At 62.7% G+C, this 50,655-nt stretch carries 45 protein-coding genes and 2 pseudogenes; 24 read left to right on the top strand and 23 right to left on the bottom strand.

The features are described 5' to 3' along the window. Positions 1 to 84: 84 nt before the first annotated feature. Complete coding sequence (locus K0M74_RS03060; RefSeq protein ID WP_293967819.1) at positions 85 to 321, top strand: ribbon-helix-helix domain-containing protein; 237 nt, start codon at positions 85 to 87, stop codon at positions 319 to 321. On the opposite strand, the gene K0M74_RS03055 is transcribed toward K0M74_RS03060, so the two are convergent. The 12 genes from K0M74_RS03055 to K0M74_RS03000 all read right to left on the bottom strand — a co-directional run bounded on the left by K0M74_RS03055 (position 318) and on the right by K0M74_RS03000 (position 19,711). After that, complete coding sequence (locus K0M74_RS03055) at positions 318 to 1,175, bottom strand: hypothetical protein (RefSeq protein ID WP_293967817.1); 858 nt, start codon at positions 1,173 to 1,175, stop codon at positions 318 to 320. The genes K0M74_RS03060 and K0M74_RS03055 overlap by 4 nt on opposite strands. Continuing rightward, on the bottom strand, positions 1,175 to 5,860 hold the full coding sequence (locus tag K0M74_RS03050; RefSeq protein ID WP_293967814.1) for an NAD-glutamate dehydrogenase domain-containing protein: 4,686 nt from the start codon (positions 5,858 to 5,860) through the stop codon (positions 1,175 to 1,177). Before K0M74_RS03050 ends, K0M74_RS03055 begins: the two co-directional genes overlap by 1 nt. A 185-nt stretch (positions 5,861 to 6,045) precedes the next feature. Next, the gene (locus tag K0M74_RS03045; RefSeq protein WP_293967811.1) at positions 6,046 to 7,392 is read right to left on the bottom strand and encodes a hypothetical protein; all 1,347 of its coding nucleotides are present in this window, start codon (positions 7,390 to 7,392) and stop codon (positions 6,046 to 6,048) included. A gap of 258 nt (positions 7,393 to 7,650) precedes the next feature. Continuing rightward, positions 7,651 to 8,262, bottom strand: a complete 612-nt coding sequence (locus K0M74_RS03040; RefSeq protein WP_293967809.1) for a TetR/AcrR family transcriptional regulator — start codon at positions 8,260 to 8,262, stop codon at positions 7,651 to 7,653. A gap of 100 nt (positions 8,263 to 8,362) precedes the next feature. Continuing rightward, positions 8,363 to 9,541, bottom strand: a complete 1,179-nt coding sequence (locus K0M74_RS03035) for a dipeptidase (RefSeq protein ID WP_293967806.1) — start codon at positions 9,539 to 9,541, stop codon at positions 8,363 to 8,365. Further along, positions 9,538 to 11,115 (bottom strand): serine hydrolase, encoded by a 1,578-nt coding sequence (locus tag K0M74_RS03030; protein WP_293967803.1) that lies wholly within the window; start codon positions 11,113 to 11,115, stop codon positions 9,538 to 9,540. The genes K0M74_RS03035 and K0M74_RS03030 overlap by 4 nt, the downstream gene beginning before the upstream one ends. Then, entirely contained in the window at positions 11,112 to 12,248 is a 1,137-nt protein-coding gene (locus K0M74_RS03025; RefSeq protein WP_293967800.1) for a hypothetical protein, read from the bottom strand. Before K0M74_RS03025 ends, K0M74_RS03030 begins: the two co-directional genes overlap by 4 nt. Beyond that, the gene (locus K0M74_RS03020) at positions 12,245 to 13,285 is read right to left on the bottom strand and encodes a DUF1611 domain-containing protein (protein WP_293967798.1); all 1,041 of its coding nucleotides are present in this window, start codon (positions 13,283 to 13,285) and stop codon (positions 12,245 to 12,247) included. Before K0M74_RS03020 ends, K0M74_RS03025 begins: the two co-directional genes overlap by 4 nt. 20 nt (positions 13,286 to 13,305) lie before the next feature. Continuing rightward, the gene (locus tag K0M74_RS03015; RefSeq protein ID WP_293967795.1) at positions 13,306 to 15,492 is read right to left on the bottom strand and encodes a TonB-dependent receptor; all 2,187 of its coding nucleotides are present in this window, start codon (positions 15,490 to 15,492) and stop codon (positions 13,306 to 13,308) included. 4 nt (positions 15,493 to 15,496) lie between these two features. Further along, positions 15,497 to 16,639: a membrane dipeptidase gene (locus K0M74_RS03010; protein ID WP_293967791.1), complete on the bottom strand. Its 1,143-nt coding sequence runs from the start codon at positions 16,637 to 16,639 to the stop codon at positions 15,497 to 15,499. Between the two features lie 88 nt (positions 16,640 to 16,727). Further along, positions 16,728 to 17,720, bottom strand: coding sequence for a dipeptide epimerase (locus K0M74_RS03005; protein WP_293967788.1), 993 nt, complete (start codon positions 17,718 to 17,720; stop codon positions 16,728 to 16,730). An 11-nt stretch (positions 17,721 to 17,731) separates the two neighbouring features. Continuing rightward, positions 17,732 to 19,711, bottom strand: coding sequence for a serine hydrolase (locus tag K0M74_RS03000; protein ID WP_293967786.1), 1,980 nt, complete (start codon positions 19,709 to 19,711; stop codon positions 17,732 to 17,734). Positions 19,712 to 19,891: 180 nt separating this feature from the next. On the opposite strand from K0M74_RS03000, the gene K0M74_RS02995 reads away from it, so the two are divergent. Next, positions 19,892 to 20,476 carry an XRE family transcriptional regulator gene (locus K0M74_RS02995; RefSeq protein ID WP_293967783.1) on the top strand — a complete coding sequence of 195 codons (585 nt, stop codon included), beginning with the start codon at positions 19,892 to 19,894 and terminating at the stop codon, positions 20,474 to 20,476. A 226-nt stretch (positions 20,477 to 20,702) separates the two neighbouring features. Continuing rightward, positions 20,703 to 22,256, top strand: coding sequence for an amidohydrolase family protein (locus K0M74_RS02990; RefSeq protein WP_293967781.1), 1,554 nt, complete (start codon positions 20,703 to 20,705; stop codon positions 22,254 to 22,256). Between the two features lie 40 nt (positions 22,257 to 22,296). Here K0M74_RS02990 and K0M74_RS02985 read toward each other — a convergent pair whose 3' ends face one another. The 6 genes and pseudogenes from K0M74_RS02985 to K0M74_RS02960 all read right to left on the bottom strand — a co-directional run bounded on the left by K0M74_RS02985 (position 22,297) and on the right by K0M74_RS02960 (position 29,452). After that, on the bottom strand, positions 22,297 to 23,421 hold the full coding sequence (locus K0M74_RS02985; protein ID WP_293967779.1) for a P1 family peptidase: 1,125 nt from the start codon (positions 23,419 to 23,421) through the stop codon (positions 22,297 to 22,299). Positions 23,422 to 23,511: 90 nt separating this feature from the next. Then, positions 23,512 to 23,652, bottom strand: a pseudogene (locus tag K0M74_RS02980) (IS481 family transposase); the annotation flags it as partial. A 130-nt stretch (positions 23,653 to 23,782) separates the two neighbouring features. Continuing rightward, positions 23,783 to 23,896 (bottom strand): annotated as a pseudogene (locus K0M74_RS02975) (integrase core domain-containing protein); the annotation flags it as partial. 125 nt (positions 23,897 to 24,021) lie between these two features. Further along, positions 24,022 to 26,973, bottom strand: a complete 2,952-nt coding sequence (locus K0M74_RS02970; RefSeq protein WP_293967776.1) for a TonB-dependent receptor — start codon at positions 26,971 to 26,973, stop codon at positions 24,022 to 24,024. Positions 26,974 to 27,110: 137 nt separating this feature from the next. Further along, positions 27,111 to 28,070 carry an alpha/beta hydrolase gene (locus K0M74_RS02965; RefSeq protein ID WP_293967773.1) on the bottom strand — a complete coding sequence of 320 codons (960 nt, stop codon included), beginning with the start codon at positions 28,068 to 28,070 and terminating at the stop codon, positions 27,111 to 27,113. Beyond that, positions 28,067 to 29,452 (bottom strand): dicarboxylate/amino acid:cation symporter, encoded by a 1,386-nt coding sequence (locus K0M74_RS02960; RefSeq protein ID WP_293967770.1) that lies wholly within the window; start codon positions 29,450 to 29,452, stop codon positions 28,067 to 28,069. Before K0M74_RS02960 ends, K0M74_RS02965 begins: the two co-directional genes overlap by 4 nt. A gap of 210 nt (positions 29,453 to 29,662) precedes the next feature. Here K0M74_RS02960 and K0M74_RS02955 point away from each other — a divergent pair, with 210 nt between their 5' ends. The 3 genes from K0M74_RS02955 to K0M74_RS02945 all read left to right on the top strand — a co-directional run bounded on the left by K0M74_RS02955 (position 29,663) and on the right by K0M74_RS02945 (position 33,142). Beyond that, entirely contained in the window at positions 29,663 to 31,339 is a 1,677-nt protein-coding gene (locus K0M74_RS02955) for an ATP-binding protein (protein ID WP_293967767.1), read from the top strand. Next, on the top strand, positions 31,336 to 32,661 hold the full coding sequence (locus tag K0M74_RS02950) for a response regulator (RefSeq protein WP_293967764.1): 1,326 nt from the start codon (positions 31,336 to 31,338) through the stop codon (positions 32,659 to 32,661). The genes K0M74_RS02955 and K0M74_RS02950 overlap by 4 nt, the downstream gene beginning before the upstream one ends. A gap of 82 nt (positions 32,662 to 32,743) precedes the next feature. Further along, positions 32,744 to 33,142 (top strand): excalibur calcium-binding domain-containing protein, encoded by a 399-nt coding sequence (locus K0M74_RS02945; protein ID WP_293967761.1) that lies wholly within the window; start codon positions 32,744 to 32,746, stop codon positions 33,140 to 33,142. Positions 33,143 to 33,493: 351 nt separating this feature from the next. On the opposite strand, the gene K0M74_RS02940 is transcribed toward K0M74_RS02945, so the two are convergent. Together K0M74_RS02940 and K0M74_RS02935 are read right to left on the bottom strand one after the other, a co-directional pair. Further along, positions 33,494 to 34,672, bottom strand: coding sequence for a tyrosine-type recombinase/integrase (locus tag K0M74_RS02940; RefSeq protein WP_293967758.1), 1,179 nt, complete (start codon positions 34,670 to 34,672; stop codon positions 33,494 to 33,496). Further along, positions 34,656 to 35,351: a hypothetical protein gene (locus K0M74_RS02935; RefSeq protein WP_293967755.1), complete on the bottom strand. Its 696-nt coding sequence runs from the start codon at positions 35,349 to 35,351 to the stop codon at positions 34,656 to 34,658. The genes K0M74_RS02940 and K0M74_RS02935 overlap by 17 nt, the downstream gene beginning before the upstream one ends. Before the next feature lie 97 nt (positions 35,352 to 35,448). Here K0M74_RS02935 and K0M74_RS02930 point away from each other — a divergent pair, with 97 nt between their 5' ends. The 13 genes from K0M74_RS02930 to K0M74_RS02870 all read left to right on the top strand — a co-directional run bounded on the left by K0M74_RS02930 (position 35,449) and on the right by K0M74_RS02870 (position 41,588). After that, positions 35,449 to 35,661, top strand: a complete 213-nt coding sequence (locus K0M74_RS02930; protein WP_293967751.1) for a helix-turn-helix domain-containing protein — start codon at positions 35,449 to 35,451, stop codon at positions 35,659 to 35,661. 77 nt (positions 35,662 to 35,738) lie between these two features. Continuing rightward, positions 35,739 to 36,014, top strand: coding sequence for a hypothetical protein (locus tag K0M74_RS02925; RefSeq protein WP_293967748.1), 276 nt, complete (start codon positions 35,739 to 35,741; stop codon positions 36,012 to 36,014). Continuing rightward, complete coding sequence (locus K0M74_RS02920) at positions 36,011 to 36,379, top strand: hypothetical protein (protein WP_293967745.1); 369 nt, start codon at positions 36,011 to 36,013, stop codon at positions 36,377 to 36,379. The genes K0M74_RS02925 and K0M74_RS02920 overlap by 4 nt, the downstream gene beginning before the upstream one ends. Continuing rightward, a complete protein-coding gene (locus K0M74_RS02915; protein ID WP_293967742.1) occupies positions 36,376 to 36,567 on the top strand; it encodes a hypothetical protein in 192 nt (63 codons plus the stop codon). Before K0M74_RS02920 ends, K0M74_RS02915 begins: the two co-directional genes overlap by 4 nt. After that, positions 36,567 to 37,403 carry a hypothetical protein gene (locus K0M74_RS02910; RefSeq protein ID WP_293967739.1) on the top strand — a complete coding sequence of 279 codons (837 nt, stop codon included), beginning with the start codon at positions 36,567 to 36,569 and terminating at the stop codon, positions 37,401 to 37,403. Before K0M74_RS02915 ends, K0M74_RS02910 begins: the two co-directional genes overlap by 1 nt. After that, the gene (locus K0M74_RS02905; protein ID WP_293967735.1) at positions 37,387 to 37,596 is read left to right on the top strand and encodes a hypothetical protein; all 210 of its coding nucleotides are present in this window, start codon (positions 37,387 to 37,389) and stop codon (positions 37,594 to 37,596) included. Before K0M74_RS02910 ends, K0M74_RS02905 begins: the two co-directional genes overlap by 17 nt. Continuing rightward, entirely contained in the window at positions 37,593 to 37,994 is a 402-nt protein-coding gene (locus K0M74_RS02900; RefSeq protein WP_293967733.1) for a hypothetical protein, read from the top strand. The genes K0M74_RS02905 and K0M74_RS02900 overlap by 4 nt, the downstream gene beginning before the upstream one ends. A gap of 46 nt (positions 37,995 to 38,040) precedes the next feature. Next, entirely contained in the window at positions 38,041 to 38,643 is a 603-nt protein-coding gene (locus K0M74_RS02895; protein ID WP_293967730.1) for a hypothetical protein, read from the top strand. 112 nt (positions 38,644 to 38,755) lie between these two features. Further along, positions 38,756 to 38,950 carry a helix-turn-helix domain-containing protein gene (locus K0M74_RS02890; protein WP_293967727.1) on the top strand — a complete coding sequence of 65 codons (195 nt, stop codon included), beginning with the start codon at positions 38,756 to 38,758 and terminating at the stop codon, positions 38,948 to 38,950. After that, positions 38,950 to 39,204, top strand: coding sequence for a hypothetical protein (locus K0M74_RS02885; RefSeq protein WP_293967725.1), 255 nt, complete (start codon positions 38,950 to 38,952; stop codon positions 39,202 to 39,204). Before K0M74_RS02890 ends, K0M74_RS02885 begins: the two co-directional genes overlap by 1 nt. Before the next feature lie 237 nt (positions 39,205 to 39,441). Then, a complete protein-coding gene (locus K0M74_RS02880; RefSeq protein WP_293967722.1) occupies positions 39,442 to 40,092 on the top strand; it encodes a hypothetical protein in 651 nt (216 codons plus the stop codon). A 39-nt stretch (positions 40,093 to 40,131) separates the two neighbouring features. Beyond that, the gene (locus K0M74_RS02875; protein ID WP_293967720.1) at positions 40,132 to 40,863 is read left to right on the top strand and encodes a hypothetical protein; all 732 of its coding nucleotides are present in this window, start codon (positions 40,132 to 40,134) and stop codon (positions 40,861 to 40,863) included. Next, positions 40,860 to 41,588, top strand: a complete 729-nt coding sequence (locus K0M74_RS02870) for a hypothetical protein (RefSeq protein WP_293967717.1) — start codon at positions 40,860 to 40,862, stop codon at positions 41,586 to 41,588. The genes K0M74_RS02875 and K0M74_RS02870 overlap by 4 nt, the downstream gene beginning before the upstream one ends. Positions 41,589 to 41,838: 250 nt before the next feature. On the opposite strand, the gene K0M74_RS02865 is transcribed toward K0M74_RS02870, so the two are convergent. Next, positions 41,839 to 42,771 (bottom strand): hypothetical protein, encoded by a 933-nt coding sequence (locus K0M74_RS02865; protein ID WP_293967714.1) that lies wholly within the window; start codon positions 42,769 to 42,771, stop codon positions 41,839 to 41,841. Between the two features lie 311 nt (positions 42,772 to 43,082). On the opposite strand from K0M74_RS02865, the gene K0M74_RS02860 reads away from it, so the two are divergent. From K0M74_RS02860 to K0M74_RS02845, 4 genes are all read left to right on the top strand, one after another. Further along, positions 43,083 to 43,640, top strand: a complete 558-nt coding sequence (locus tag K0M74_RS02860; RefSeq protein WP_293967711.1) for an HNH endonuclease — start codon at positions 43,083 to 43,085, stop codon at positions 43,638 to 43,640. 512 nt (positions 43,641 to 44,152) lie between these two features. Then, on the top strand, positions 44,153 to 44,803 hold the full coding sequence (locus K0M74_RS02855) for a hypothetical protein (RefSeq protein WP_293967708.1): 651 nt from the start codon (positions 44,153 to 44,155) through the stop codon (positions 44,801 to 44,803). Positions 44,804 to 44,805: 2 nt separating this feature from the next. Continuing rightward, positions 44,806 to 45,879 carry an XRE family transcriptional regulator gene (locus K0M74_RS02850; protein ID WP_293967705.1) on the top strand — a complete coding sequence of 358 codons (1,074 nt, stop codon included), beginning with the start codon at positions 44,806 to 44,808 and terminating at the stop codon, positions 45,877 to 45,879. Between the two features lie 88 nt (positions 45,880 to 45,967). Continuing rightward, the gene (locus K0M74_RS02845; protein WP_293967703.1) at positions 45,968 to 46,516 is read left to right on the top strand and encodes a hypothetical protein; all 549 of its coding nucleotides are present in this window, start codon (positions 45,968 to 45,970) and stop codon (positions 46,514 to 46,516) included. 16 nt (positions 46,517 to 46,532) lie between these two features. Here K0M74_RS02845 and asnB read toward each other — a convergent pair whose 3' ends face one another. Then, a complete protein-coding gene (asnB, locus tag K0M74_RS02840; RefSeq protein WP_293967701.1) occupies positions 46,533 to 48,476 on the bottom strand; it encodes an asparagine synthase (glutamine-hydrolyzing) in 1,944 nt (647 codons plus the stop codon). Positions 48,477 to 49,785: 1,309 nt separating this feature from the next. Here asnB and K0M74_RS02835 point away from each other — a divergent pair. Next, positions 49,786 to 49,968 carry a hypothetical protein gene (locus K0M74_RS02835; protein ID WP_293967699.1) on the top strand — a complete coding sequence of 61 codons (183 nt, stop codon included), beginning with the start codon at positions 49,786 to 49,788 and terminating at the stop codon, positions 49,966 to 49,968. A gap of 53 nt (positions 49,969 to 50,021) precedes the next feature. Here the strand turns inward: K0M74_RS02835 and K0M74_RS02830 are convergent, their stop codons facing one another. Next, complete coding sequence (locus K0M74_RS02830; protein ID WP_293967698.1) at positions 50,022 to 50,585, bottom strand: DUF6441 family protein; 564 nt, start codon at positions 50,583 to 50,585, stop codon at positions 50,022 to 50,024. Between the last annotated feature and the right edge of the window lie 70 nt (positions 50,586 to 50,655).

The following is a 50,655-nucleotide window of genomic DNA, read 5'->3' as shown; positions in this document are numbered from 1 at the left end:
CGGGGGGGGGGCCCCCCCAAAAAGGCCCCCCACCGGGGTTGCGGGCGGGCGCGGGTTTCCCGGCCGCCACTGGAGCTCCGATTGATGACCCAGCCCTTGCACCCTCCCGTCAAACGCTCGGTCACCATCGCCGGTCACCCGACCTCGATCAGCCTCGAGCCAATGTTCTGGGACGCGCTGGAGGCCGAGGCGGTGCGGCAGGCGCTGCCTGTCAACGCGCTCGTCGCGCGAATCGACGTCGCGCGGATGGAGGCCGACGATCCACCGAACCTGACCTCGGCGATCCGGCAATGGTTGTGGCGGCGGCGGACCGCCGACTAGATCGCGGCGTACACCGCATGCCCGAACGCCGCTCCCTTGTCGGGAGCATGATGCAGGAACAGCGAGGGTTCGATCAGTTCGAGTTCCATGATGTGGAGCTTGCCTGCTGCATCGCCGACCATATCGACGCGCGCGTAAACTGGCGGTGCGGGAGCCGCGGCCAGCGCTGCTGCTGCCAGCGCTTGCGCATCGGCACTCGCGTCCCACCCCGACTCGCGCCCACCGAATTGCTCCTGGACACGAAAGTCGCCCGCCGCGGGCCGTTTGACGATAGCGTGGCTGAAATTGCCCGCGAAGAAGAACAGCGAATATTCGCCGTCGGTCAGGATGCCGGGCATCAGCGGCTGGACGAGGCGGCGCTGGCCGAGTGCGTCGAGCGGCATCGCGTCGCCCGCCGCGATGCGGTGAGTACCGTCGGCGCCGCCCGAAATCGCGGGTTTGATAACAACCTCTTCCGTGCCGAGTTGCGCTCGCGCGTCGGCAAGGCTGGCATCGTCCAGCGCCGCAACCTCGACCGTCGGCACCACCGCGACACCCTTGGTGCCGAGGTCGGCCAGATACGCCTTGTCGCTGTTCCAGCGCAGCACCGGCACCGGATTGGCGACCGGCAGCGCGTCGGTCTCCAGCCGATCGAGCAGCGCGTACCAGGTCGCGACGTCGCGCTGATACCCCCAGGCAAAGAGCGGCAGGATCAGGTCATAGCCCGACAGGTCGCCAGGGTCGGTCCACACGCGCTGTTCGACGATCAGCCCGGCGCCGGTCAGCGCCGCCGCCTTGCGGGCCAAGGCAGGCTGCCAGTTTTCGGTATAGTTAGGCGCCGGCACGAGCATCACGACGCGGGGCTGGAAGGGCATTACCTCCCCAAAAGCCCGCGCGCCTGCCCCGCAATGTGCGACAGCATCGCGCCGTTGGGGTTCGGGATCGTCCGCGCACGCTCAACCGTCGCGCGGAACTGTTCGACGCGCGGGGCATGGTCGGCGAGCCATTTGGTCACCGCCGCGTCGAGGTCGCCCTTGGGAAGCCCCGCGAGGAAGCCCAGCCGCATCTGCTGGAAATCGCGCGCCAGGCTGTTGACAAGCAGGCGTTCCCAGGGATCGCCGGGGCTCATATGCGCCGCCAGCGTCTGCGCCCAGTCGAGCCCGAGCGCTTCGCCCAAATGGGTGAAGGCGCTGGTTACCGCGACCTCGTCGTCGCCGCGCCGCTCGGCAAGATCGACGATCCCGATCGCGCCGTCGGTCTTGAACAGCCGCACGACCGCCGCGGTCAGCGCCTCGGGCGCGCCGGCGTCGAGCAATTGCTGGGTCAGCATGTCCCACTGGCGCTTGACCGAGGGGCTGAGCAGCCCATCGACGCTGGCGTTCAACCGATCGACCCCGGGTTCGAGCCGCGCAACCACCGGTCCGGCCTGCGACAAGGTCTGGGTCACGCGCAGCAGATCGGCCATCTGCGAGGTCATCGCCGACGCCGCTTGGGCAAATAGCGACAAGCGCACGCTCTCAGCAATCTTGGCATCGTCCAGCGCGGTCCAGATCGCGGGCATGCCGAGCAGGCGCTCGACCGCGACAAATGCCGCAGCGATATCGCCGAGCGCGCAGCCCTCTTCCTCGACCAGTTCGAACGGATGGACGATGCCCATGCGGTTGATGATTCGGTTGGCGATCTTCGTCGCAATGATTTCGCGGCGCAGCTGGTGATCGGCGATCGCCGCCGCAAAATCGCGCTGCATTTCGGCCGGAAACGCCGCCGCAAGGTCGCTTGCCAGCGCCGGATCGTCGGGCAGGCTGCTGTTCTCGATCACTTCCTGCAACGCGAGCTTGGCGGTCGACAACAGCACAGCGAGTTCGGGACGCGTCAGCCCGCGCCCTTCGGCGGCGCGGCGGAGCAGCTCGTCGTTCGCCGCCAGACCTTCGACCTTGCGATCGAGCCGGCCCGACGCCTCGAACGTCTCCATCAGCCGGACATAGGAAGGCACCGCCGCCGAGCCGCCCTTTTCGGCGATCGACAGCGCCAGCGCCTGAAGGCGGTTATCCTCGAGCACCAGTTCGGCGACATCGTCGGTCATCCGCACCAGCAGTGCGTCACGCGTCTCTTGCGCCAGTCGTCCTTCGGCCATCTCGCGGTTCAGTGCGATCTTGATATTGACCTCATTATCCGAACAATCGACGCCGGCGCTGTTGTCGATGAAGTCGGTGTTGATCCGTCCGCCCTTCGCCGAAAAAGCGATGCGTGCGGCCTGCGTGGTGCCCAGGTTCGCACCTTCGCCGACGGCTTTCACACGCAGATCCTCGGCATCCACGCGCAGCGCGTCGTTGGCCGGGTCGCCGACCTCGGCATTATTCTGGCTCGCCGCCTTCACATAGGTACCGATGCCGCCGAACCACAGCAGGTCGGCGGGCGCCTTCAGGATCGCCGAGATCAGCGAGCCAGGGTCGATCTCGCTGACCGACAGGCCGAGCAACGCCTGCACTTCTGCGCTCAGCGGGATGCTCTTCTGGCTGCGCGGGAAGACGCCGCCACCCTTGGAGATCAGCTTGGCGTTATAATCGGTCCAGGATGAGCGCGGCAGGTTGAACATCCGCTCGCGTTCTTTCCAGCTTTTTGCCGGATCGGGATTGGGGTCGAGGAAGATGTGGCGATGGTCGAATGCCGCGACCAGCTGGATTGCTTTCGACAGCAGCATGCCATTGCCAAACACGTCACCCGACATGTCGCCGCAACCGACGACGCGGATCGTGTCGCTCTGCACATCGACGCCCATTTCGGCGAAATGGCGCCGAACCGACAGCCACGCGCCCTTGGCGGTGATGCCCATCGCCTTGTGGTCATAGCCGTTCGACCCACCGCTCGCGAACGCATCGCCGAGCCAGAAATCGCGTTCCATCGCGAGCGCATTGGCGACGTCGGAGAAGGTCGCGGTGCCCTTGTCGGCGGCGACGACGAAATAGGGATCGTCGCCGTCGTGGATCACGACGCCCTTGGGATGCTCGACTTTGCCCGCGACCAGATTGTCGGTGATCGACAGCAAGGAGCGGATGAAGATGCGATAGCATTCGGTGCCCTCGGCGAACCATGCATCGCGGTCGAGCGACGCGTCGGGCAGCGCCTTGGGATAGAAACCGCCCTTCGCGCCGGTCGGCACGATGACGGCATTCTTGACGCGCTGCGCCTTCATCAGCCCGAGTATCTCGGTGCGGAAGTCGTCGCGGCGATCCGACCAGCGGAGGCCGCCGCGCGCGACCGGACCAGCGCGCAGGTGAATGCCCTCGACGCGCGGCGAATAGACCCACACTTCGCGCCACGGAAGCGGTTTGGGCAGGCCCGGGACTTTGCTGCTATCGATCTTGAACGCCAGCGCTTCCGCTGCCGCGGGAGAAAAGGCATTGGTGCGCAGCGTCGCGCCGATCACGGCATGGAACAGGCGGAGGATGCGATCCTCGTCGATTGATTTGATGTCGGCAAAGCCCGCAAGAATGTCGGCTTCGAGCGCTTCGGCGCGCTTCGCATCGCGTGCCTTGGGATCGTGCAGGGTGCCGAAGCGCTCGATCAGCGCCCCGGTGAGTGCGGGCGCATGGCGCAGCGCGCTGACAACCGTGTCCATGCCATAGGCCGAGCCACCCTGACGCAGGTAACGGAACCAGGCGCGCAGCCACACGATGGCGCGCGGATCGGTCTGGTTGGTCAGCACCAGTTCGTTGAACGCGTCATTCTCGGCCTTGCCGCCGAGCACCGCGGCGATCGCGCCTTCGATCACTTCGGCGTAGGGCAGCAGCGCAAGTTCATCGACATTGGCGGGCAGGCGCAGAGTGAAATCGTGGATGACGATCGGCTGTTCGTCGTCGGCCTCCATCCCCGGCGCACGGCTCTGGCCGAGCGCGGTCGGGATTTCTTCGAGCACTTCGAAGCCGAAATGTTCAAGCGCGGGAACAACGTCGGACAAGGCGAGCGGCCCCACCGCGCTGTACACTTTCAGCCGCAGCCGGTCGTCGCCGTCGAGGCTTTTCTTCGCCAGCCGCACGCTGCGCGGATTTTCGGCGTCGAGATCGCGCAGGCGCAGGATGTCGCGCGCCGCTTCCTCGGGATTATAAAGGTTGCGGTAATTGGGGGGGAAGGTCGGGGCAAAGCGTGCCGCCAGCGCCGCGGCGCGCCCGGGATCGCCGCGCTTCGCCAGCGCCGCTTCGACCTCGGGCTGCCAGCCGCGCACCATCTGTTCGAGCTGGGTATTGAGCGCGTCGGTGTCGGGAACGACCCCGCCGCTGCGCAGGTCGAGCGTGTAGCGCAGCAGCGCCGCGCCGCCGTCTTCGAGCACCATCGTCCAGCCGATCACACCGGCTTTCGCCTCGCGCACCAGCATTGCTTCGACCGCGATGCGGCGACCGGTCGACACCTCGTCACGCGGCAGCCAGACGAACACGAACAGATGGCGGCCAAGTGCGCTGCGCACCGTCACCAGTTTCGGGCGCGGGCGGTCGGTGATCGACATCGACGTCAGCACCAGCGCTTCGAGTGAGGTCGCGTCGAATGCGATGAGCAAGTCGTGCGGCAGCGCGGTGAGCGCGTGGGCCAGCGCCTTGCCGGCATGGCCCGACGGATCGAAGCCAAATTTGGTCATTAGCGCGTCGAGCTGGGCGCGCAGTACGGGCACCTTGTCGGGGCGCGCAGACAGCGCGGCGCTCGTCCACAAACCGGCGTGGATCGACAGGCGCTCGACCTTTTTGCCCTTGAGTTCGGGGACAATGACGAGGTCGAGCAGCACCCGGCGGTGGACCGCAGACAACCGGTTCGATTTGATCAGCAGCGGCGCATGGCCACCGCCATCAAACCAGGCGAACGCCGCATCGAGTGCGGCGGGGGACAAGAGCTGGCTCTCGCTGCTCTCGCTGACCCCCAGCGGATCCTGCACCTTGCCGTCGCGCATTCGCCATTCATGGCCGAGCTGGGTCATCGCCCCGCCTTCGAACCACCGGAGCAGTTCGGCCGCCTCGCCGTCGACGCGCATCGCGGCATCGGCGAGCATCGCGGCGCGCATCGCACGCCAGTCGCGTACCGCGGCGCGGACATCGCGCAGCGCCGCTTCGAGTGCGTCGAGCAGGCGGCGGCGGGCGCGGGCGTCGCCGCGCTCCAGCTCCATATAGATCACCGACTCGCGCGCCGGACCTTCACCCGCTTCGAGCAGCTGTCCCTTGGCATCGCGCTTCACGGCGACGACGGGGTGGAGGATGCGGTGGACGGCAAGCCCCTGCGCCGCGACCATCTGCGAGGTCGAATCGACGAGGAAGGGCATGTCGTCGTTGACGATGACGAGCCGCATGCGGCGGTCGGTGCCGTCGGCGGCCATCGGTTCGAGCAGCAGCGACGGAGTGTCGGCAGCGCGGTCGAGCGAAGCGCGCCCGGCGAAATGGCTGGCGTCGACCAGTGCCGCCTTGTCCATATCGTCACCCTCGCCCGGCAGCGCGCTGCCATGCAGCGCCGCCAGATAGGCGGCGGCAATTTTGGCGGGGACTTTAGCGGTGGTGGCGGTGGGCGTGTCCGTTTCCGGCATGTCGGACGAATTTTGAGGCATAAAGTGCAGCATCCCGAACCAAAAGATGGGGATCCCTGCCGACGATCGGCGGGGGCCCGTTCGCTCCCCACCCTATGCGCCTGTGGCGCGCGCGGCTCAAGACCTCGTTCGCGCGCCCACGTTAAAATATTTCACGTTTCGGATCGACTGTTGCGCAAGCGCCGTTAGCCGCCGGTAATCGGCACCGCCTTGCGCGCCAGCTTGGCGATCAGCGCCGGATCATCAGCAGCTTTGGCGACGATGCCGATATGCCCGCCCGGCATGGCGCGCGCGATCAGCACGACAAATTCGGCGTCACCGGCGTCATGCTCGAGGATGATCGCCGGATGCGCGGTGCGCAAAGCGGCGAGTTTGTCGTCGGCTTTCGGCTCGGTATCACGCTCGGGTTTACGACGCGCGCGCGCGTCCTTGACCAAGCCTTTCAGGCCGCCCGGATAGCGGTCGAGATAAGCGGCGAGTTCGCCGCGGCCGATGCCTTCATCCTTGGCATGGCCCAGTACACAGGCATATTCGGCAAGGCGGGTTTTGTCGTAAGTCGCGCCGAAAACCAGCTTTACGACCGGCGTCATCGGGGCGCGGTCCTGCACCGCAAGTCCGGCATCGTCGAGCAGGGCAGCAAAGGCGCCGGGCTGCTGCTCTGCGACCAGCGCGAAATCCCATGCTTTGGCGACCGCCTGATACAGCGCGCCGCGGCTGCGACTGTCGGCGGCAATCGCGCGCTCGGCGGTTTCGCGCGCGAGCGCGAGCCAGTCGGCGAGTTCGGCGTCGGCGCCGGGGTCGCTGTCGCTCACATACGCATCGTCGGCATTGGGCGCGGCGACGATGGGCACGTCGCTCTTGTCGATCAAAGCGCCAAAGCCGGGGGTCGCATCTCCATCGGCGTCATCGTCAAGATGTTCGCTGTCGGGACCGTCGGCCCACACCGGCACCGGCGCGGTCAGCGGCGCGGCGCTGCGCAGCGCCTGTTCAACCGACAGCAACAATTCGGCGGCCTGATCGGCTGGCGCCGCTTCTTTCCAGTTGATCACGCCCATGATAAAATCGATCGTGTCGTCGTCGGACGAAAAGGGCAGCAAGATGCCACGATACATGATCGTGACGCCGCGATCGTTGACGAACTCGGCCTCAAAGCCGATCGGGGCGCGGTTGGCGATGATCTGAAGATAATGGTCGGTCAGCCGCGACAGCAGCGAGCGGCCCGGAATCTGGCTGATGTAATGGACATCCTCGTCGATCTGCGATTCTTCGCGCAGCCGGTCGCCGACAAAGGCGATACCGGGATTATCGACTCCGGCGGTGAAGTCGAGCAGCACCGAATGAGACCCGAAATCCGCGCGCTCCAGATCGAGGTCTTCGACCGACGGATAAGCGCGATCGGAAAGCAGCGACGCCCAGTAATTATAGGCGCGCACCTGCATCCGCCGTTCGTCGGCACCGACCGACGCGGGCGGATCGATCGCCCCGTCGTCCTGGTCGTGGCTGCCCGAAAGCAGTCCGCGCATGCTGTCCATCATTTATCCCCAGCCAAACACATCGGGGGATGTCATGCACCAGAAGTGGTAAAAGCCGCGTAAACGATGGCAAAGATGGGCCCGGCATCGACGGTGCCGCAACGGGTGTCGATTGGCGGATGCAAGGGTTCCGGCCGCCGCGCGATCTGTGTCACGCGGTGGCCGGTCCGGGGGGAGAGCCCGTTTATGTACCGGTGAGTACACAAAGTATCTGCGCCGTGTCAAGCGCATTCTGTACCGTTCAGTAAACTTATTCTACTAGCGCCCGGGCCAGAGCTTCAGTCCGGTTTCGACCAGCCGCTCGAGTTCGGCGCGCGTCGCACCCGCGCCCGCCTGCACCGCCATGCCCTGGTTCATCGCAGTCAAGAAAGCCGCGAGGCCAGCCGGGTCAACATCGTCCGGAAAATCACCCTCGTTCTTGGCGCGCGTAAAACGCTCAAGCATCGCCTGCTTCGCCGCCGCGCTGCGCGCCACAACGGCTTCGCGGATACACTCGGCTTCGGCGCCGCACGCGACCGAGTTGATCACCCCCAGGCAGCCGTTGGGATTTTCGGGACAGCTGTACATATCGAGCGCGCCGTACATCAGCCGTTCGGCCACCCCGCGCGCGGTCGGCGCGTCGAGCGCGGCGCGCATATAATCGGTCTTTTCGCGCTCATAGAGGTCGAGCGCCTTGTTAAACAGCGCCTCCTTGTTGCCAAACGCGGCGTAAAGGCTGGGCTTGGTGATCCCCATCGCTTCGGTGAGGTCAGCCATCGACGCGCCCTCATAGCCCTTGGACCAAAAGACCCGCAGCGCCGCCGCCAGCGCGGCATCGACGCAAAACTCGCGCGGGCGACCTTTTGAAACGGTGGCGGCTTCGATTTCCATAACGGGTGGTATATAAATTGCGATGCGGCGAATGTCCAGTCTCCCCGGGAAGCGGGTGCGAAAGGCTTAACCGCAGTGCCGCAAACCCAGGATCGCAATGCTATCCGCGCTGCGCCGCCAGCACCCTCAGGATATTGCCGCTCCACATCTTTTCGATATCGACGTCGGAGTAACCCGCAGACTTCAAGCGCTCGGTAACCTTCGGCAGCGCCGAAATATCCTCGATCCCGGCCAGCCCGCCGCCGCCGTCCCAGTCGGCGCCAAAGCAGATATGATCGACGCCGCCGACTTCGATCGCGCGCAGCACCATTGCCATATATTGCTCGAAATCAGCCGCCCACAGCGGCTCGGTCTTGTCGAGTTCGCGCCACTTGTGATTGAGCTCGGCCTGCTGCGCGGGCGACAAGGTGCCGATACGCTCATATTGGCCGAACAATTCGCCGCGCGCCGGGGTCATGTTCATATCCGACATGAAGATCGTCGAGATACACATCGCGCCGCCCTTCACCGCCAGTGCTTTCAGCCGCCCCTCATCCAGGTTGCGCGGATGATCGTTGGCCGAGCGCAGGCTCGAATGCGACAGGATGATCGGAAATTTCGACAACGCCAGCAGCTGATCGAACGCGGCATCGGACGCATGGCTGGCGTCGATGACGATGCCGAGCCGGTTCATTTCGGCCACCCACTGCTTGCCGAGCGGGCTGAGGCCCCTCCAGCGCGCCTCGCCGGTCGCGCTGTCGGCGAACTGGTTGGTCTTCGAATGCACCGGCCCCGCCATGCGGACGCCTTTTTGGTGGAACTCGGCGAGCAGCGTGACATCGTCGCCAAGTGGATAGCTGTTTTCCATCGACTTATACGCGATGAGCTTGCCAGCCTTGCTCAGCGTCCGCGCGTCAGCGACGGTCCGCGCGGCACCGATGGCCTCGCCATGCTTGGTGATCGTCGCGTCGATCAGGTCGGATCGCTCGCGGGCGAACGCCAGGGCATCGGCATATCCTTTTGCGTCGAGCGCGCCCTGCTCGGTGTAGATGACGAAGAAGCCGCCATCGAGATTGCCATCCTTCATCCGCGGAATGTCGAGCTGGACCATATCGCCCGTGGCGCTGTGGCGGTCGGCAAAGCTCCATCCCTGCCGCTCGAAATGCAGCGGGGTGTCGAGGTGGGTGTCGAGCACCAGCATCCGGCTGTGCAGCGGTGCATCGGGCGCCTTTACCGCCTCCTCACCGGTCGAGCACGCCGATAGCGCGGTGGCGGCCAGCAGGATCGCGAGGTGCTTCACTTCTTGTCCTCCACCGGTTTCAGGTCGAGATCGTGATAGTCCCAGCTGAAATCGGCAATCTTGCTCACCGCCTTCATCGTCACGCCGGTGATCTTGCCCTCCGCATCGAGCGCGAACGTCACATAAGCAGGTTCGATCGCCGGGTCATCGAAATCGGTGACGAAGCTGTCATATTGCCAATGTTTGAGCCGTCCCGCCATGCGCGGGGTCGAGGTAAAGTCGATCGTCAGGTCGGTCGCTGCCGACCCGATCACGACATCGCCGTACCAAGGATCTCGATAGCGCCCGGCATAGCCAACAAGCGCCAGCGACGGTCCCGATTTTGCGGGAGCAGCCTGCGTCTGTTTCAGATACTCCACTCCGCCCGCGAGCCGCGATTGATACCAATCTTCCCATTTGTCGATCCAGCCATAATCGGGTTGATCAAGATAATGGTCGAGCAGGTCGTAGTAGAGGCCGAGGAGCATCCCGCTGTCCTCGCTGTTCATCATGATCGCAAAACCGACATTTTTGTCGGGGATCATCACGACGCGGGTGATCGATCCGAACACCCCGCCGCTATGCTGGACGATGCGGTGGCCGCGATAATCCTGCACCTGCCAGCCGAGCGCATAAGCCTGCTGGTTGGGCTGCGCGGGTTTCAGGCTGTCGGGCAGCGGGGTGATCGGCATCGGGGTCACCGGCGCCCACATTTCTCTGGCCTGCTCTTCGCTGAACAGTCGCTTGCCGTTGGGCAGCGCGCCATAAGCGAGCTGGATCTTGAGCCACGCCGCCATGTCGTCGGCGCTGAGCGCCAGCCCGCCCGCCGGCGCACCGTTGCGGCCCAGCTCGTCGCGTTCGTTCAGCGCCTGCTGCGGGCCGAGACCGCGCAGCGGCCCCGACAGCCGCGCGTGCGGCCATGAGCGGTTGGGAATGCGGAAACGGTCCTCGCTGTCGGTCGTCCCGTCTTTCATGCCGCCGGGGCGCAGGAGGCGATCGCGCATGAACACCTCCCACGTCTTGCCGGTGACCTCCTCGATCAACTGGCCCGCGACCGCGTAGAGAATGTTGTCATAGGCATAAGCCGAGCGGAAACTGGTCTGCGGCTTGAGGTAAGCGACGCGTTCGACCGTCTGCTTGCGCGTGAGGTTGGTGCGCGGCACGAACATCAGATCGCCCTGCCCCAGCCCCAGACCGCTGCGGTGGACGAGCAGGTCGCGGATGGTAATCTCGCGCGTCACCCACGCGTCGTGCATGCGAAACCACGGCATATGCTTGATGACGGGATCGTCCCACCCGATCTTGCCTTCGTCGACAAGGATCGCCAGCGCCGCCGCGGTCATCGCCTTGCCGGTCGATCCGGTCTGGAACAATGTTTGTTTATCGACCGGCGCGCGCTCGCCGAGCTTGCGGACGCCCCAGCCGCGCGAGAGCGTGGTCTCGCCATCCTCGACGATCGCGATCGATACGCCGGGCGCGCCGATCTTCTGGCGCAAGGTTTCGACCGTTTCGACAATGTCCTTGGGCGGGTCAGCCCAGGCGGGTGCGGCAACCGACAGCATCAATGAGAGAGCAAGCAGGCGGACGGCTTTCATGGGACGGTCTCCATTGGAACGGGAGCGGGGCGCAGCAGGCGCCAGACGCCGATGGTCAGCAACGGCGCGACAAAGACGATCAGGAACAGCCAGGCGAGGAAGCGATACCCGCTGGCGATCAGGTCGACCAGGCCGATGCGCGCCGCAACGAACATGCACCCGACCAATATGACCCCGCCGATCGCGGCGCGCGCGCCGGTGCCGAGCGGCGGACGCCCTCGCGTCTCGACGACCCCCGACACCCGTTCGTTGATCGCATGGATCGCGCCGACCCCGCTTTCGAGCAACGCGGCAAAGATCATCAGCTGGAACAGAATGTGGAACCCCGGCACCGCCATTTGGCGGAGCAGGAAATCGGACGGCAGCGTTTCAGCGCCGATAGCTGGATAGAAGGCCATCATCGCGACAAAGAACAGGATTGCGGGCAGCATCGTCAGCGGACCAGCGATGATCCCCGCCAGCACTGCATCGCGCTGGCTGGTCAGGTGGCGCAGCACCGGCAGGATGATCACCGCGCCGACGATGTTATAACTCGCATAGGTCAATCCGCCCGCGACCCAATTGCCAGAGGGCGGCGGCGCTTCGGCAAAACCCTCGGCAATCAGGCCACCGAAGCTGGTTAGAGCGAATATCAGGAATAGCGCATAAACCGCATAGATCAGCATCGAGGCATATTTGAACAATGTCTCGACGGTGTGGGTGCCGAAGGCCGTGAAGGCGACGATGCTGGTCGCCAGCACTATGGAACCGGCGAGTTCGGGCCAGCCAAAAGTCGCGGCGCCGATCGCGCCGGCCGCGGCGCCGAACACGGCAAGGATCAGGATGACAAAAATCAGATAGGCCAGCTCGAACGCGACCCAGCCCGGGCCAAGCAGCCCCTGAAAAAACGCACGATAGTCATAGGCGCCCATCTTGCGCGCCAGTGCGAACGTAATTGCCGCGACGACGCTCCAGATCAAGGTAGCCATCAGCATCGCTGACAGCCCGCCCCACGGCCCCGACGGCACAAAATATTCGGCGAGTTCGCGGCCAGTGGCATAGCCGCCGCCGATGATCACCGCTTTCAGCGCCAGTCCGGGCAGCAGGAAGCGCTGGAACCAGCTCGACCTACTCCCCGTCTCGCCCACGCTCACGCGAGAATATTTTCGACAAGCGCGTCGAACGATGCGCCGCCGCGGATCGGATCGGTGACCGGCAGGCTGAGCCGCTGGCGCTCCGCCGCCATCAGCGCTTCGGCGGCGTCGGCGTCATAGCTCGACGTGTTCAGGCTGACCCCGCCGCAGCGGATCGCCGGATTGGTCCGGCTGCCGAGGCGGATCGTCAGGTCGATAACCTCCTCGATCGACGGCAGCGCAAAGCTCTCCATGCCCAGGATCACCTTGCGCGTCGGATCGTGACACACGACAAACACATCGGGCTGGCTGCCGTGCAGCAAACCGAGCGACACCGCGGCATAAGCCGGGTTGAAGATCGACCCCTGCCCCTCGATCAAATCCCAATGGTCAGCAGGCGCATCGGGGCTGAGGATTTCCGCCGCTCCTGCCTCGAAATCCGAAACGACCGCGTCCATCGGCATCCCGCCGCCGGCAATCATGATGCCCGTCTGTCCAGTGGCGCGAAAATCGGCATCGATGCCGCGTTCGACGAACGCGCGATGCAGCGCCAGCGCAGTATATTTCTTGCCGAGCGCACAGTCGGTGCCGACGGTCAGCAATCGTTTGCCGCTGCGCTTGCGGCCGTTGCCGATCGGAATCGACGGCGGCGGCGTCCGCACGTCGATGAGCCGCTGGCCGGTGCGCTTTGCCGCCTCGGCCAGCGCAGGCAGGCTCGCCAGCCGGACGTGCAGCCCGCTGACGATGTCGAGTCCCGCCTCCATCGCCTCGACCAGCGCGGCGATCCAGCTGTCGCCAATCACCCCGCCCTGGTTGGCCACTCCGATCACCAGCGACCGCGCCCCAGCCGCCCGCGCCTCTGCGGGCGACATCGGTGGCAGGCCGGTGGTGACGGTGCAGCCGCCGATCGCCAGCTCGCCAACGCAGCGATCCGCCGCCCAGTCGGCCAGACCGAAGGCGGTCTTGGCATAACCCGCCTCGGTCGTGTCGCCGAGGAACAGCAGATAGGGCTGCGGCAGGGTCAGGCTGCTCTCCAGCCTGCCGGTGGGCGCGTTCATCGTTTCCAACTCCAATCCGCTCAAAAGGCCAGGTCGAGTGCGACACCCACCGTGCGCGGCTGGAGCGGAGAAATGCCAAGGAAGCTCGGCTGATTGAGCCCGTTGGCAAAGGTCGAGCGCGCCATCTCACCCTGATTGTCGAGCAGGTTGCGAGCATAGGCGCGCAATGTCCAATGATCGTTGAAGGTGATCGAAGCGTTGAGATCGACCGATGTGTAAGGCTTGGCCGTCGCAACTAGCGGATCGCTTTCGACCAGCGACAGGCGGTTGCTGGCGTGGCGGACACCGGCGCCAAAACTGCCCTTGTTGCCCCCGCCCAGTTCGAATTCATAATCGGCGCGGAGCGCGCCGCTGAACTTCGGTACGGCGGGCAGGCGGTCGCCATCGGCGCCGCTGATGTCGGGCACATCCTCGCTGAGCGTGGCGTCGGTGTAGCTGCCGGTGGCGCTGATCGTCAGGCCGGGGGTCGGACGCAGCGCAAAGCTGCCCTCGATCCCTTTGCTCCGCGCCTTGCCGCCGTTCGCCCCGCCCGATACGCCGCCGAACGAACGCACGACCTGGATGTCGGTCCAGTCCATCAGGAAGAGCGCGACATCGACCGAAACCAACCGATCGGCAAAGTCGGCCTTCAGCCCGATTTCATAGTTTTTCATCCTGTCGGCATCGACCGTCGGCGGGACGTTGGGGACGATGACGTTCGGTCCGCCCGGGCGATATCCGGTTGCGAGGCGCGCATAGAGCATCGCGTCATCATTGATGTGGAATTGCGGGCTGATCGAGTAAGTGAAGACGCTTTCGGCCGATTTGCCCGGATCGTCGGCCTGCGGCACGATCGCGCCCGAGCTGATCTGGCGGAAGGTCTGCTTGTTGCGCGCCCAGCGCAGGCCGCCGGTGATTTCGAACTGCTCGCTGAGCTTGAAGGTGCCGTTGCCGAAGATCGCATATTCCTTGTAGGTCGCGGGCAGGCCGACGATCGCCAGCGGATCAAGACCGGGGATCGGATTGCCCGCCATGTCGAACGAGCGGACCAACTGCGCGTTGCTGGTCGTCTCGTCGGTGAAGAAGCCGCCGATCAGCCATTCGAACCGTCCGCCACTTGGCGAAGCAAGCCGCACTTCCTGCGTCCATTTCTTCAGGCCGAGATCGAGCGAGAAGGGCGTGATCCCCGGCGGCACCGCGCCGCCGGTGAGCAGCGGGAAGAGCACGCCAAAGGCGTAGCTCGCGTCCTGCAGCTGCGCGCTCTGCGTCTTGCTGTAGGTCGTGGCCGAGGTCAGCGTCGCCGCGCCGAAATCATAATCGAGCGTCGCCGAATAATAGTCGAGATCGATATCGTAGGATTCAGGAACAAAATTGTTAAACGAACGTCCGTCGCCGAGGCGCGCGCCGGTCAGATCGGCGGCGTAAAGACCATTGCCGGCGGAATCGAGCGACTGCCATATCCCGGCGAGCTTCACGCTGAATTCAGGCGTCGGGGTCCACAGCAGCGCCGCACGGCCGCCGCGCTGCTCATAATCATTCTGATCCTTCAGCGCGGCATTGTTGACGCTGTCGACCCAGCCCGGGGTGCTGCGCCAGGCAAAGCTGCCGCTGACCGCCAGCTTGTCCTGCACGATCGGCACATTGACCATCACCTGCGCGCCCCAGCCGAGCCCGTCGCCGCCCTTGATCGCGAAGCCTTCGACCCCCGCCTTGACGCTGAATGCATTGGTGTTCGGCTGAACGGTGACATATTTCACCAGCCCGCCGATCGAGCTGGCGCCATAGAGCGTGCCCTGCGGCCCCTTGAGCACTTCGATCCGTTCCAGGTCATAGGGCATGAGGTCAATCGTGAACGCCCCGGCGCGGTTGTAGATCGCGCTGGAGCCTACCGGCGCGTCGTCGAGATAGATGCCGACGGTCTGGCTGGAGTTCAGCGGCGCGACACCGCGCAGGGTGATCGTCGTCTGACCGGGCGTGCCGCTGTTGCTGACATTCATGCCGGGGACGTAACCCGCATAGTCGACCAGCGATGCCGAGCCCTGTTGCTGCAGCTCTTCACCATTCACAACGGCGATCGAGATCGGCACGTCCTGGACATTCTGGACGCGTTTCTGCGCGGTGACGACGATTTCGCCCGCCGCCTCAACCGCACCCGGTTCCTGCGCCTGCGCTGGCATTGCGGCGATCAATGCGGCCATGCTTGCCGCGAAATAAAGTCCCTTGTTCATTGTCTTACCCCCAGACTTGCGCCAGCAGGCGGCGGAAATTGCCCCCCAACACGGCGGTGATGTTGTCGTTTGAATATCCCCGGCGGATCAGTTCCTCGGTCAGGTCAAAGACCTTCAAAGGATGGTCGAAACCGTCGATGTCGATCTTGTCGCGAAAGGCGTAGCTGCCCTTGTAGGCGCCCTTGAGCAGCGCATATTCGTCGGGCTTCATGTCATCGTAGCCGTGCAAATCGGCGTCCGATCCGATCCCGACATGATCTATCCCGACCAGCTTGGCGACATAGTCGATATGGTCGGCCATATGCCCGACATTGGTCGGATCGGTGGTGCTTACGAACATGCGAACGCCGGTTATCCCCATCACCCCGCCCTTGGCCGCGAGCGCCTTGATCGCTGCGTCTCTCTTGACCCGCGGATGATCGACCAGCGCGCGCACGTTGCTGTGGGTGATCGCGATCGGCCCCTTGGCGATCGCGATCGCGTCCAAGGTCGTTTGGTCGCCGCAATGCGAGACATCGACGAGCATGTGCTGCTTTTCCATTTCGGCAATGATCGCGGCGCCATAATCGCTGATCCCGCCGTCGACCCTTTCGGTGCTTCCCGATCCGATCAGATTCTGGCTGTTGTACGTTAGCTGCGCGCAGCGCAGGCCGAGGCGGCGGAACAGCGCAACATCCTCGATCTTCTCAAAATGCTCGGCATTCTGGATGCCCATGATGACCGCGCATTTTTTATCAGCCTTGGCGCGGTCGAGATCGGCAACGCCATCGACCAGCGTGAACACATGGCTATTGCGCCCGGCAAAGCCCTGCCAACCCGCGAGAAAGGTCAGCGCCTGCTCTTTTGCATCGGGACCGCCGAGACCATAGGCGTTGTGAAAGCCGGTGATGCCGCTAGCCTTGAACTCGGCCGCCTCGGCATCGGTCAAACGGTGGGTGATATAGTCGGCCGACAGCGTGATCTTGAGCGGCGCCAGCATGTCGATGACGAGCGACGAGGCAACCAGATCGACCGCGCGGCGCGAATAGGCGCGCGCTGGCGCCGCGGCAATCGCATAGCTTCCCTTGTTCACCATCGGCGCAGACAAGGCGGCGCCGACCGCGCCCGCGATGATCGCACGGCGCGTTGCTGCGAATGACCCGGTCATTCCAGCCTCCCTCTCAGCTAAGTTTCAGTATGACGACTATTGTCCTAATCAGAAAATTGTCAACCCATTTAGGACATGTAGTTGTCATCTATCCCCAAATTCCTGCCGGGCAATGAATCATCCCGCCCCGATATTCGACGGACGGTACCCGATCGCGCGCCAGGAAGGTCGGTCCGTCGAGGTCGACGATATCGCACAGCTGGCCCAGCACGAACGACGGCGCCATCGACAGGCTTGTCCCCATCATGTTGCCGACCATCACGTCGAGCCCCAGTTTCCGCGCCTGCCGCGCGATCGCCAGCCCCTCGGTCAGCCCGCCGCATTTATCGAGCTTGATGTTGACCACATCGAAGCGCCCGACGAGCGTCGCGGTGTCGGCGAGCGTCACCGCGCTTTCGTCGGCGACAAAGGGCAGAGGACGTTTCAGTCCGTCGAGATCAGCTTCGCGCCCGCGCTTCAGCGGCTGTTCAAGCTGCGCAACCCTGGTATCGACAAGCACCGGTAGCAGCTCCGCCAGCGTGGCAATGTCATAGCCCTGATTGGCATCGACCCCGATCCACGCATGCGGCCGCGCAGTGCGGATCGCGACAACACGGGCGATGTCGTCACTCAGATCACCGGTCAGCTTGACCTTGATCGGCGCCTCGGGATCGATCGCCAGCGCCGCCTTCGCCATATTGCCCGCACTATCGGCGCCAAGCGTCAAGGTTGAAGGCAGCGCGCGCGGCGGCTTTAATCCCGCCAGCTCCCACACCGGCCGTCCCGCCTGCTTCGCCTCCAGATCCCAATAGGCACAGTCGAGCGCATTGCGCGCGCCGCCCGGCGGCAGCAATTGCTGCAAATCCGCGCGCGCCGCGCCGCGCTCGATTGCGTCGCGGACGCGCGTCGCTTCGGCCAGCATATGGTCGATATCATCACCCAGATAATAGACCCCGGCCCCTTCGCCGCGTCCGACGTGCGTGCCGTCGGACAGTTCGGCGACCAGCAGCGCGGTTTCGGTGAAGACATGCCCCGAAATGCGGAACGGCTGGTGGTAGGCAAAACGCTCGACCCGCAGGTCGAGCGTCAGTTCTTGCGTCATTTGCGTCGCCATCAATAAACCAATCCAAAGCCATAGAGGTTGAAGGCGAGTGTCGCCCACACCAGCACCAGCGCCGCGAGCACCAGCAGCACCGCGCCGAGCTTCATCGTCCAACGACGCTTGTCCTTGATCGTCAGCCACAAGTGCCAGCCCGCCGTCGCTAGCAAGCCGAAAGACGCCACCGGGGTCAGGACACGCAGCAGGTGGATCAGCCAGTCGAGCGGGCCGCCCAAGCTGCCTATATCGGCCGAGAAAGCGGCGATCAGGCCGAGCCAGCCCGCAAGCGCCGCCAGCACCAGCCAGGCGAACCCCCGCGATAGCCGATAGACGCGACGCGATTTACCTTCGAGCGCGAAATCGGCCTTGAAGCTGCGCCGTACCAGCGCGCGTACCGGCCACGCCAGCGCGGCGAGCAGCACGATGCCGAGCGCCGCAATCAGCGCCGGATTAAGCCACGCCGCATTGACGCTGGCAGGCGCGGGTTCGAACACCATGAACGGCGAACCGGCATCGACGCTGAAGCGCACGACGCGGCCGTCCTTGACCTCGGCCGCGAGGCGCTCGCCCGTGCCGCGGTCGCGCCACACGAACGGCTCGACCTCGACCCAGTCGCGCGCGCCGGCACCCAAGCCGTCGAGCGCGGGGAAGCTGATCTTGCCGTCTTCGGTCAGCGAGATCGTCGCCTGCCCCAACAGCCCGAGCAGGCTCATGAAGTTGGTGAACGACCCGCGGCTGCTGACATAATTGCCGACCATCATCTGCGCATGTTGGGCGGCGGTCTTGGCGTCTACGGTTCCCGCCTTGTCTTCGCCCGGAAGGTAACGATCGGCAAATTTATGGAACAGCGCGCTACGCACCGCCCCCGCATCGCCCTGCGTCCCGGCGCTGTTCATCGACACATAAACGCCAATGTCATCCTCGGGGAACAGCCACAGATAGGAGTGGAACCAGACGGTATCGCCGCCATGCGCGATCGCGCGCCGACCGTTGACCCATTGTTCGTAGAAACCAAGTGCCATGCTGTTGAGCGGGCCAACGCCGGGCGCCTTGAAATCGTGCATCTGTTTTGCAGTCTCGGGCTTCAGAAGCCCGGCCCCGTCGTTCAGATGCGCGATCATGAATTTACCCATGTCGGCGCCACTCGCCGACAGGCTTCCCGCCGGTCCCGGGATGACGATCTCGAACGGTTTCGCCTTTTGCGTCACGTCGGGATAGCCCTTGGCCATATGCGGCGCGAGGCGTGCTGGCAGCGGCTGGCGGAAGGTCGAATGCGTCATACCAAGCGGTGTAAATATATGATTTTCGATATAATTGTCGAACGGCTCGCCGCTGACGCGCTCGACGATATAGCCCGCGAGCGCGGTGGCGTAATTGGAGTAAGCGGGGGTCGTCCCCGGCGCAAAGACGCGCTGCGGCAACGCCATTGGCATCTGCTCCTTCAGCGTCATCACCGCCTTGGGGTCGCTGCTGATCAGGTGCCGTACGGACTCTTCAAAACCCGCAGTATGCGTCATGATGTTGCGCATCGTGACCGGCTTGCCCTGATAGGCCGGAATCTTGAAATCGAGATAGGCGTTCACATCCTTGTCGAGATCGATCTTGCCCGCCTCGACCTGCTGCATCACCGCGGTCCAGGTCAGCAGTTTCGACACCGAGCCGGGTCGGAACATGGTCGTTTCGGGCAGCACCGGCGCACGATTAGCGACATCGGCAAAGCCATAGCCCTTTTGCAGCACGACCTGATCGCCGCGCACGACGACGACGACCGCACCGGGGATGCGCGCGCGCTCGAGCGCGTAGGGCAGATAGCCGTCCATCCACGCCTCAAGGTCGGCGGCGTCGAGCGTCACCGGGCTAGTCGGTGCCGCGGGTGCGGTCGCCGCGGCCGTTTCCACCTTCTTCGCCGTCGGCGCGGGCAGCGGCCCCTGCGCCGCGAGTGGTAGCGCGGCGAGCGCCGCCAGTCCGATCATCACCTTGCGGATGAAACGCATCACTTTCCCCTTTTATTCGGCACGCCCTGTCTGACCTTGCAGCAAGCCGCGCGACGTCTTACCAAGGGTCAACAACTGTTAACCCAATAGGGACATAATGATCCTGATTAGAAAATTGTCAAACATGGAATGGAAAAATTGATGGCGGCTCGCGCGGCCCCACCCACACTCGGCACTGTGATGAAGAGCATTCGCTCGCGAAACGGCTGGACGCTCAAGGAGATGAGTGCGAAATCGGGCATCCCGGTCTCGACGCTGTCAAAAGTCGAGCATGACCGGCTGACGCTGAGTTATGACAAGCTGCAGCAGCTCAGCCAGCGACTCAGCATCCGCATGGCGGACCTCTTCGCCGAAGATGAGAGCGACAGCGCGCCGCGCGTCACCGGCCGCCGCAGCGTCGGGACGATCGACCAGGCCGTGCGCGTCACCACCGACAACTACGACTATCACTATCTATGTACAGACCTGCGCCAGAAACGGATGATCCCGATCATCACCCGTATCCGCGCCCACAGCGCGAGCGAGTTCGGCGAGCTTGTCCGCCATCAGGGCGAGGAATTCATCTATGTGCTGGAAGGCGCGATCGAGATTCACACCGAATTTTACGACCCCGTCGCGCTGAAGACCGGTCAGGGCATCTATCTCGATTCGTCCATGGGCCACGCCTATGTGGTCGCCGAGGGGTTCGAAGAAGCGCTCGTACTGGGAGTCTGTTCGAGCGCCGACGACGGACTGATGGATTCGCTGATGAGCCTGCACGGCTGACGCCTTTCCACCACGTCCGACCGTTCGGCTCTAGCCAGCCGGGCCAGCATGACGGCCGCACCGGACCCCGCAAAAAGGTCAACCGTGCGCCAAAGTCGACACCGGTGACAGGCCTGTATCCACTCGTGCTTTTTCGAAATTCTCTGCAGAATGTTGGATCCACGTACAATTGCATTCCGTTGTCCATTTGGGCATCCTTCCGCCGTTATGGACAAGGGAGGTTTATATGCCGCGTGACTTGACGCGTCGCCAGCTCGCTGGCGGCGCTGTTGCCTTAACCACGCTGGCAACCCTGCCGATGCTGGCCGCTGCCCAGGGCGACGCATCAACCTATTTTCGCGATGTCCTGTTGGTCGATGGGACCGGGAGTCTGCCTCGCCGCGCCGACGTCACCGTTGTCGGTGAACGTGTTGCTACTATTTTGCCGCCGGGCGGGTCGGTCCCCGATGGCGCGCGCCTTGTACCGGGAGAAGGACGCGTCCTTGCACCCGGATTTATCGACACCCACACGCATGGCGATCCGCTGGAACAATCCTATGATGCCTTCCTCGCCATGGGGGTGACCACCATTTTGCTGGGGGTGGACGGCAGCGGCCCCCGCATCGGGGACGATCTGGACCTGCGAACCTGGCTCTCGGCCGCGGATCGCGCCGCGCTGCCGCTGAATGTCGCCGCGCTCGCAAGCCACGGCACGCTGCGCCGCGCCGCTGGCATCCCGGACGCGATGCGCCAGCCTGACGATGCCGCGCTCGCTCGGATGGCGGCGCAGCTTGACCGGGAGCTGACCGCTGGCGCCTTCGGGATCTCTTACGGGCTGGAATATGTTCCGGGCATTTATGCCGAAAGCGCCGAACTCGCCAGCCTCGCCCAAACCGTCGCGCGCCACGACGGCGTGGTCATGAGCCACATGCGGTCCGAAAATGACGACGAGATCGAGGCCTCGATCGAGGAACTGATTGCGTCTGCGCGCCCCGGTCGGCCCCACATCTCGCACCTGAAAATAGTGTTTGGCAAAGGCGAAGCCCGTGCCCGCCAGCTGCTCGACTATATTGCCGCCAAACGCCGTGCCGGTATCGATCTGACCGCGGACGCCTATCCGTACAGCGCTGGCTATACCGGGATTGCGCTGCTCTTCCCCGAATGGGCTTTGCCGCCCAGCGACTACCGCGCCATCGTCGCAGGCCGACGGCAGGAGCTGCGCGATCATCTGATCGCGCGCATGACCCGGCGCGGCGGGCCAGCGGCGCTCCTGATCGGCACCGCGCCTTTTGCCGGAAAAACATTGGCTCAAGCCGCGGACGAAGCAGGGCTCCATTATGCCGATTTCCTGATCAAGATCGGTCCGGGCGGCGCCTCTGGCGCGCATTTCACCATGGACGACGCGCTACAAGAGATGCTCGTACTCGATGCCGATGTCGCGATCTCGACCGACGGGGGTCCGGGAATGCGCCACCCGCGAGCCACCGGAACCTATGCCAAACTCATCGAACAATATGTCGTGAACGAGGGTCGGCTCCCGATCGAGAAGGCCGTCCGCAAGGCGACTGCGCTCCCGGCGCAAATCCTGCGACTCCCCGATCGCGGAACGATGAGACCGGGCATGAAGGCCGACCTCATCCTGTTCGCTCCCGACCGCGTGAAAGCGCGCTCGACTTACCTCGACCCCTTTGCCCAGGCACAAGGATTTGACATGGTCATGGTGAACGGACGGGTCGCCTTTGAAGGCGGTGAGCGTGTGGGCGCTCCCGGTCGCCTGCTGCGCGCGGCCAAGGTGTCCTGACCAGATTCGGGAGAATTGTAACCTCAGGTCGGTTGGGCCGTTATTTTTCGCCGGCGACCAGCCAGGGCAATATCGTTTCGACCGGCAGCCGCTCGATGGTGCCGCGATGCCCCTCGACGGTTGTTCCGGCGAACAGCGAGTTGACGACCGCTTCCTCGGTCGCTTCGGCGACAGCCTGAAACAGCGGCGAAAGCGCCTCGTTGCGCAGATCGGCAACTTGCGCGGTCGGCGCACTTCCTTCCTCGCGGCGCACCGCGGTGCTGGTCGAAAAGGCAATCGCATAGTCGCCCGATCCGTTGGAAAAGGACGATCCCGTCCGGCCGATCCCGATGAACGCCCGCTCGGCTATACGGCGCAGGTTGCGATCGGACAGCGGCGCGTCGGTGGCGATCACCACGACGACCGAGCCATCTGCGGTGTCACGATCGCCGCGCTCGGCGAAAGCGTGGCGACCCAGTTTGATACCGACCGGCACCCCGGCAATGTTGAGGACACCGCCGTAGTTGCTCTGGACCAACACCCCAAGCGTCCAACCGCCTTGCGAACTGGGTAGCCTGCGCGACGCGGTGCCGATCCCACCTTTAAAACCGAAGGCCACCGTTCCGGTACCCGCGCCGACTGAGCCTTCCTCGACCGCGCCGCCTTTCGCCACTTCGATCGCGCGCCGGGCATCGGCGACGGTGACGCGGCGGCGGCGGATGTCGTTGAGGACACCGTCGTTCGTTTCGCCGACGACGGCGTTGACCGATCGGACCGCCTCATTGCCCGGCTGAGTCAGCGTCCATTCGACTGCGCCAGCCGCGGCTTCGGGGACATTGAGCGTGTTGGTCAGCAGGATAGGCGTCTCGATCTCACCGAGTTCGACGACCTGCGTCGAGCCGGCAAACTTCCCGAACGCATTAAAGGCGACAAAACCGGCGGGAACACGCGAGCGAAAGACGTTGCCGCCGTGCGGCAGGATTGCGGTGACGCCGGTATGGACGTTTTTGCCTTCGTCGATCGTGACGTGGCCAACCTCGACCCCGTCAACATCAGTGATGGCATTGAGTGGGCCGGGAGGAAGGACGCCGATAACCACGCCGGCTTCGCGGGCGCGCTCGGCCGGGGGCGCGGCGGATGCCGCCGCCAGCAGGCCCAGTGCGACAATCGCCTTGCTCAATATCATCGATTCCCCCGTGCCGCGCTCATGCCGGAGCGCGTAACTATTAACGTCAAATCGAAATGCCCGTCCAATGTCTTGTCGGCGAAGACTATGCCCTGTGGGCATGCCCTCGACCGACTGCCTACCTCGCCATTTGATCACAGTCCTCGGGTTGACCCCGCACCGCTTCGCGAGTTGCGCGACCGGAGCTTGCGATCTCGTCGACCGTCGCGAGGGGCGCAACGATACGGTCAGTTCGTTATGCTCGGATGACCAGCCCCTACCGAGTGGTCCCGGTGGGTTGCTAGTGCGTTGAAACCCCCCTGCCAGTGTGGGCCGCAGGTGGAGCGAAGCGGAACCCGAGGGGAAAACTGGCGAGGAAACCGGCCTCCGGCGCCCGTGGTCGACATCCCAGCGAGCTGCGCAGCCGAACCGTGTTGGAATGCCGCCGCCAGGCTTCGATCAGGATCCGGGCCTCGGTGAGCGAGTAGAAGATCTCATGCGCTGGAGCAGCCCGAAAAAGCTGCACCGGTCCCGGTGTCGAGAGACAGTACCTGCGCGCACGCCCCGAGGGTGAGGAGCGCGCCGCCAAACGACAGCCGGACCCGGTGCAATCGCACAGCGTCAGAACTTCTTCCTGATTTCAATGGCGAACTGGCGGCCGCGCGCACTGTGCAGGTCGCTGTAGAAGCCATAGGTCTCGTCGGCGAGCGGCGGGTCGGTATCGAACAGGTTGTTGATCGCGAACCGCAGCCGGGTTCCGTCGAGCGCGGTGTCGTTGTTGATTGTATAGGCGACCGACGCGTTCATCGTGAAGACGTCATCAACGGGGAAGAAGTTGGCGTTGGGATCGTCCGATACGATCAGGATGTCGCGAACCACGCTCGTGTCGTAGAACTTGCCGACATAGCTGCCGAACAGGCCAACCGAGACCGGTCCCTTTTCCCAGTTGATCGAGCCGCTGGCGCGCCATTTGGGCCGACCGTCCACCTCGAGGAGTTCGCCAAGCCCGCCGACGGTGACGTCGAGCGGCAGCGTCCCAGCCGCAATCGCATCGACGATTTCCTGTCCGTCGGAACCGGCGCTCTGGACGAAGCTGTCGAGCCGTGCGGCGTTCAGCCGGATCCGGAAGTCGCCGGCCCCGAAGTCGGGCACGCGATAGACAAGCCCGAAATCCCACCCCTTCGAAACGCGGCTGTCGAGGTTGACGTAAGGGTCGATCACGCGTTCGATCCGGCCAGCCGGGGCCAGGCCGGTTCCGGCAAACAGGGCGATGTCGTCGGCTGTCGGCGCCTCGCGGATGACATTGGGGTTGGTGCTCCCGGCCAGACGGCGCAGCAGGTCGAGCGCGATGGCGTTGTCATCGCCGAACGTGCCGACGAGGCCAGTCTGCTTGACCCGCCAATAGTCCGCCGTGACCGTAAGGCCGGGCAGGAACCCCGGCTCTAGCACGATGCCAAGATTGATGCTTTCGCTGTCTTCCGGCCGCAGGTTGCGTGCGCCCGAGCGAAAGCTGATCACGCCCGCGCCGGGGCAAGCCGCGAGGCTGTCGATAATGCCCTTCTCGACCTGCGCCTGGCAGACCACGAAGTCGTCGCGGGTGTTCGACCGCGTGGTGCCGTCGTCGTTCACCTGCACCAGGTTCGGTGCGCGGAAACCCTGTGACCAGGCGCCGCGGAGCGTAACGCCCGGGATGGTCGTCCACGATGCCGCGATCCGCGGCACCTTGGCGGTTGCGCTGATATCGGCGAAACGCTCGATCCGGCCAGCAAGCTGGACATTGAACGCCTCGACCAGCGGAATGTCCATCTCCGGGCTGACCAGGGGAACGAACAGCTCGGTGAACGCCGAATAGACGTTGCGGACGCCGTCGGTGTCCGGGGACTCACTGGTGCCGGCGACGTCGCTGCCGTTGAATACGCCGGTCACGCTGTCGGTGAAGGTGATGGTCCCGTCGAGCCGCGGATCGCGGTCGTCGTAGAAGGTCTCACGCCGCCACTCCACGCCGGCGGCAATGCCGATATTGCCGCCTGGAAGGGTGAACAGGTCATCGCGGCTGATCTTGAAGTCGGCGAGCGCCAGGCTCGTGCCGCCCTTGCGGAATACGTCGATCCTGAACGGCTCGATCGATGCGGCCGGGTTGGGCGTGCAATCACCGAGGCCCGGATCGTCGAGACAGCCGCCATTGAACGGATTATATGCATCGGGCGTGGTCAGGTTGATCTGCCGCTGCATGGCCGTGAGCGAAACCCGGTTGCGTTCCAGGTCGACCGTGTCGGCTTCTGAATAGACGAAGCCCGTGTCGAAGTCCCACGCGCCGAAGTTGCCGCGCAATCCGGCGACGAGCCGGTAACTTTCCTTCTCGACATCGATGATCCGGTTACCGACATCGACGAAGCGGTACCGTTCCATGATCAGGTCGGCGCCATCGGCCGCAATCGTCGTGCCCGGCAAACGCTGTGGGTTCGGCTGGCCGTTTCGCGTGATGGGGCCGAACGGGTTGTAATAGGCGTTGCGCGAGATACCCACGGGGACCGCGCTGAGGATTGCCGACGGATCGAAATTCCGCACACTTTCCGACCGATAATAGCTTCCCTCGAAATAGGCCTCGATATTATCGGTCAGCTCGTAGCTGAGCAGCGCCATCGCATTGTAGCGATCCTTTTTGCTGATCAGGCTGTTACCGAATATCGTGTTGTAACGAACGTCAGCGACCGGCGTGGTACCGTTGCGGGCACAGATGCCACCGCCGAATTGGAGGCGACAGCCGGCGAACGTGCTCGGCTGGAGGTAGAAGTCGTCGTCGGCGATCGGCGTGCGGTTGGAAGGCGCCTGGATATCGAACTGCCCGAACGGGCCAAATGTATTCCGGTTGTTGAACGAAGCTTCGCCCTCGAAATCGGTCCCCTCGACCAATGGCAGGCGATTGTCGTCCCGCGCGTAATCGCGCCCGGTGACGGGAAGGCCGTTTTCGTGGAAGTAGCTGCCGTACACGGTAAGATTGCCGCGACCGCCGCCGAAGTCGAACCCATAGCCGCCGGTCAACGTATAGCTGTACAGGCTCGTCCCGTCGGACATGCGGTAGTCGCCTTCGATGAAGCCGCCTTTCATACCACCTCTAAGGACCGTATTAACCACACCCGCCACGGCATCGGCGCCATAAAGGGCCGACGCGCCATCGCGCAGGACCTCGATCCGCCTGACGCTCCCGGGCGCGATCTCGTTGGTGTCGGGAGAGACGACCGGCACAAGCAGTTCGGTCTGGAAGCCGGGGTGCAGGTTCATGCGGCGGCCATTGATCAGCAAGAGCGTGTTGCCGGTACCCAGGTCGCGCAGATTGATCGAGCCGACATCGCCGCGCACATTGTTCTGGGTCGTCGCGTTCTGCTCGTTGAAGGCGACGGTCCCTGCCTGCGGGATGGCGCGGAACATCTCATCGCCCGACGATGCGCCGCTGTTCTCGATCGACTGTTCGTCGATCACGGTCACGGGCAGCACGTCGTTGATCTGCGCGCCCTGGATTTGCGTTCCGGTAACGACGATCTCCGGTTCTGCTACGGGGGCTGAAGCGGTCACGTCCGCCGCACCTGGCCGAGACCCGGCCGAGGCCTGATCCTGAGCCGAAGCGATGGAAGTAGCGAGCAGGCTCGTGCCGCCCAGAAGCGCCAGTCTGACAATGGTTGCGGTGATGCGCATGTTGGTGATCCTCCCGATCATTTCTTTTGGGTAATTGGCTGGGTAATTTGCGTATCGAGCCAGGCGGTGAACAGCGTCGGCCATTGGCTCAGGGTCTGGTCAGACGTGCCGAGACCCCATCCGTGGCCTCCGGCTGAAAAGATGTGCATCTCGACAGTCGCGCCCACCCGGTTGAGCGCCTCGAACAGCGCGATGTTATGGCCGGGGGGCGTCGTCTGGTCGTCGGCCGAGGAAAACAAGATCATCGGCGGTGCATCCTTCGACGCGTGCGTGTCGAGCGACCACTGTTCCTGTGCGGCGAGGCTCGGCTCGCGGCCGACGATCTCGCGCCTGGTGCGGGTCGTGTCGTAAGGCTTGCGCAGCGTGACCACCGGGAAAAGCAGCACGGCGAAGTCGGGCCGCGCGGACTCCGTTTCGAACTTGTCGTTCCCCGCGTAGAATGCCTGGTCGGGCTTCAGCGCGGTATAGCCAGCCAGATGCCCGCCAGCGGAAAACCCCAGGATACCGATGCGGTCGGGGCGGATGCCGAACTCGTCGGCACGATGGCGAACGATCTTCATCGCGCGCTGCGCATCCATAAACGGGGCTGCAGCTTCCCACCCATCGCCCGGAAGGCGGTGGATGAGCTCGAAAACGGTGTAGCCGTTGAGCTGCAGCCATCGCGCCGCGGGTGTGCTTTCCTTCCAAAGCTGGATGCGAAAATACCCGCCCCCGCCGATGACCAGCACCGCCCGGCCATTGGCGTGGTTGGGGCGATAGACCCGCAAGCGCGGGTTGGAAACATTGGACACCGCGCCAAAGCCTGCACCTTTGCTTCCAATCAGCTCCGGTCCGCTTACGTCGCCTTTGCCCGGCGGCTTGCCTGGCCACAGGGGGATTTCCTCGAAATCCTGCGCCCTCAGCGCAGCGCTGCCCAGCACGGTCGATGCGGCGAGCAGCGTGGCGGCGCCCCAGATCAGCGTACGGCGGGCGATCATGGCGTCTCTCCGATCGCCGCCGCCATGCCTTCGCTATAGGGCCCGGTCCGTTCGTGATGTTCGATGTCAGCTTCCGGAAGCGGCATCGGGCTACCCGCCATCGCGGCGGCGAGGCGCTGGGTGTCGAGCGCGTTCTCCCACTTGGCGACCACGATCGTGGCGACTGCATTGCCGATAAAATTGGTGAGTGCGCGGCACTCGCTCATGAACCGGTCGATGCCCAGGATCAGGGCCATGCCGGCCACCGGAACCGAGGGGACTACCGACAGCGTTGCAGCGAGGATGACGAAGCCCGCCCCGGTGACACCTGCCGCACCCTTTGAGCTGACCATCGCAACCAGCACCAGGGTCAATTGCTCGCCCAAGGACAGATCGATGCCCACGGCCTGCGCAATGAACAGTGCAGCGAGCGTCATGTAGATGTTGGTGCCATCCAGATTGAAGGAATAACCGGTCGGCACCACCAGTCCGACCACCGTCTTGCGGCAACCGGCAATCTCCATTTTCTCCATCAGGCTAGGCAACGCGGCCTCGGACGAGGAGGTACCGAGAACGAGCAGCAGCTCCTCGCGCAGATATTTGATCAGACCAATGATGGTGAAGCCTGCCAGCCTTGCGACGAGACCGAGCACCACGAGCACGAACAGCAGTGAAGTGAGGTAGAATGTCGCGATCAGCGCAGCGAGGCTGGCCAGCGAACCGATTCCGAATTCGCCGATGGTGAAGGCTATCGCCCCGAATGCGCCGATCGGGGCAAGCTTCATCAGCATGTGGACGAGTTTGAAGATGACCTGATTGAAGGACCCCATCACGTCGAGCACGAGGTCGCTGTGCGGTCTCGTCGTGGCGATTGCGACACCGGTCAGGATCGCGACCAGCAGCACCTGGAGAATCGATCCACTCGTCAAAGCGCTGAACAGCGTCGTGGGAATCATGCCCAGCAGGAAGGCCGAAATGGTCTGTTTTTCGGCAGTCTCTGCATATGCCGCGACGGCCGTAGTATCGAGCGACGCGGGATCGATGTTCAGGCCCGCACCCGGCTGCACCACGTTGGCGACGACCAGCCCGATGACCAGTGCAAGGGTGGAGAAGAACAGGAAATAGACGAACGCCTTGCCGGCGACACTGCCGACCGCCGTCATGTCCTTCATTCCGGCGATGCCGGTCGCAACCGTCAGGAAGATCACCGGGGCGATGATCATCTTGACCAGCCCGATGAAGCCGTCGCCGAGAGGCTTCAGCGAGGCGCCGAAGGCGGGAAACAAATGTCCCACCAGCGCCCCAAGCGCGATCGCGCTCAACACCTGGACATAGAGATGCCGGTAGAATGGCAATTTGCGAGCGGGCGCGCTCGTATCGCCAGTGGCCGCTGCCAACCCCATCGCCGATCCTCTCCCACGGCAGTTTTGCCTTACGGGCACTATAAATAGCGATCGAACTGCGTGAAACGCTGGACGTCGAATTTCAATTATAATTTATATTCAATGATTTAATTAAAATTCCCGGTCAGATTCGTGCGGCTTTCCACACAATCAGGTTGCACATTGTGCGGAAAGCCGCACAATGCGTGGATGGCTGGCTGGGCAGATATTATGGTTCGCGATCGCCGTCGCCTGATTCTGCCAGCGGTGGTCGCCATCGTCCTGCTGGCCGGATTAGTTCTGTCCGTCGACCGGGTGATGTACGCGCGCGCGCTCACCCAAGAAAAAGAGGTTGCGCGCGACGATGCGGCGATTCTCGCCGCCGGTCTCAGAAGCGAACTCGACAAGGTCAGCCTGCTGCCGATCACGCTGGCAGGAGACCTGCAAGTGCGCCAGCTGCTCGAGGGCGATGCCAGCCAGACCAGGCAGCTTGATACCCGGCTGGAGAACCTCGCCCACCAATCGGGTGCCGCGGCCATCTACGTCATGGACAAGGACGGCCTCACCCTTGCGGCGAGTAACTGGAAACAGCCTGCCAGTTTTGTGGGGTCGAACTACGCCTTCCGCCGCTATTTCCGGCAGGCCCTGAACGCAGGAACCTCGACCGAGTTTGCGCTTGGCACAGTCAGCCGCCGGCCGGGGCTGTATATCGCGCACAGAGCCGGTTCGGCGGCCAGCCCGCAGGGCGTCGTGGCCGTCAAGATCGAGTTCGATGCGCTCGAGGCAAGCTGGCGCAAGACTACCGACGGCGTCTACGTCACCGATGCGACCGGCGTTGTGCTACTGGCGACCGACGCAGGGTGGCGGTTCCGGCTGACCGGAGAAGGCGTCGCCCGCGCACGCGACGCTGTGCAGGACGAGCAACGCTTCGGCTTGGCCAGACTGGAGCCGCTGGCGATCATGCGGGCTCGCGGCGGAGGGGAGCGGGCGATCGTCGAAGCGCCGCTGTTCGACACCTTGCAGCCGATCTCGCCCGATGGATGGATACTGCACCTGCTGGTCGACCCGGGGCCGCGCGCAGCAGCCGCGATCGCTAGCGGCAGGTTAGCCGTGGCGCTGGCACTGGCCAGCACGATCGCGCTCGCGTTCGCCTTGTTCTTCGTGCGGCGGCGACGACAGGCTTTTCAGGAGGAGATGGTCGCCCAGCGCACGCGCACCCTGCGCGACCAACTGTCCCAGGCGAACCGCCTCGCAACACTGGGCCAGATTTCGGCGGGAGTCGGCCACGAAATAGGGCAACCCGTTGCGGCCATGCGGGTGTTTGCAGAGAATGGCGAGAAGCTGATTGCGCGCGGACGCGCCGAAGAGGCGTCGGCAAATTTCCGAGAGATTGTAGGCCTGGCGGATCGGCTCGGCTTGATTACGGGGGAGCTGCGGCGATTCAGCCGCCGCCAGCCCGGCCCCCGGCGCCTGGTCAGAATCGGCGAGATCGTCGATGGGGCACTCCTTCTGCTCCGCGATCGGATCGTGTCGATGGGCGTGGCGCTGCAGATGCCGTCGGCGGATGATCTCGATATAGCCGTTGCTGCCGAGCACGTGCGTCTGGAACAGGTGCTGGTCAATCTGCTCCAGAACGCACTTGATGCCGTCGGCGAAGCCGGCGCGGTTACTATCGAGGTGATCCGCAACGAAAACGAAATCCGCGTGCGCCTGTGCGATAGCGGCCCCGGTATTGGCGCCCACGAGGTCGCCCAGCTATTTCAGCCCTTTGCCACCACGAAGCCGGACGGTCTTGGGCTCGGTTTGGTCATTTCGCGCGACATCATGCGCGATCTGGGCGGTGACCTCGTTTTCGAACCCGACGCCATGCGGACCTGTTTCACCATGATCATTCCCCAGACAAAATGATCGAAGGTGGCATATCGGTCATCTTCGTCGAGGATGACGAAAGTCTGCGGGCGGGCACGGTCCAGGCACTTCAGCTGGAGGGGTTTGCCGTGGCGGCGTTTCCGGCCGCGACGGCCGCCTTGTGCGAGATCAATGCCGACTTTGATGGCGTTGTGATCAGCGACGTTCGCCTGCCTGTCCTCGACGGCATCGAATTCTTTGCCCGGATTCGCCAAATCGACCCCGATATCCCCATGATCTTCACCACCGCGCACGGCGACGTGTCGATGGCCGTCAATTCCATGAAGGAAGGCGCGGCGGACTTCTTCACCAAACCCTATGCGATCGAGCGGCTCGCCCGGTCGGTGCGCCAGGCAGCCGACCGGCGCAAGCTGTTGCTGGAGAACCGCCGCCTGCGCTCGCAACTCGAAGGCAGCACACGCGCGGGCTGGATGGGATCGTCCGCCGTCGCAAGCCGCACTGAGCGGATCGTGCGCGAAGTGGCGCAGACCGATGCCGACCTGCTGGTCAGCGGTGCGCCGGGCACCGGCAAGAGTCATGTCGCACGCCTGGTGCATGATCTCAGCCCGCGCCGGAATCGTCCGTTCGTCGTCCTCGATCCCGGCGTGTTCGCCAACGAGGAAGCCAATGTCCTGGTCTATGGCCGCGATCCGTCAGTTGCGCTGTCGCGATCGGGGATAATCGAGCGGGCGAGTGGCGGGACGCTGGTCATCGAAGCCGTGGAAAATATTCCCGCACGCGACCGGCCGCGTCTGGTCAGTCTTGTTGATCACCGGAATTTCATCGCCCTTGGTGCCGACCGCCCCCGGAATGTCGATATCCGGATAATCGGGACCACGACAGCACGCCGTGCGGAAGACGATGACGTTCCGGCCCGCGATCGCGGGCTGGAAGACCGGCTGAGCGGCATAACCGTCACATTGCCCCGCCTCGTCGAGAGGCGTGACGACATACCAGGACTGTTCCGCATGTTCGTGGCAGAATTTGAACGCAGTCTCGAAAGATCAGCTGCTGAGCTCACCGAGATCGAGTGGCACCATCTCGTCAGCCACGACTGGCCCGGCAATCTGCGCGAATTGCGAACATTTGCGCAGAATTTCGTGCTCGGACTTACGCGCCTAGCGCAACCCGCGGCGCAGGGTGCGAAGGGGGCAAGTCTTCATGCTCTCGTCGCAAACTTCGAGCGAACGCTTCTCGAAGATGCGATGCGACGTACTGGCGGAAGCGTCGCCGAAGTTCAGCGAAATCTGCATATTCCCCGCAAAACCTTGTACGATAAGCTTGCCAAATACGGGCTTCAGGCGCGCAACTTTCGGTCGTGAAAGATCGGCGGCTCTGCGACGATCGAGGCCATCGTCGAGAGCGCAGACAAAGCGCCGATGTTAGCGAACAGAGACGCGTGACATGCTCTGCAACTGCTCCACTCGTTGCTTGCGAATACCCAAGGAGGATGAAACAACGACGAACCTGTCACGACCCCGCCGATACAATCATCTCCGAAGACATGAACACAAGAATAGCTCGTCGTCGGGTAGCGTCCTTGTCGCGTTAGGACTGATCGGCGCTGCCACCGTCAGAGGTTGGGCACTTGCGAGCCCCGAACAGCCAGCCGCCGCTGTGTCGACTACAAAGCAGGTCGCAGTGGCGACTGGCGCCGTGCGAGAGTGCGCGCCGCAGGGAGGCGACCATTGGTCGGGATGCAAGGATGCTCGGGCCGCAGGCACCGCTCAAATCTATCGCGGCGAGCCCAGCAATCGAGAAGGCATGGACGGCGATGGCGATGGCATCGCTTGTGAGCCTTAACGTTAGCCGTCGGCCGGAACGATTATCATAAATCAAATCCCCACATGCACTTTCAGCAGGCACTTTCAGCGGCAGATACTCCGCCCTTTCAGCCCCTGATACGGGACCAATTTTCGTCGAAAATCTAGTCTTTTGGGTCGGAATTGGGCCGACTGTATCGCCGTAACCCGCGGGAATGTCGGGAGCAATTCCCAAGAGGCAAGTTATTGTTTTTAAAGGTAAAACTCGGTGGAGGCCCGAGCCGGAATCGAACCGGCGTGCACGGATTTGCAATCCGTCTCAAAATGGCGAAAATGCGCCGTTTTCTGGTCTCATGCCGCACTCATGTTGCATCGACAGATCCCCTTTCTTCTATCCGGCGCCCAATACTCCGGCCTCAAGAGCGGCCACGACCTCAGCATCGTCCTCCAATTCGTCGAACAGATGCCCATAGGTGTCGAAGGTGATCTGAATTGAGCTATGACCCATCCAGGTCGACACGCGCTTTGCATTGACGCGCTGGGCGATCCATAGCGAAGCCGCAGCGTGGCGAAAGTCGTGTAGGCTATACAGGCCTTCGAGCACGGCATCGCCATCCTCGTTCAGAAGCGGTTCGCCGTCCTTCATCTTCGGCCGACACACGCCCGCGGCGATCTGGACCTTCTCCTGAAAAAACACGGCAAGGTTGTTGTGGAAGATCGGCGTCCCCTTCTCGCTCGGGAAGACTAGATCGCGGTCGGACTTGGGGCACTGCAGCTTCCATTTCTTCAGCGTCTGAATGACCTTGGGGCCGACGGGAATGGTACGGTGACCAGCGGCTGACTTTGGCTGCCCGACGATGTTTTGAGCATCGGCCTTCCGGTCGACAGTGATCAGGCCGCGCTTTAAATCGATGTTGCACCATGGCAGCGCCCGAACCTCAGAAGCGCGCAGTCCCGCGAAGAGCAGCACCATCATTAAGGGGTGATCCATCGGACGAGCTTTTTCCGCCGCGGCGAGCATCATCCGCATATGCTCTTTCGAAGGCGGCACGACTTTTTGCTTGTCGCGGCTCGATCGCTTCAGCTCGACATCTTCCGACACGTTCTGGGCGACGTAACCCTTGCGCTGGGCTTCCTTCATCAGTGACGATAGCGAGCCGAGGATCTTGCGCGCCATCGCTCGGGACCGGCCGCTGTCCAGAAGCTGGTCGCGATAATCCTCGACCATCGGCTTCGTCAGCTGGTTAAGCCGTTTGGCGCCAAGGAACGGGATTATGTGCAAGCGCAGGTGCTGCTCGTACATCGTGATCGTCGACCGCTCCAAGTTTTCCCGCGCGCCCCGAGCCAGCCAGTTCTCGCCCGCTTTGCTGACCGTGATGCTGACACCGTCGGGAGTATGGACGCCCTGGCTGACCTCATAGACTGCCTTCGTGGCGAAGGCATCGGCATCGCGCTTTTTGGCGAATTGCTTGCTGCGTCGCTTGCCGGCGGCGTCGCGATAATCGACCTGCCAGGATTGGCGTTCGGTGCCGTCGGGGGCGAACCAGGTGCGCTTACGGATTGATGCCATTATTGCCTCCGATCACCAGCTTGCGATCAAGGCCATTCCGAACCGGATCGCTCAAAGATTCATACGTATCGCGCCATATGTCCACGATAGAAATGTCAGGGCGAACTTCCATCAACAGTCCGACTAGGCTGAACAAAAATGGCCTCAGAACGATTATCGTCTGGCGATAATCAGCCCCCATGTCCCGTTCCCAACCCTCCACGCCAACGTCGCCAACGAGCAAATTATGCTCCAAGTCAGCCATGGGAATTACGGTGAGCAGCCCGTAATAATCGAGGTCGTCTTCGCCGCCCTCCGCCAGATCGCGCAACGACTCCGGGCTCAGCATCCAAACATAATTGTTATGGCTGATAGGTGGCTGCCATTTGTCGAAATGAGCTCTCGGGGTAATCGCGAGGGGGATCGAGCCTGCGCATAGTTCCCAGTTCAACCGTAAGATGTGTACGATTCGCTTGGGAGACATGCCGATTTGCGTAAGCTCGATCGCAAAGGCCAGTTTCACGAACATGTCGATCGTATAAACGACGCGCTTGCCCGTGCCGGTATTCGACCCATCCGGAAATTTAAGCCGTTGAAAATGTTTCAGCCTCGCCTTGAAAGCAACGCGCTTGTCGTCTGCGATATGGTGCAGTCCGGCTAGCACGGCTTCTACTTCAGCGTAGGTCAGCTCAATCGACAAGAATCGGTCCTCGGAGATAGTTGTAAATTTCGTCTTGCACGGAACATATGAAAAGTCCATTAAGACGAGGACGACAATTCGTCTTAAGGAGAAAGCCATGAATGATGGAGTTTTGAATCGCCCTGCGGAGCCGCCGGCGCTGAGTGACGATCTGATCGAAGGGGCGACGCGAGCGGCAAGCTACATCGGCACTAAGCCCCGCACGGTTTATCATCTCGTTGAAATCGGCGAGCTGCCTGCGATGAAGAAGGGAAAGAAGCTCTTCTTTCGCAAATCTGAGCTCGACGCTGCCTTCCGCAGCGCTGCCTAAAACGAAGAGGCCGCCGACCAGGCTGGTACCCAGATCGACGGCCAGATCGAAACCCCTGCTCAAGAGGGAAATTTCCGATGCACCACGATACCACATCCGCCGCGGCGAGCAAATCGCCAATGGACGCCTTCGAGCAGACACTGTGCGCGAACGAGCGCCAAAGCATTCTGCTCGAAACGATCGACGAAAAGTTCATTTACGCCCTCGACAGCATGCCAGAAGGGAGAGGTCGCGATGTCGAACTTCGCTGCTGCTGGATGCTGCTCTGGACGGCGCGCGAGAACCACGACCGATTGCACAAAGAACTCGGCGCAGCGCACGAAGGCCTGTTGGCCGATCGGCGGGCGGCATGACGAGCCCCTCCCTCGCCCCGATCGCCGCTGGTGTCATCGACGCAGATTTGCTCCGCGCGCTGGCGGCGACCAACCGCCCGGCCCTTGAGCGCATGATCGCCATCGGCATCGACATCCTTGACCAGATCGACCCCGATCCTGACCTTGAGGAGGACGACCCCACTGGCCAATGCGACGAAGACGAGCTCAACACCGGATCACCGCGCAATGTGCTTCATACGCGCAGTTTGGACGGCGCCGGTTGCGTTCTAAGCGATGACGACATGGACGTGGTGTACAAACCGCTCTGGGGCTCGCGAGAAGGCCGAGCATTCGCCAACGCCCGACGCGCACGTCTTGGCCTCTCGCCGGTCGGCCGCCGATGACCGCGCCGCATATCGCTATCGAGCGCGACGGCCCGCTGTTTCGGCTTGCCATCTTGCCGCCCGACGCCCTGCCCGACGGGTGGTCACGGCCTGAGACGTTCAGCAGCCACCCGCTCGCCCGAATGAGCGCCAAGATCCTCGCCGAGGCGACGGGGATGGCGATCGTCGACCATGCGCGGGCTGGCTAGTGGCCAAAAAAGGGAAATACGGGGATAGGTCGACATTCCACAAGACCGACCACGGCGGCGATTACTTCGCCCTCAGCCGCGCGATTTTGCGTAGCCCCGCTTTTCTGAGCCTATCTCACAGGGCTCGCTCAGCGCTGCTCGTGCTGGGCGAGAGGTTCAACAACTTCAACAACGGAAGCATCGGGCTCTCGATCGAGAACCTCGGTCGCGCGCTCGGCAATCAGAACCACCGGGCGAACTCAGCAGCGCTCCTTGAGCTTATGGATCGCGGATTCGTCGAGTGCGTTTCCGGCGCCAATCATCTGAAGCACAAGGCGCGCGAATATCGCCTGACCTTTGTCGCCACCGGCGACGCGGCAGGCCAACAGGCGACCAATGAATGGCGCAACTGGACGCCCAGAAATGGAAATATCGGCCCTGAGGCTACCGCAGTGGAAACATGGAAACATGCTGAGCCTACCGCAACGCCAAGGAAACTTTCCACTGAGGCTACCGCAACGCCAAAGACGGAAACCTGCGGCTTTGGGGGTCGTTTCCGTCCTGAGGCTACCGCAACCCATATATTACCAGGGTATGCAGTTGTTTCCCAGTCAACTCCCGATGGAAACTCGTTCGCTCAGGGCTCCGAACTGCGGTCGGCCCTAAATCGGCTGATCGCTGATCGCAAAACGACGGCAGCCGAAATTGCGAACGCCATCCGCATGCCCGTCGGCACGATGAGCAAGTTCCGCGCCGGCCGAAATCTCCCCGAAAACTATCGCGGGCCGCTCCATTGGGAACTCGGCCGCCGCGACGCCTTCGCATCCATGGAGGATCACGATGCAAACGCAGCATGACACGACCGACAATTTCGACCCCGCCCGATGGCTCGCGGCATGGTCCGCTGCCGGCGGCGGATGGGCGGGCCGCACGCTGATACTTCCCCCACCCGCTCGCCCTCGCCTGCGCGCCATGATCGGCACGCTGGGCGCCGACGAGATCCGCGCCGTGGCCGAGCATCTGGGCGTCGGCAGCGAGGTGGAAGCATGACCGTCACCGACATTGGCGATGCACGGGCTCGCCGACAGCGTGCCAGCGAAGCCGCCGTTTGGGTGTTGGCGAACGTCCCCTTCACCCTACATTGGCCCGATTTTCCCGGCTTTCACGATCGATGGCCCGGTATGGAAGGGGCAGACCTGATGCTCGTGCACGGCGAAATAGCCCGTTTCGCCGCAGCGATGAACGAGGGCGCCCAAGACCTCGAAGCCTTGGCAGAGAAACTGCCCGGCCGATATGAGGCATGGTCACGCGCTTCGAACTGGCTGGTGCGCCATTTCGACGCAGACCCGAGTGACGCGCGGTTCCAACAACTATTCGGCGATCTGTCGCGGTATGAGGCGACGCTGGCGTGGATCGACGTCGTGTTGCGAAGGAACGGATCGCGATGACCGCCGCCGAGCGTATGCGCCGTCTGGTCCGCGCGAGCTGTCGGCCGTGAGCGAAGGCGAACCGGAATCTGCGCTTACGCTGCGCCTATCCGAGGCGATCGCCCGTCTCCGCGCCGCGGGTGTCGGCGAGGTCGACGTATTGCGACTGATCGCTAATGCGGGATTGGCCCGGCAGCTGATTGCGACAGGCTACCCGGCGACGTGCAACGGTGGCCGACATATCGCGGGTATCGATCGGCTGCGGGTTGATCGACTTATGTGGCGCGTACTCTCGTCGACCAAGCCCGCGGCTGCAGCTTACCAGCGCTGGGCGTATGGCGACGAACTCGGCTGGACGCTTGGCGACGGTGACAAGTACCAGCATCGCATCTTCGACGGGGTCACGGTCGACCTCACCCTTTTCCAGCTCTGGCTGCGCGACGTCGTCGACCATTATCGGCCCGGCAAAGTGCCGCGGGAGGAAATCGACAAATGGATACGGGCTTACCCCGGCAGCAATAGCAAATCGGCATGGGCCGATTTCCAGCGGCATTTCGGACCGGGCGCATGCAAGCGTGACGTGGATTTCCGTCCGGTGTGGCTCGATGTGCACGGAAACCCCCAACGCGGCCAACCTCGAAAGAAATCCCCAGCGCTATCGCCGCCATAGGTCGAGCAGCCGCTAACCCGCAGAAAAGCGCAATCCCGCGATAGTTCTTTGTGGGGATTTCTTGTCCGCACATCTTCTGCCTCACAGCGCAACCTGCGCACGGAGGCACATCATGCACACCGCCATCGCCAAAAAGGCTTTCTCGATCAAAGAGGCCTCGCAGGCTTCGACCTTGAGCCCGAGCACGATCCGGAACCGCATTGCAGACGGCAGCCTTCGCGCTGGCCGCATCGGGCGCCGGGTCATCATTCGTGCTGAAGCTCTCGACGAGTTCATCACGAACGCCGCCGACGCGCGGGTCGCGTGATGCTGGCCACCCTCAGCCCGGACAGCATCCAACGCTCGATCGATATCGCCGATTGGGTCGAGGCGAACCACGAGCATCGGCCATTTTGGTGTCATCCCGAATATCTGCTCCGCTTCGCCGGCTCGACCGACGCCGAACTCAGGGCGGCCGCCCGACTGTTCGAGGCACGCAATGCTGACCGGGAACGTGAAATCGCCGCGCTCGAGCTGCTTCGCGCTGGGCTGCGGGTTATCCGCCTGGGGGCCGCGACGTGATTGGCGGCCCTGACCTCCCCAACGCGATTGCCAGCTGGATTGAAGCCGACAAGCACGACCGCCCATTTTTCCGCGACCCCGACTTTGTCAGCGCCTTCGGTCGACCAGGGCCCGCACACCTTCGCGCTGCGGTCGACGAACTTCGCCGACGCGCTGAAGCCAAGGCCCGGGCGGCGGGAATGCCGATCGCCTGGAGCGCGCGGCTTGACGTAACCACCCCAGAAAGGACCTGACGACATGAACACCGACCCAGCCGCCACGATCGCGAAGCTTTTCGACGATCTCAGTTTGACGAAGGAAAACTCGCAGGTCGAGAGCCTGCAAGGCGAGATCAGCCGAATCGACGCTGCACTCGCCATCGCCGACGACCAAATCCGGGGGGTCGAGCGCAGCCTTCAAGATGCTGGCGCTCTTGCCGGGCGACACATGGCCGACGCGCTGCTCGCGCATCGCACACCGTCCGACCTGGGACCCTCGGAAACTGAGCTTCGCGAACGCCAAACAGATCTGCAAGCTGGCGTCGACGAGCTCAACGGACGGCGAGTCGAGTTAGTCAAGTCGATCGAGGCGCTGCAATCGTCAGCGATACGATCTGCCCAAGCGAAAGCCGAAATCGCCGCATCGGCTATCTACTCCCGCGTGCAAGCCGCCGCTGAGGTGATCGTCGGAGCCTACGCCAGCCTGTCGGTGCTCTCGGAGGAGACGGGCGTCGGAAAGGCTGAGCTTCGCAAGGCGCGAACTGCGACAAAAGCGCTGATCGGCCATGATCACGTTCTGCCGCACCGCGTCGCCGTCGACGTGCCCCCCGAAATCGCCGGTGCACTCCGTGTCCTCGAGCGCAAAGGCGCCGCGCTCCCGATCAGTTTCCGCAAGTCGGTCAGATTCTGAACGATTGGCGACAGCAATTATCATTGAAAGGAAATCCGTATGACGACCACCGCGCCCCGGTTCGCTGGGCTCCAGAACGCTCTATCGAAAATCTCAATCCGCACGGCAGACGATCGCGATCGTCTCCGCGCCGCCGCGGAAGGAAAGAGTTACGAGGGTCGGCTCGCGACTACGCAGCGCAGGACCTCGGCGCAGCCCTCACCGCCCGCGGGAAAATCTGCCGCGGCTGCTTCGCAAAAACCTTCCGCCGCGAGCGCACCGCAACCGCCGGCTCGAAAGCTGGAGCGTGCTGAAGTTGTTGCACTGGCATTTAGGAACGACCCCAAAATCAAAGGAATGCAGGATATCGCGCTACACATGCTCGATGACCCCGATTTGAAGGGAATGAGCGGCGATAGCATCGTCAAACAGCTGGGGAAAATCGACGCCAGCTCGTACCGCGCGATCATGACGAAAGAGCAGGATCTGGCACGAGCGGCTCGCGCCGATGCCACTTGGTCCAAGGCGTGGGGTGCGATCGCCCAGCAGCGCGGCGTGACTGATAACGCCGCCAAAATCCTTCACAATCAGGCTCGCTTCGGACGGTCAACCGCGGGCGTGAGAGAAGTTCGTGCATCCCAAGGCGATGCCTTCCGAACCGAGAAGGCGAACCAGATCTTGGCCAATCAGCGCGCTTTTGGCTGCGGCAAGTCTCCTGCGAGCGCGAAGACCGATTCGGTTTGGGACCGAGCCTATGCGGTCGTAGCGAGCACGAAGGAGACACATCAATGAACGTGGAAACCATAACCGCCGTCTCTGACGCCCTCGCCAATCTCGATCTCGAACCAGAAGGTCTGCGTCACGCAAAGTTCAAACAGGACCTGGTCGACATCGGGGAGGCTCGAAAGACCGCAACAGCGCGTCACAATGAGATCGCCAAGGAACTGCGCGAAGATGTCGGCCCGCAGGGTGACCACGTAGCATCCGCGCTGCTTCGAGGAGAGGATCCCAGCGACGCTGCTCGGGGGTCATCAAATCGGAAGGACCTCGAAGACCAGGCGGCCGCCCTTTCCGCTGGTCTCAAAGCCCTGAACATTAGAGAGCGCGACACTTACAACGCCATCCGCAACGCTGAGTCCGATGAGCGGTCAAAGATCACCCCTGCCTTTCAACCGCTTCTCGATCTCGGGAAGCGTGAGGTTGCCGCGGCGCTCAACGTCATCGCGCAGCATTACGCTGTAGCGGAGGCCATCCATGGCGCGACCCGCTACGGCGCCGAGAAACAAGTGAACGCCCTTGGGGACATTCTTGCTACGGCGATTGGCGAACATAATCTCGTGCCGTTCGAGAATGTCGACGTACCCCCCGAGGTAGTTGGGCTACTGGAAATGCTGAAGGACCGCTGCACCGCGCACAAAGTCTATGTGCTCACCGCCGTCCCCAATTGCCCTGAGGCGAAATTCCCGGTCCAGATGGCGATCGCCGTCGATACCGCGCGCCGGGCGGCGGCGGCTTAGCTGTTCGCAATGCAATTCGGGTCCGAGCGGGTGTCCTTTTCCCGCTCGGTTTCGGGGTGATCGGGCCGTTTGGGCTTCCGGCCCGGTCCGGCGGTCGGCTTTTCCTTGGTCGTTCTGGCCGACCGCCGATTCACCTGATTACGAACTTCCGCGTGCCACCTAAATCACGGGCGGCAATTCGGCGCGGATCAACTGGCCGGCTCCCGCAATTGCGCGGGGCCGGCTTTCTTTTTCCATCCAATCGTTCTGGCTAGGTCGCGTCATTTCCGCTCGCCGTCTTTGTGAAGCGCGATTCGGCGTAGTCTGCGCCATTGGTGTGAAAGCGAAAACAAGTCATGCGCTCGCCACCACCGGCAAGCTCATATCGAAGGCGGCCGTCGATAACGATGCTCGCGCGCCCCGTAGTGAGAGACTCGTGCCATTTCGTCAAATCTCCGATTACCTCTGTATGCGGCGCACTAATCTCGCCGGGCGGCAAATCTGACAATAGCCTCGGTATTCCCCAAATCGCTGGGTCAATCTCGTCCACATCGCCCTCTACGTACAATGTTCGGATATTGAGCCCGATCTTTTTCGCAGGAGACTGTCCATAGCATTTAAAGGTCAAAGAAATTTCAGCAGTGTCTGCGATAAGATCATAACTCAGCAAGTGACCGAAGACCGCATTGAGTTCATGCACATAAAGGTACGGGCGAAGCTGAGCGATCTGGGATTCTCGAGCGATTCGATTCCCTTCCATCGCTTGTTTTGTACCGACAATGGCGGCTTCAGCCGCCTTGGCCGCATGGTCGGTAGCGGTCTCAGCGGTTTTCACGGCATCTTCTGCGGCTTTGGCGGCACGTTTCGCATAGACAGCTGCAGCTATTGCCGCCCCCATCGTTATCGCGCCTAGCAGCAAACCCAGCCCAGTCAGGGCCATCTGCCAGAATGACCAACGAGCAGCTTCTTCAGCAGCGTCGGCCGCCTTCCATTGCGCGCACAAATCGCTGGTCCGGTCTTCAGTGCCAGGAGCGCAAGGACGATCAGCATTCTGGGTTGACCCGAATTTGCGAACTGAAGCGTTCTTGGCAGACGATTTAGCGGCCTCGCTGATGACCGGGGCAGTAACTTCTGGAGCACTCACTGCGGGCGGTTTTGCCTGCGCTACAGCAGCAATGAGAAAACAAGCCGCGAGCGGGATCACTGCGTTTCGCTCCGCTCGATTACGTCCTGACATACCGCCCCCTTAGACCCTCATATCTGACACTAACTATGCGGAAAGCAGTCGAATGTCAGGGCAAACTGAAACGACAAACTGTTGCGAGCTCCGAAAATCGGGGCTGAAGCGAATTTCGCGGTTCCACAGCGCATATGAGATCGAAAACCCGCAGGTAGGACCCGTAAAAAAATCCGCAGTTTTCCGCCGTTTTTCGTTGATGTTCGGCGCCTGATCGCCCATTCTGCGTTCATCGACATGGGCGCATGTTCGCCCGCCCGCTCACGAGGTGGCCACGGATGACCCGCAATGACATTCCCACCCCAGAAGCCCTCCACGTCCTCTTGGCATATGACCCGGCCACCGGTGCCCTGACCTGGCGCCCCAGGGACGCCGAGACGCTGGCAACACATGGCCTGTCCGTCCCTGCTGACCTTGACCAGTGGAATGCGCGCTATGCGGGCACCGACGCCGCCCACACTGACGATGGCCAAGGTTATCGCACCGTGAGCATCGCGAGCCGCTCATACAAGGCTCAGCGCATCGCTTGGGCGATCCATCACGGCGCATGGGCCGCGGGGCAAGTGCGCTTCGTCGGTACCGATCGCCGCGACCTGCGCATCAGCAACCTGCGCGTCCCTTCACCTCCCCGACCACGGGGCGGCATGCGTGTCGACAATCGCAGTGGACAGACCGGCGTGCACTGGCGCCGAGCCAAGAGCCGCTGGCGTGCGCGCATCAGCGTCGATGGAGAGCGGGTGGAGCTCGGCGAGTTCGCCCGCTTCCGTGACGCAGTGCTTGCGAGGCGCGAAGCTGAGGCGCGGTATGTGCGCGCAGGGGCACGAGAACTGCAATGAAACTCGTCGGCTTCACAGATCGAGAGGGTAGCCCGGTATACGTCAACGTCGAGCTCATCCAGTGATCGACGGCGATACAGACGACGATGGGCCGCTGACCGATCTGGCGTTTTAATGAGAGCCACACGGTTAGCGTTCGAGGTACGCTCGACGATACGGTTGCATTGATCGCCGCCGCACTGCAGGAGTCATAACGATGGCTATCTACAAACGCTGCCCGTCGAGCAGTTGCCGTGCAGCGCAACCAGCACAACGGGAGCTGACCGAGCTCGAAAAGGCCGAGTTCAATCATGCCGATTGGACAAAGTACGCAGAGATCTGCATGTATTGCCAATGCGTGCATACTCGCGACGATCGCGGGCAGCCCGTTGTTCGTCGCCCCTAAACAGATGAATGCCCTCTCTTGGGCCGGCGTGAAGCATAGGCGAAAATCCACCCGCCAACGCATACCGCTTGCGCGCTTTAATTTTCTCTGCCACAAATGCGGCAGGGAAAATTAAAGGAGCGGTCCATTGCACGCAGTTCGCATCTATCGTCAGCCGGCAGAAGTCTCCGAGCGCCTCGCCCCGTTCGGTATCACCCCGGCCGAGGTGCAGCCGCTTATTGAAGCGGTGGTTGCGGCCCGGAACGATGTTGTTTCGGCTGACGCGCGCACCGCCGGCGGTCTGAAGGCTTATCTGGCTGGTGTTCGTCATCTTCGCTTCCTTTTCCTGCCGAAAGGCTGGACCAGCGATTGCACTGACGGCGTAGAATCGGTTGTTCACGACGCCACGGGAATGCGGATCGTGTATCAGTCCGTCGACCAGGCGTGCATTGGAGTTCGCGGCCCGCAAGCCATAAGCGGCAAAGGACCCGCTGCAGAAACCGCAATTAAATTGAGCCAAGGCGTTCTATTCAGCGAAGAAGAGCTGCCTGAGGTCGCTCCCGAGAAGATTGCCGATTTGAACTCAACCCTATGGTTCCTCTGCGTGTCGGTAAACGAAGAGGACGAAGACGACGTGCGCGCCGAACTTTCGTTGCCGGCAGCGATCAGAGGCGGGAATTTCAAGGGGTTCCTCGAACGGATATTCATCGTCCGGGACGGCGACTGGAAAGCCCGTGGCCCGGCTGTGAGCCTGCCCGACGACGATGGTGCATATGAGTTTTCGATCGCACGGAAGTGACAATGCAATTCAATCCGGCACGACTGGATTTGGCCATGGATCGGCGCCGATTGACGGCGCGCGCTTTGGCCGAGCTGGCCGACATCACCGTTGTCAGCCTCTCGCAAATTAAGACCGGCAAGCAGGTTCCGCAGGAAGCTACCGTCCTCCGAATTGCCGAGGCGTTGGAATACCCGGTCGCGTTCTTTTACGGGAATGATCTAGACGTCCTCCCTGCGGACGCTGTCAGCTTCCGCAGCCTCTCGTCTGTGACGAAGCGGGAAAGTAACGCCGCCATCGCGGCGGGTGGAATTGCCTATCTGGTGTCTGACTGGTTGCATTCAAAATATGAATTGCCTTCACCCAATCTGGTCGACGCTGGTCCGGAGCGCGATCCCGCCACCGCTGCGCGTGCGCTGCGCCAGGCGTGGGGTCTGGGCGAAAAGCCTATTTCCAACTTGATCAAGCTTCTTGAGGCGAAAGGCATTCGTGTCTTTTCGCTGGCCGAGAACACGAAGAACGTCGACGCCTTTTCGTGCTGGCGCAACGATGAGCCCTTCATATTCCTCAACACGTTCAAGACGACTGAGCGCAGCCGGTTCGACGCAGCGCATGAGCTCGGACACCTGGTGCTTCATAAGCATGGCGGATCCAATCAAGGGCCGCAGGCGGAATCCGAAGCGAACGCCTTTGCCAGCTCATTCCTTATGCCGCGGGCCGACGTAATCTCGGAGGTACCCCGCGTGAATTCGCTGCGCCAGATCCTCCACGGAAAGAAGCGGTGGGGCGTCTCTGCTGCTGCCCTGACCTATCGACTCCACAAGATTGGCCTCATCACGGATTGGCAGTATCGGTCGTTCAACATCCAGCTGCGGACAGACTACGGCAACAATGAGCCCGACAGCATGGAGCGCGAAACGTCGACCCTCTGGAAGATGGTGCTGAACGATCTGTGGGAGCAGAGGCTTACTCGAGCGAACATCGCGGATGAGTTGAATATTCCGCACGGCGAACTTGAAAACCTTCTGTTTGGCCTAACCAATGCGGCAACATATCAGCCCGACAAGAGCTCACCGCCCACGCTTTCCGTGGTGTAGATTTCTGCGATTCGTCGGATGCCTAGCTGAAGCTCAAGCGGCTGAGCGTCGATTGAACTATTGAGAACTGCTAATCAACCTCGCGACATTGAGCATCTCTGTTTCACAATCGCAATCGACGGATTTCTGCGCGTCTCACCCTCTTCGAGGCTATGGGCCGGGCCGCGAGACTGTAAACGGTTGCCGGAAGTTCGCGATACCCAACCGGCTGCGGATGAATTACCGTCTTGCTATGCGCGCAACGGCACTCGCCATACTTATCCTGCTTGCCAGCTGCGGCGCAGAGCCCAAGGTCGACCAGCCTATCGCCACGGATGTCGCTGCCGCCGTCACGCCGCTTATTGCCCTGTCGAGCCCGGTCCCTGCCCGCGCTGAGCTTGTAGCGACCGAGGCCGCCCCCGAGCCGTCTGTTGGCACTGAAGCCGCCGGCGACGAGCAAGAGGCAATTAGCGAGTGCTGGGCCGACTATTGCCCCTGCGACACGTCCGACCCGGATTATGGCTTAGCCGACGTTCCGATCTGCCGAAACCTCAGGATGGGCGTGGCGGTCGAGGATGAGATGTTTGCGGCTGGCGCAATGTCTCGTGATGCCCGGCGCGCCATCCGTGAGCGCAAAGAACAGTATGGGGAATTCTGAAGACCCGCACTGACGGCTAGGAGGTCCGATACACGTCGGTCGCGCTTCCTGCAGAAGTCGATCCAAGTAGGCTCTGTTCCCACCAGCAGCCGAACATCGCAATAGCATAAAGAATGCGACCGTGGTTCGCGGCGCCGACACGATGCTCCTCGAACAAGGCATCCACGCCCCTAGAATCGAGAAAGCCGCTACTCGACGCGCCGCTGTCGTACCAGGCCTCACGGGCGAACTGGCTAAAGTCGCCTCGAAACCACTCAGCGAAGGGAAGCTGGAAGCCAAGCTTTCGGGTGCTCAGACCTCCATTCTCCAGCCACGGCGCGACCGCCTTCTTAAGCACATATTTGCCGGTTTTCCCGCGAAGTTTCATGTCGTTGGGGATCGACATCGCCCAGTCGACGAGGCCGTGAGAGAGGAAAGGCACCCGCGCTTCCAGCGAATGAGCCATGCTGGTCTGGTCCAGTCTGTTGAGAAGGGACGATGGCATGTGCACGACGAGATCGGCCAGCATGAATTGTTGCAACGGATCGAGCCGATCGATGCCGAAATCGGAAAGATGTTCTTGTTCCAGCGCGGCAACAGACCTGGCGGATTCCTGACGCGCAAAGAAGTCACGGTCATACAGGCGCTCACGGACCCAGGGCGAAGAGATTTGGGTGCCTGCAAAGAAGCGCTGCGCGCTGTTCTCGAGTGCGGCGGATTGCCGGAACCGCCGAATGTTAGCACGCAAATAGTTCCATCGCTGCGACGCCGTCGCTGGAAGGTGGTCGAGCACGCCGACGATGGGCCCGAGCGCATTTAGGTAGGGCGCCCATTTGGCAGCTGCCATGGCGGTCCGCTGGCGCTTGTAGCCGCCGAAGATCTCGTCTGAGCCTTCGCCACACAATACTACCTTTACATGCTGCGCGGCTAGTCGCGAGAGGTGCCAGTGGGGGACCGCTGAAGTCGCTGCGCAGGGCTCGTCGAATGCGGCTTGAACGGCCGGGAGCAAGGTTCCCGCCGCCTCCGGCTCCAGCGGCAGCACGATATGTTCGCAGCCAAGGTGACGTGCAATTCGGCTTGCTGCATCAGTCTCGTCGATGCTGGTGCCGGGGAATCCGACCGTGAACGCCTTCACCGGCTGCGGCGAAATCTCGGCCATGATCGCGGTGACAGCCGCAGAATCCACTCCGCCGGAGAGGAACGATCCGACCGGGACATCGGCCAGCATCTGCCGCTTGACACTTGCCCGCAGCCGGGTCCGCATTTCCTCGATGCACTCCTGCTCGGAGACATCAGAACGCACTTGGAAGCGGGGTTTCCAAAAGGCCTCCAGATGAGTCTCAGTATCGCGCCCCGTCCGCAGCCAATGACCCGGCTGGAGGCTTTGCACTTGCTGAAAAATTGTTCGCGGCCGTAGCACGTGGCCGTAGCTGAAAAAGTCGTGGACGGCACGTTCATCCACGTCAAAGCGGTGCCCAGGAAGGGGGCGCAGCGCCCGAATCTCGGAGGCGAAGGCGATGCCCCCATGCTGCTCGGTCAGATACAACGGCTTGATCCCGAGGGGATCGCGAGCGAGCGTGAGGCTTCGGTTAAGCCGATCCCAGATCGCGACGGCATACATGCCGTCCAGTCGCAGCCACGCGTCGTCCTGCCAGTGAGCAAAGGCGGCCAGCAACGTCTCGGTGTCGCTGCGAGTCGCAAACCGTACGCCTGCCGCCTCCAACTCTGAGCGCAATTCCAGATGATTATAAATCTCGCCGTTGAAGACAATCGAGTAGCGTCCATCGGGCGTCGAGATCGGCTGATGTCCACCGGCGATATCAATGATGCTGAGCCGGCGCATTCCAAAGCCGAAATTGCCATCGACCAAGGCGCCGTGATCATTGGGGCCCCGATGAACAATCGTGTCGCATTGACGCGTCACAATTTCTAGCGGAACCGCCTCGCCACCGCGCCTATACCATCCCGCGATACCGCACATGGCAGGCTCAATCCTTTGCTACTTCCGCTCGCTGTCCTTGAGCGGCTCACGCCATAATAGCCGAACCTGCTAAAGTCGAGCGGCGTGCGCAAGGGACAAAACTCCTGAAATTTGTGCACGATCCGCACCACCCCCAATCTCTCAATTTTTTGCTGGGTTGCGGTCCGGATGTCGACTGAAGGCCTTTCACTCACCTTGTCGCAAAAGCTGTTTAATTCGGAAATGTCCGGTTGAGCGCTGACCTGGTAAAAGGCAACGAGGGCTTCGATCGACTGGCACGCCCGCTAATGGCGTTGTGCGATCAGGATCCTGTGCAGCGCAAATGATCAGAATTAGCCCGTGCCGCTGATCAGGCGAGACCAGCTGGAAAGGTGCCCCAGATACGTTCAACCCGTGGCGGACGGACGCAACGGGGTGAAATACTTACAGTCGCTTGGGCGAAATCATTGACTACGATTGCGTCTCCAGAATAGCCCGCCAGCTATTACCAGCGCTCCCCCCAGCACTCCCCCGGCGACCAAGGGAGATATGCCGCTGACCTTCTTGGGAGCCGGTTTCTCGATCGCAAGGGTGTAGGTCATCGCCGTGTGCTTGTCCTTATTAACAAAGGCCTGCGTGATTTCGTAGGTTCCGTCCGCCAACTTCCTAGCTTTGCCGAAGCCCTTCATTTCGTTCTGAGCATACACCGTGGTGTAGCATCGGCCGCCCATATCTTTGCGACACCAGCCCTCGCCGGTTACGTTTTGAATCTTACAATAGACGTTCGTTGTTTTCCCCGGTGGAGGTGCGGGCAGAGACCAATAGAGATAATCCTCGCCAAGGCGCGGGATCGTTCGAGAGGGCCCAAATTCTAAGCGGTCAGATGCCGGAGGGGGATAAGCGCAGATGTTAAATGCCCCGTCGTCGGGCGTCGGAGCGCCCGGTATCTTGCAACTTGAGGAACCCACACTGTCGATCTCCCCACTTGGGCAATCCCGCAAGCATGCTTGCCGGGCCTTCAAGGGACTTTCGCCACAGGCAACCGAGGAGCAGATCGGCTGATTGTTGGTGTCCCTGTATGAACACGTCGCCTGATAGTTCGCTTGGGCCTGAGCGCTCCACGCAAGTAAGATCACGGTGACTGCCGTTCGCATTGGCTCGCTCCCCTTCGTATGATCCCGAGCAACTCCGATTCGCGTAAGCACGAACTCTAGCACAATTTCTGCAACATGGGATTTCCGCCACTGCGGGCACCGCTGACCGCATTTCGACATGGCAGAACGCAACCCACCTTCCCGGCCGCACGTTTGTTGCTCGAAGGGGATGGGCAATGGCTGATACAGCGACGTTCGCGAGTTTATCCGAAGACGGCGCGATCGATCGCAGCGACCGAACTGCCATGCTCGCTTGGTCCAGAATCCGCGGCGTTTGTCAGGAGCAGATACTAATCGCCGTCGCCGTCGTTGGTCAGGCCTATGATCGTGTGCGAGACTATCTCAAGGCCGGGAAATAGCAGCCCAGCCATGATGCTGCGGCGGCCTCCATGGTTGCGCGCCAGGCTTCGGCCTATCGCCTCCCCAGCTGCTGATCGATCAGACCCGGCAACGACGCCTGCGCTTCCCGCATGATCACCGCCACGTCGACCCGAGCCGCGCGAGAGGTGCGCCGGATCCCCACGAAGGCGACGATCGTCTCTGCTGCGATCTGCCCCTTCCGCAAGCCGCCATTCTTGCGAAGCGACTTCGCCGACCGTGATTTGCCCGAAGCGCTGAGGCTCGCGCCCTTCACGACCAGCAACGCGCGGCCGCTGGGGGCCAACACGAACACGAGCGGACCGATCCTGTTCGCCAAGCCGAGCCGGGTATAGGTTTCCGGCGTGACGCTGCGCCTGCCGACCCGGGCGGGAATATCATCGGTCGGAATCCATAACCACCTGCCCTTGCGCGGCGCGATCTCGGCGCCCGCGGTATAGGCTTCGATCGCGCCCACCGTGCGCTCCGACCGGCTACGGACGTGCACCCACCCCGACGCTGACCAGCCCCCGCCCTGGCTGCGCACCGCGCCGCGCTTGCCCAAGTCGCCACCGTTCCCGATGGCGTTGCCGAGCCTGCCCAGCCCAGCGCTGCGCATGCCGCCCTGAACCTTTGCCTTTGCTCGCCCAGCCGCGATTTGGGTTGCATTTAGAGATGCCGTCTTCAGC

Origin of the sequence: Sphingopyxis sp. (assembly GCF_019459305.1) — a bacterium.
Classification (GTDB): Bacteria; Pseudomonadota; Alphaproteobacteria; order Sphingomonadales; family Sphingomonadaceae; genus Sphingopyxis.
This window is presented reverse-complemented; position numbering and strand designations above follow the sequence as displayed.

Excerpts from the sequence above, each read along its gene's own strand:
- K0M74_RS02995 (WP_293967783.1), top strand. The coding sequence starts at position 19,892 with ATGAAGAGCATTCGCTCGCGAAACGGCTGGACGCTCAAGGAGATGAGT.
- K0M74_RS03045 (WP_293967811.1), bottom strand. The coding sequence starts at position 7,392 with ATGGACAGCATGCGCGGACTGCTTTCGGGCAGCCACGACCAGGACGAC.
- K0M74_RS02835 (WP_293967699.1), top strand. The coding sequence starts at position 49,786 with ATGGCTGATACAGCGACGTTCGCGAGTTTATCCGAAGACGGCGCGATC.
- K0M74_RS02930 (WP_293967751.1), top strand. The coding sequence starts at position 35,449 with ATGAATGATGGAGTTTTGAATCGCCCTGCGGAGCCGCCGGCGCTGAGT.
- K0M74_RS03030 (WP_293967803.1), bottom strand. The coding sequence starts at position 11,115 with ATGAAAGCCGTCCGCCTGCTTGCTCTCTCATTGATGCTGTCGGTTGCC.
- K0M74_RS02985 (WP_293967779.1), bottom strand. The coding sequence starts at position 23,421 with ATGATATTGAGCAAGGCGATTGTCGCACTGGGCCTGCTGGCGGCGGCA.
- K0M74_RS03005 (WP_293967788.1), bottom strand. The coding sequence starts at position 17,720 with ATGACGCAAGAACTGACGCTCGACCTGCGGGTCGAGCGTTTTGCCTAC.
- K0M74_RS02955 (WP_293967767.1), top strand. The coding sequence starts at position 29,663 with ATGGTTCGCGATCGCCGTCGCCTGATTCTGCCAGCGGTGGTCGCCATC.
- K0M74_RS03020 (WP_293967798.1), bottom strand. The coding sequence starts at position 13,285 with ATGAACGCGCCCACCGGCAGGCTGGAGAGCAGCCTGACCCTGCCGCAG.
- K0M74_RS03055 (WP_293967817.1), bottom strand. The coding sequence starts at position 1,175 with ATGCCCTTCCAGCCCCGCGTCGTGATGCTCGTGCCGGCGCCTAACTAT.
- K0M74_RS02945 (WP_293967761.1), top strand. The coding sequence starts at position 32,744 with ATGCTCTGCAACTGCTCCACTCGTTGCTTGCGAATACCCAAGGAGGAT.
- K0M74_RS02920 (WP_293967745.1), top strand. The coding sequence starts at position 36,011 with ATGACGAGCCCCTCCCTCGCCCCGATCGCCGCTGGTGTCATCGACGCA.
- K0M74_RS02915 (WP_293967742.1), top strand. The coding sequence starts at position 36,376 with ATGACCGCGCCGCATATCGCTATCGAGCGCGACGGCCCGCTGTTTCGG.
- K0M74_RS03050 (WP_293967814.1), bottom strand. The coding sequence starts at position 5,860 with ATGCCGGAAACGGACACGCCCACCGCCACCACCGCTAAAGTCCCCGCC.
- K0M74_RS02950 (WP_293967764.1), top strand. The coding sequence starts at position 31,336 with ATGATCGAAGGTGGCATATCGGTCATCTTCGTCGAGGATGACGAAAGT.
- K0M74_RS02905 (WP_293967735.1), top strand. The coding sequence starts at position 37,387 with ATGCAAACGCAGCATGACACGACCGACAATTTCGACCCCGCCCGATGG.
- K0M74_RS03010 (WP_293967791.1), bottom strand. The coding sequence starts at position 16,639 with ATGACCGGGTCATTCGCAGCAACGCGCCGTGCGATCATCGCGGGCGCG.
- K0M74_RS02850 (WP_293967705.1), top strand. The coding sequence starts at position 44,806 with ATGCAATTCAATCCGGCACGACTGGATTTGGCCATGGATCGGCGCCGA.
- K0M74_RS02900 (WP_293967733.1), top strand. The coding sequence starts at position 37,593 with ATGACCGTCACCGACATTGGCGATGCACGGGCTCGCCGACAGCGTGCC.
- K0M74_RS02875 (WP_293967720.1), top strand. The coding sequence starts at position 40,132 with ATGACGACCACCGCGCCCCGGTTCGCTGGGCTCCAGAACGCTCTATCG.
- K0M74_RS02940 (WP_293967758.1), bottom strand. The coding sequence starts at position 34,672 with ATGGCATCAATCCGTAAGCGCACCTGGTTCGCCCCCGACGGCACCGAA.
- K0M74_RS02960 (WP_293967770.1), bottom strand. The coding sequence starts at position 29,452 with ATGGGGTTGGCAGCGGCCACTGGCGATACGAGCGCGCCCGCTCGCAAA.
- K0M74_RS02890 (WP_293967727.1), top strand. The coding sequence starts at position 38,756 with ATGCACACCGCCATCGCCAAAAAGGCTTTCTCGATCAAAGAGGCCTCG.
- K0M74_RS02860 (WP_293967711.1), top strand. The coding sequence starts at position 43,083 with ATGACCCGCAATGACATTCCCACCCCAGAAGCCCTCCACGTCCTCTTG.
- K0M74_RS02870 (WP_293967717.1), top strand. The coding sequence starts at position 40,860 with ATGAACGTGGAAACCATAACCGCCGTCTCTGACGCCCTCGCCAATCTC.
- asnB (WP_293967701.1), bottom strand. The coding sequence starts at position 48,476 with ATGTGCGGTATCGCGGGATGGTATAGGCGCGGTGGCGAGGCGGTTCCG.
- K0M74_RS02830 (WP_293967698.1), bottom strand. The coding sequence starts at position 50,585 with ATGCGCAGCGCTGGGCTGGGCAGGCTCGGCAACGCCATCGGGAACGGT.
- K0M74_RS02925 (WP_293967748.1), top strand. The coding sequence starts at position 35,739 with ATGCACCACGATACCACATCCGCCGCGGCGAGCAAATCGCCAATGGAC.
- K0M74_RS03000 (WP_293967786.1), bottom strand. The coding sequence starts at position 19,711 with ATGCGTTTCATCCGCAAGGTGATGATCGGACTGGCGGCGCTCGCCGCG.
- K0M74_RS02990 (WP_293967781.1), top strand. The coding sequence starts at position 20,703 with ATGCCGCGTGACTTGACGCGTCGCCAGCTCGCTGGCGGCGCTGTTGCC.
- K0M74_RS02965 (WP_293967773.1), bottom strand. The coding sequence starts at position 28,070 with ATGATCGCCCGCCGTACGCTGATCTGGGGCGCCGCCACGCTGCTCGCC.
- K0M74_RS02885 (WP_293967725.1), top strand. The coding sequence starts at position 38,950 with ATGCTGGCCACCCTCAGCCCGGACAGCATCCAACGCTCGATCGATATC.
- K0M74_RS03015 (WP_293967795.1), bottom strand. The coding sequence starts at position 15,492 with ATGAACAAGGGACTTTATTTCGCGGCAAGCATGGCCGCATTGATCGCC.
- K0M74_RS02880 (WP_293967722.1), top strand. The coding sequence starts at position 39,442 with ATGAACACCGACCCAGCCGCCACGATCGCGAAGCTTTTCGACGATCTC.
- K0M74_RS03060 (WP_293967819.1), top strand. The coding sequence starts at position 85 with ATGACCCAGCCCTTGCACCCTCCCGTCAAACGCTCGGTCACCATCGCC.
- K0M74_RS03040 (WP_293967809.1), bottom strand. The coding sequence starts at position 8,262 with ATGGAAATCGAAGCCGCCACCGTTTCAAAAGGTCGCCCGCGCGAGTTT.